General features: G+C 75.0%; 49 protein-coding genes and 1 pseudogene (2 of these 50 only partly in view). 22 read left to right on the plus strand and 28 right to left on the minus strand.

Annotated elements, in window-relative coordinates; all coding sequences use genetic code 11:
- The 4 genes from ACFZBX_RS22060 to ACFZBX_RS22075 all read left to right on the plus strand — a co-directional run.
- Window positions 1–505: the 3' portion of a TetR/AcrR family transcriptional regulator gene (locus ACFZBX_RS22060; RefSeq protein ID WP_391535468.1), read on the plus strand. It extends 119 nt beyond the left edge of the window; the window shows 505 of its 624 coding nt (coding positions 120–624); the start codon falls outside the window, past its left edge; it ends in the stop codon at window positions 503–505.
- A 104-nt stretch (window positions 506–609) separates the two neighbouring features.
- Window positions 610–1,923, plus strand: coding sequence for a peptidase (locus ACFZBX_RS22065; protein ID WP_391535469.1), 1,314 nt, complete (start codon window positions 610–612; stop codon window positions 1,921–1,923).
- 56 nt (window positions 1,924–1,979) lie between these two features.
- Complete coding sequence (locus ACFZBX_RS22070; RefSeq protein WP_391535470.1) at window positions 1,980–2,357, plus strand: iron chaperone; 378 nt, start codon at window positions 1,980–1,982, stop codon at window positions 2,355–2,357.
- A 92-nt stretch (window positions 2,358–2,449) separates the two neighbouring features.
- Window positions 2,450–3,430 (plus strand): DUF4331 family protein, encoded by a 981-nt coding sequence (locus ACFZBX_RS22075; protein ID WP_391535471.1) that lies wholly within the window; start codon window positions 2,450–2,452, stop codon window positions 3,428–3,430.
- A gap of 21 nt (window positions 3,431–3,451) precedes the next feature.
- On the opposite strand, the gene ACFZBX_RS22080 is transcribed toward ACFZBX_RS22075, so the two are convergent.
- Together ACFZBX_RS22080 and ACFZBX_RS22085 are read right to left on the minus strand one after the other, a co-directional pair.
- A complete protein-coding gene (locus tag ACFZBX_RS22080; protein WP_391535472.1) occupies window positions 3,452–3,811 on the minus strand; it encodes a hypothetical protein in 360 nt (119 codons plus the stop codon).
- 86 nt (window positions 3,812–3,897) lie between these two features.
- The gene (locus tag ACFZBX_RS22085) at window positions 3,898–4,839 is read right to left on the minus strand and encodes a metallophosphoesterase (protein ID WP_391535473.1); all 942 of its coding nucleotides are present in this window, start codon (window positions 4,837–4,839) and stop codon (window positions 3,898–3,900) included.
- 350 nt (window positions 4,840–5,189) lie between these two features.
- Between ACFZBX_RS22085 and ACFZBX_RS22090 the strand changes: the two genes are divergently transcribed.
- On the plus strand, window positions 5,190–5,489 hold the full coding sequence (locus ACFZBX_RS22090) for a DUF6342 family protein (RefSeq protein WP_391535474.1): 300 nt from the start codon (window positions 5,190–5,192) through the stop codon (window positions 5,487–5,489).
- 55 nt (window positions 5,490–5,544) lie between these two features.
- Here the strand turns inward: ACFZBX_RS22090 and ACFZBX_RS22095 are convergent, their stop codons facing one another.
- The gene (locus ACFZBX_RS22095) at window positions 5,545–6,210 is read right to left on the minus strand and encodes a hypothetical protein (protein WP_391535475.1); all 666 of its coding nucleotides are present in this window, start codon (window positions 6,208–6,210) and stop codon (window positions 5,545–5,547) included.
- Window positions 6,211–6,649: 439 nt separating this feature from the next.
- Window positions 6,650–8,059 carry an aldehyde dehydrogenase family protein gene (locus tag ACFZBX_RS22100; RefSeq protein ID WP_391535476.1) on the minus strand — a complete coding sequence of 470 codons (1,410 nt, stop codon included), beginning with the start codon at window positions 8,057–8,059 and terminating at the stop codon, window positions 6,650–6,652.
- 58 nt (window positions 8,060–8,117) lie between these two features.
- Here ACFZBX_RS22100 and ACFZBX_RS22105 point away from each other — a divergent pair, with 58 nt between their 5' ends.
- Window positions 8,118–8,726, plus strand: a complete 609-nt coding sequence (locus ACFZBX_RS22105; RefSeq protein WP_391535477.1) for a TetR/AcrR family transcriptional regulator — start codon at window positions 8,118–8,120, stop codon at window positions 8,724–8,726.
- Here ACFZBX_RS22105 and ACFZBX_RS22110 read toward each other — a convergent pair whose 3' ends face one another.
- Both ACFZBX_RS22110 and ACFZBX_RS22115 read right to left on the minus strand, forming a co-directional pair.
- Complete coding sequence (locus ACFZBX_RS22110; protein ID WP_391535478.1) at window positions 8,727–9,218, minus strand: GNAT family N-acetyltransferase; 492 nt, start codon at window positions 9,216–9,218, stop codon at window positions 8,727–8,729.
- Window positions 9,219–9,268: 50 nt separating this feature from the next.
- Window positions 9,269–10,306 (minus strand): aldo/keto reductase, encoded by a 1,038-nt coding sequence (locus tag ACFZBX_RS22115; RefSeq protein ID WP_391535479.1) that lies wholly within the window; start codon window positions 10,304–10,306, stop codon window positions 9,269–9,271.
- Window positions 10,307–10,398: 92 nt separating this feature from the next.
- Between ACFZBX_RS22115 and ACFZBX_RS22120 the strand changes: the two genes are divergently transcribed.
- Window positions 10,399–11,010, plus strand: coding sequence for a TetR/AcrR family transcriptional regulator (locus ACFZBX_RS22120; RefSeq protein ID WP_391535480.1), 612 nt, complete (start codon window positions 10,399–10,401; stop codon window positions 11,008–11,010).
- 16 nt (window positions 11,011–11,026) lie between these two features.
- Here ACFZBX_RS22120 and ACFZBX_RS22125 read toward each other — a convergent pair whose 3' ends face one another.
- Window positions 11,027–14,197, minus strand: coding sequence for a putative bifunctional diguanylate cyclase/phosphodiesterase (locus ACFZBX_RS22125; protein WP_391535481.1), 3,171 nt, complete (start codon window positions 14,195–14,197; stop codon window positions 11,027–11,029).
- Window positions 14,198–14,383: 186 nt separating this feature from the next.
- Here ACFZBX_RS22125 and ACFZBX_RS22130 point away from each other — a divergent pair, with 186 nt between their 5' ends.
- The gene (locus ACFZBX_RS22130; protein WP_391535482.1) at window positions 14,384–17,851 is read left to right on the plus strand and encodes an amino acid adenylation domain-containing protein; all 3,468 of its coding nucleotides are present in this window, start codon (window positions 14,384–14,386) and stop codon (window positions 17,849–17,851) included.
- Entirely contained in the window at window positions 17,848–18,711 is an 864-nt protein-coding gene (locus tag ACFZBX_RS22135) for a leucyl/phenylalanyl-tRNA--protein transferase (RefSeq protein ID WP_391535483.1), read from the plus strand. Before ACFZBX_RS22130 ends, ACFZBX_RS22135 begins: the two co-directional genes overlap by 4 nt.
- A 7-nt stretch (window positions 18,712–18,718) precedes the next feature.
- On the opposite strand, the gene ACFZBX_RS22140 is transcribed toward ACFZBX_RS22135, so the two are convergent.
- The gene (locus tag ACFZBX_RS22140) at window positions 18,719–20,230 is read right to left on the minus strand and encodes a right-handed parallel beta-helix repeat-containing protein (protein WP_391535484.1); all 1,512 of its coding nucleotides are present in this window, start codon (window positions 20,228–20,230) and stop codon (window positions 18,719–18,721) included.
- A gap of 220 nt (window positions 20,231–20,450) precedes the next feature.
- On the opposite strand from ACFZBX_RS22140, the gene ACFZBX_RS22145 reads away from it, so the two are divergent.
- Window positions 20,451–21,245 (plus strand): serine hydrolase, encoded by a 795-nt coding sequence (locus ACFZBX_RS22145; RefSeq protein ID WP_391535485.1) that lies wholly within the window; start codon window positions 20,451–20,453, stop codon window positions 21,243–21,245.
- Here the strand turns inward: ACFZBX_RS22145 and ACFZBX_RS22150 are convergent.
- The 6 genes from ACFZBX_RS22150 to ACFZBX_RS22175 all read right to left on the minus strand — a co-directional run bounded on the left by ACFZBX_RS22150 (window position 21,199) and on the right by ACFZBX_RS22175 (window position 28,161).
- Complete coding sequence (locus ACFZBX_RS22150) at window positions 21,199–22,275, minus strand: aminotransferase class I/II-fold pyridoxal phosphate-dependent enzyme (protein WP_391535486.1); 1,077 nt, start codon at window positions 22,273–22,275, stop codon at window positions 21,199–21,201. The two genes, ACFZBX_RS22145 and ACFZBX_RS22150, sit on opposite strands and share 47 nt — an antisense overlap.
- A 130-nt stretch (window positions 22,276–22,405) precedes the next feature.
- Window positions 22,406–23,539 (minus strand): FAD-dependent monooxygenase, encoded by a 1,134-nt coding sequence (locus tag ACFZBX_RS22155; RefSeq protein ID WP_391535487.1) that lies wholly within the window; start codon window positions 23,537–23,539, stop codon window positions 22,406–22,408.
- Window positions 23,540–23,616: 77 nt separating this feature from the next.
- Window positions 23,617–24,225 (minus strand): ATP/GTP-binding protein, encoded by a 609-nt coding sequence (locus ACFZBX_RS22160; protein ID WP_391535488.1) that lies wholly within the window; start codon window positions 24,223–24,225, stop codon window positions 23,617–23,619.
- 3 nt (window positions 24,226–24,228) lie between these two features.
- On the minus strand, window positions 24,229–24,660 hold the full coding sequence (locus ACFZBX_RS22165; RefSeq protein ID WP_380752723.1) for a DUF742 domain-containing protein: 432 nt from the start codon (window positions 24,658–24,660) through the stop codon (window positions 24,229–24,231).
- A gap of 7 nt (window positions 24,661–24,667) precedes the next feature.
- Complete coding sequence (locus ACFZBX_RS22170) at window positions 24,668–25,099, minus strand: roadblock/LC7 domain-containing protein (protein WP_376095584.1); 432 nt, start codon at window positions 25,097–25,099, stop codon at window positions 24,668–24,670.
- Window positions 25,096–28,161, minus strand: a complete 3,066-nt coding sequence (locus ACFZBX_RS22175; RefSeq protein WP_391535489.1) for a nitrate- and nitrite sensing domain-containing protein — start codon at window positions 28,159–28,161, stop codon at window positions 25,096–25,098. The genes ACFZBX_RS22170 and ACFZBX_RS22175 overlap by 4 nt, the downstream gene beginning before the upstream one ends.
- Before the next feature lie 697 nt (window positions 28,162–28,858).
- Here ACFZBX_RS22175 and ACFZBX_RS22180 point away from each other — a divergent pair.
- Both ACFZBX_RS22180 and ACFZBX_RS22185 read left to right on the plus strand, forming a co-directional pair.
- Window positions 28,859–30,526 (plus strand): annotated as a pseudogene (locus ACFZBX_RS22180) (2-isopropylmalate synthase); the annotation flags it as partial.
- 33 nt (window positions 30,527–30,559) lie between these two features.
- Entirely contained in the window at window positions 30,560–31,054 is a 495-nt protein-coding gene (locus tag ACFZBX_RS22185) for a YbaK/EbsC family protein (RefSeq protein WP_391535535.1), read from the plus strand.
- 73 nt (window positions 31,055–31,127) lie between these two features.
- Here ACFZBX_RS22185 and ACFZBX_RS22190 read toward each other — a convergent pair whose 3' ends face one another.
- Both ACFZBX_RS22190 and ACFZBX_RS22195 read right to left on the minus strand, forming a co-directional pair.
- Window positions 31,128–31,688, minus strand: a complete 561-nt coding sequence (locus tag ACFZBX_RS22190) for a GNAT family N-acetyltransferase (protein ID WP_391535490.1) — start codon at window positions 31,686–31,688, stop codon at window positions 31,128–31,130.
- A 233-nt stretch (window positions 31,689–31,921) separates the two neighbouring features.
- On the minus strand, window positions 31,922–33,334 hold the full coding sequence (locus ACFZBX_RS22195; RefSeq protein WP_391535491.1) for an MFS transporter: 1,413 nt from the start codon (window positions 33,332–33,334) through the stop codon (window positions 31,922–31,924).
- Window positions 33,335–33,457: 123 nt separating this feature from the next.
- Between ACFZBX_RS22195 and ACFZBX_RS22200 the strand changes: the two genes are divergently transcribed.
- Window positions 33,458–34,051, plus strand: coding sequence for a helix-turn-helix domain-containing protein (locus ACFZBX_RS22200; protein WP_391535492.1), 594 nt, complete (start codon window positions 33,458–33,460; stop codon window positions 34,049–34,051).
- A gap of 57 nt (window positions 34,052–34,108) precedes the next feature.
- Here ACFZBX_RS22200 and ACFZBX_RS22205 read toward each other — a convergent pair whose 3' ends face one another.
- Complete coding sequence (locus ACFZBX_RS22205) at window positions 34,109–35,281, minus strand: NAD(P)-binding protein (protein WP_391535493.1); 1,173 nt, start codon at window positions 35,279–35,281, stop codon at window positions 34,109–34,111.
- A gap of 201 nt (window positions 35,282–35,482) precedes the next feature.
- On the opposite strand from ACFZBX_RS22205, the gene ACFZBX_RS22210 reads away from it, so the two are divergent.
- The 3 genes from ACFZBX_RS22210 (at window position 35,483) to ACFZBX_RS22220 (ending at window position 38,157) form a co-directional block, all read left to right on the plus strand.
- Window positions 35,483–36,088, plus strand: a complete 606-nt coding sequence (locus ACFZBX_RS22210; protein ID WP_391535494.1) for a helix-turn-helix domain-containing protein — start codon at window positions 35,483–35,485, stop codon at window positions 36,086–36,088.
- Between the two features lie 487 nt (window positions 36,089–36,575).
- On the plus strand, window positions 36,576–37,304 hold the full coding sequence (locus ACFZBX_RS22215; RefSeq protein WP_380752747.1) for an MIP family channel protein: 729 nt from the start codon (window positions 36,576–36,578) through the stop codon (window positions 37,302–37,304).
- 67 nt (window positions 37,305–37,371) lie between these two features.
- Window positions 37,372–38,157, plus strand: a complete 786-nt coding sequence (locus tag ACFZBX_RS22220) for an SDR family NAD(P)-dependent oxidoreductase (protein ID WP_391535495.1) — start codon at window positions 37,372–37,374, stop codon at window positions 38,155–38,157.
- A 247-nt stretch (window positions 38,158–38,404) separates the two neighbouring features.
- On the opposite strand, the gene ACFZBX_RS22225 is transcribed toward ACFZBX_RS22220, so the two are convergent.
- The 4 genes from ACFZBX_RS22225 to ACFZBX_RS22240 form a co-directional block, all read right to left on the minus strand.
- Window positions 38,405–39,094, minus strand: coding sequence for an ABC transporter ATP-binding protein (locus ACFZBX_RS22225; RefSeq protein WP_391535496.1), 690 nt, complete (start codon window positions 39,092–39,094; stop codon window positions 38,405–38,407).
- A gap of 117 nt (window positions 39,095–39,211) precedes the next feature.
- Complete coding sequence (locus ACFZBX_RS22230; protein WP_391535497.1) at window positions 39,212–39,856, minus strand: ABC transporter ATP-binding protein; 645 nt, start codon at window positions 39,854–39,856, stop codon at window positions 39,212–39,214.
- 325 nt (window positions 39,857–40,181) lie between these two features.
- On the minus strand, window positions 40,182–42,206 hold the full coding sequence (locus ACFZBX_RS22235; protein WP_391535498.1) for an ABC transporter permease: 2,025 nt from the start codon (window positions 42,204–42,206) through the stop codon (window positions 40,182–40,184).
- Window positions 42,207–42,218: 12 nt separating this feature from the next.
- Window positions 42,219–42,848, minus strand: coding sequence for a hypothetical protein (locus ACFZBX_RS22240; RefSeq protein ID WP_391535499.1), 630 nt, complete (start codon window positions 42,846–42,848; stop codon window positions 42,219–42,221).
- A 117-nt stretch (window positions 42,849–42,965) separates the two neighbouring features.
- Between ACFZBX_RS22240 and ACFZBX_RS22245 the strand changes: the two genes are divergently transcribed.
- Together ACFZBX_RS22245 and ACFZBX_RS22250 are read left to right on the plus strand one after the other, a co-directional pair.
- Entirely contained in the window at window positions 42,966–43,619 is a 654-nt protein-coding gene (locus ACFZBX_RS22245; RefSeq protein ID WP_391535500.1) for a hypothetical protein, read from the plus strand.
- On the plus strand, window positions 43,610–44,995 hold the full coding sequence (locus ACFZBX_RS22250; protein ID WP_391535501.1) for an ABC transporter substrate-binding protein: 1,386 nt from the start codon (window positions 43,610–43,612) through the stop codon (window positions 44,993–44,995). Before ACFZBX_RS22245 ends, ACFZBX_RS22250 begins: the two co-directional genes overlap by 10 nt.
- Before the next feature lie 17 nt (window positions 44,996–45,012).
- On the opposite strand, the gene ACFZBX_RS22255 is transcribed toward ACFZBX_RS22250, so the two are convergent.
- The 4 genes from ACFZBX_RS22255 to ACFZBX_RS22270 form a co-directional block, all read right to left on the minus strand.
- Window positions 45,013–46,272, minus strand: coding sequence for a PP2C family protein-serine/threonine phosphatase (locus tag ACFZBX_RS22255; protein ID WP_391535536.1), 1,260 nt, complete (start codon window positions 46,270–46,272; stop codon window positions 45,013–45,015).
- Window positions 46,273–46,493: 221 nt separating this feature from the next.
- Window positions 46,494–46,916, minus strand: a complete 423-nt coding sequence (locus tag ACFZBX_RS22260) for a MarR family winged helix-turn-helix transcriptional regulator (RefSeq protein WP_391535502.1) — start codon at window positions 46,914–46,916, stop codon at window positions 46,494–46,496.
- Between the two features lie 37 nt (window positions 46,917–46,953).
- Window positions 46,954–48,165 (minus strand): M48 family metalloprotease, encoded by a 1,212-nt coding sequence (locus ACFZBX_RS22265; protein WP_391535503.1) that lies wholly within the window; start codon window positions 48,163–48,165, stop codon window positions 46,954–46,956.
- Between the two features lie 93 nt (window positions 48,166–48,258).
- The gene (locus tag ACFZBX_RS22270) at window positions 48,259–49,029 is read right to left on the minus strand and encodes a universal stress protein (RefSeq protein WP_391535504.1); all 771 of its coding nucleotides are present in this window, start codon (window positions 49,027–49,029) and stop codon (window positions 48,259–48,261) included.
- A gap of 285 nt (window positions 49,030–49,314) precedes the next feature.
- On the opposite strand from ACFZBX_RS22270, the gene ACFZBX_RS22275 reads away from it, so the two are divergent.
- Both ACFZBX_RS22275 and ACFZBX_RS22280 read left to right on the plus strand, forming a co-directional pair.
- Entirely contained in the window at window positions 49,315–50,622 is a 1,308-nt protein-coding gene (locus tag ACFZBX_RS22275) for a CapA family protein (protein WP_391535505.1), read from the plus strand.
- Between the two features lie 17 nt (window positions 50,623–50,639).
- Window positions 50,640–51,200 (plus strand): NUDIX hydrolase, encoded by a 561-nt coding sequence (locus ACFZBX_RS22280; RefSeq protein ID WP_391535506.1) that lies wholly within the window; start codon window positions 50,640–50,642, stop codon window positions 51,198–51,200.
- A 156-nt stretch (window positions 51,201–51,356) separates the two neighbouring features.
- Here ACFZBX_RS22280 and ACFZBX_RS22285 read toward each other — a convergent pair whose 3' ends face one another.
- From ACFZBX_RS22285 to ACFZBX_RS22295, 3 genes are all read right to left on the minus strand, one after another.
- Window positions 51,357–52,058, minus strand: a complete 702-nt coding sequence (locus ACFZBX_RS22285) for a siderophore-interacting protein (protein WP_391535507.1) — start codon at window positions 52,056–52,058, stop codon at window positions 51,357–51,359.
- 91 nt (window positions 52,059–52,149) lie between these two features.
- Window positions 52,150–52,929, minus strand: coding sequence for a TetR/AcrR family transcriptional regulator (locus ACFZBX_RS22290; RefSeq protein WP_391535508.1), 780 nt, complete (start codon window positions 52,927–52,929; stop codon window positions 52,150–52,152).
- A 4-nt stretch (window positions 52,930–52,933) separates the two neighbouring features.
- Entirely contained in the window at window positions 52,934–54,193 is a 1,260-nt protein-coding gene (locus ACFZBX_RS22295; RefSeq protein WP_391535509.1) for an MFS transporter, read from the minus strand.
- A gap of 290 nt (window positions 54,194–54,483) precedes the next feature.
- Between ACFZBX_RS22295 and ACFZBX_RS22300 the strand changes: the two genes are divergently transcribed.
- Window positions 54,484–55,320 (plus strand): 2,3-dihydro-2,3-dihydroxybenzoate dehydrogenase, encoded by an 837-nt coding sequence (locus tag ACFZBX_RS22300; protein WP_391535510.1) that lies wholly within the window; start codon window positions 54,484–54,486, stop codon window positions 55,318–55,320.
- A gap of 177 nt (window positions 55,321–55,497) precedes the next feature.
- Window positions 55,498–55,654, plus strand: partial view of an isochorismate synthase DhbC gene (gene dhbC / locus ACFZBX_RS22305; protein ID WP_391535537.1) — the 5' portion only. The gene runs 1,049 nt beyond the window's last position; only the first 157 of its 1,206 coding nucleotides appear in the window; the start codon lies at window positions 55,498–55,500; the stop codon falls past the right edge of the window.

Below are 55,654 nucleotides of genomic sequence, written 5' to 3' on the forward strand. Positions count from 1 at the left end.
CGGCCTGACGATGGACAAGGTCGCCGCGCGCGCCGGCACCAACAAGAACGCGATCTACCGCCGCTGGCCCAACCGCCTCGCCCTCGCCGTCGCCGCCTACCGGCGGCTCGCCACGACCGTCCAGCCGCCCGACACCGGCAGCCTGCGCGGCGACGTCCTGGAGTGGCTGCGCCAGGCGAACCGTTACTGGAGCTCCCCCCAGGGCGCCATCCTGCGCGAACTCCTCGCCGCCGCCGGGGGCACCGCCGAACTCCTGGCACAGCTCCAGGAACAGTCCGGCGAGGCGGCCGCCGCCCCGTGGCTGACCATCCTGGGGCGCGCGATCGCCCGGGGCGAAGCCTTCCCGGAGGCGCTCCACCCCAGGGTCGCCACCGTCGCCATGACCCTGCTGCGCAACGAGTTCGTCGTGCGCGGCGCCCCCACCGCCCCCGACGAGGTGCTCGTCGAGATCGTCGACGAGGTGTACCTCCCCCTGGTGCGGGGCCGGGGCGTACCACCGGCCTGAGGCCGCCGTCGGTGCGTCCATCCGCCGTTGACCGGATGTGAACAGGTGATTCCTAGCGTCGCTTCGCAGCAGTTCCCAGCGAAGCGAAACGAGGGATCACAGAGATGCGTCGATTCTCCGCCGTCTCCGTCGCGATGGTCGCCCTGGCGGGTGCCGTCGCCTTCACCGTCCCGGCCTCGGCCTCGGCTGCGCCCGCGCCTGAGGCCGGGTCCGCGTCCGCGTCCTTGTCCGCGTCCGGTGCGGCCTTCTGGGCCAAGCAGAACGCGGTCGGCGCGGTGGCCGACGCGATCACCGCCGAGGTGCGGAGGCTGCCGGACGAGGGCGGCTACAGCGGGCTGGTCACCGACCCCGACAGGTCCGCCGTCACCGTGTACTGGAAGGGCGGGGTGCCGGCGGAGGTCCGTCAGGCCGCGCGCGGCGACCGGCGGGTGAAGGTCACCTTCGCGGACGCGCCGTACACCCACCGCCAACTGCTCGACGCCCGCGACGCGGCCTTCGCCCAGCGGGAGCGGCTCCAGGGGAGGCTCACCTCCGTCGGCCCGAGCCCGGACGGCAAGGGCCTGATCCTCGGCGTCGCCGAGGCCGGCGGCAACGCCCTCGGTGCCCAGGCCACCGCGTCGGTCGCCGGCGACATCACGGAGCTCACCGGCGGGGTCGCCGTCGTCCAGGTGAAGAACGAGAACCCGCAGGCGGCGACGGGAACGGCCGTGGCCGCCGCCGGCACCTCCGGGCGGGACACCCAGCAGGCGTACGGCGGCGCGCGGTGGACCTTCTGGAGGGGGAACGACGGGTACGTCTGCTCCACCGGGTTCGCCGTCCGCTACCCGGGGAGCCAGTACCGGATGATGACCAGCGCCGCGCACTGCGGCGACCAGGGAACGCCGGCGTACAGCCTGCAGTACCCCGACAGCAGGTCGTTCGGCTCGGTCGGGCACCGCGACACGGAACGGGACGTCAACCTCATCTACGCCGGCGCCTCGGACTTCTTCCAGCCGCGCATGTGGTGGGGGCCCTGGGCGGAGGCGTCGAACGCCGGCGACCAGCGGACCTGGCCGGTCAAGGGGCTGCACCAGAACCACGTGGGGCAGCGGGTGTGCACGTCCGGCTCGCAGTCGGGGGACATCTGCGACATCACCATCGAGGCCACGGAACAGACCGTCACCTACGGCAACGGGATGGTGGTCCAGCGGACGGTCAGGGTGCACAAGCCCAACCAGCCCGTCTGGGGCCAGGGCGACAGCGGCGGCCCCGTCTCCCAGCCCAACGGCTCCGACGTCTACGCCAACGGGATCATCTCCGGCGGCACCAACGACGCCCAGTGCCAGGGGAAGACCAACCGCATCTGCGGCACGACCGGCTGGTACGCGCCCCTCGACATCTACCTGGAGAAGTACGGGCTCGAACTCGTCACCGAGTAGCCCACGCGGCGCGGCGCGGCGCGGCGCGGCGGGGCGGGGCGGCATAGCCTCGTGCCATGGTGCAGAGCAGGGCGAGTGACGTGGACGGCTACCTGGCCGAGGTCCCCGAGGAGCGCAGGGCCGCGCTGACGCGGGTGCGGGAGCTGTGCCGGGAGGAACTGCAGGGCGCCGGCTTCGCGGAGGTCATGGCGTACGGGATGCCCGCCTACGAGCGGGACGGCTCCTGCGACATCGCGTTCGCCAGCCAGAAGCAGTACGTCTCCTTCTACCTCATGCGCGCCGACGTCCGCGAGGCGTTCGCGCGGCGGCTGGCCGACCAGGACATGGGCAAGGGCTGCCTGCGGTTCCGCAGGCCGGAGAAGATCGACTTCGGCCTGCTGCGGGACCTGCTCAGGGCCACCGCCACCCGGCCAAGTACGCCGGGACAGCGGTAGGCGGCGGGTTGCGTGCGCCGATCGGCGGACGGGGGGTGGGTGTGCGGGTGTCGTTGGGGTTCGGTGTGGGGTGTGCTGGTAGCTGTACCGGCATGTCCCATCACCTCAGCGGACCGAACCTCCGCTCGCCGCGCGGTGACGCCCGGCTCGACCTCACCGATCTGTTCGCCTTCCCGGCGGCCGGAGCGCCCGGGCGCACCGTCCTCATCATGAACGTGAACCCGTACGCGCCCACGGGTGGGGCGGAGTTCCACCCGGAGGCCGTCTACCGGATCAACATCGACAACGACGGCGACGACCGCGCCGACGTCGCCTACTCGTTCACCTTCTCCGCCCCCGCCGGCGGGGCGCAGGGCGTCACCGTGCGCCGCGCGACCGGGGAGGCGGCGCAGCGGCACGAGGCGTTGGGGGACGTGGTGTTCGCCGATGTGCCGGTGGCGTTCGGCGGCGAGGCACACGTCGTCTCGTCGCCCTACGGCGGGTACCGGATCTCGGTCGGGCTGCGCAGCGACCCGTTCTTCGCGGACCTCGAAGGGATCGTCAACAACTTCACCTGGACCGGCAAGGACGCGATGGCGCAGGCCAATGTCTTCGGCATCGCGCTGGAGGTGCCGGACGCCGACCTCGGCCCGGAGCCGGGGATCGGCGTGTGGGCGCGGGTCAGCCTGCACCGGGACGGGCAGCTGGTCTCCGTCGACCGCGGCGCCCACCCCTCGCTCACCGCGTACTTCAACGCGGAGGAGGTCAAGGACGCGTACAACACGGGGGAGCCGGCCGACGACTGGGAGAAGTACCGCGAGCCGTGGACGGCCGTGCTCCAGCACACCGGCGACTACACCACCGACGCCGCCACCGAGACGCTGAAGCTCGTGCTGCCCGACATCCTCCGCTACGACCGCTCCCGCCCCGCCGCCTACCCCAACGGCCGCACCCTCACCGACGACGTGACCTCCGCGCGGCTCGCCATGGTCTCCGGCGGCAAGGTCACCAGCGACCACATCCCCCCGCACACCGACCTGCTCCCCGCCTTCCCCTACCTCGGGCACCCCCACCCGTACCCGCCGGCGGGGTAGCCGGCAGGGCACGGCGGGCCGTCAGGGCAGAAGGCACTGGGACTGCGGGTCGTAGCAGTTGAGGCCCATCGAGGACGCCACCTGCGACGCGTGGACGGCCGCCTCCTCGGCCATGCTCCAGCGCATCGAGAAGTGGATCAGCGGGCCGCTCGCCTCGCTGATCAGCGGGCCCGTCGACCACGGCGAGATGTCGTCCTCGTCCTCGGTCAGGTCGGGCCAGCGTTCCAGGAGCGCGGCGACGTAGGCCGCGATGCGCTCGGTCGGCGGCACGTCCTGGCCGTCCTCACCGATGTACCGCTCGTACAGTTCGTCGAAGCACTGGGCCGCGGCCTCATCGTCCGCCGGCCGCTCGCCTTCCCACACCGCAAGATCGAAGCTCATGCGCGCAGCGTGTCACACGGCACTGACAACCGGCCCCGGTCCTGGAGCGGGAAGCCGGCGGGGCCGACCTCCCGCTCCGGCGGGGGTCATACGCGGGGCATGGGGCGGCGTTCGCCGTAGCGGGCCTCGAACTCCGCGTCGCTGAGGGCGCGGAGTTCCTTGCCGGTGACGCGGCCGGCCATCAGGTCGGCGAGGTAGACGGGCATGGGGGTGGCGCGCATGGTGTCGGTCAGCGGGCCGGGGACGGTGTGGACCTCGGTGTCGACGCGGCCGTCCGGGTGGAGGCGGTAGGTGCGGTAGCCGGGGCCCTCCAGGACGCCCCCGCGCCGGTCGAGGCTCATGTAGGAGGACGGGCAGACGTGGACCGGGCGGCCCTCGAACTCGCCGGAGAGGTCGCCGTGCAGGTGGCCCGCGCCGATCGCCCGGATCCTGGGGAAGTCGCGGACCAGCAGGGCGAGTGCGCTGTCGCCCTGGGCGGCCGGGGCGGTCTCGGGCAGCGGCGGCTGGTGGAGCCAGAGGAAGACGTGCTCCGCCCGGGTGGCGGTGAGGATCGCGCGGGCGCGCTGCTCCTCGACCGGGGTGAGGCCCGGCTGGGCGGCGGCGTGGACGCGGTCGTCGCGGTCGCGGTAGGTGCCGTCGGGGGAGAGTTCGCGGCCGTGGGCGTTGGAGTCCAGGAGCAGCATCAGCCAGTTCCCGACCTGGACCGCGGGTTCGAGGTGCACGGTGGGGCGGGGCAGGCAGGCCTGCATCGGGTCCTGCCGGTCGTGGTTGCCGCCGAGGCAGTAGACGGGGGCGGGCAGCGCGCCGAGGACCTCGCCGAGCCGCTCGTAGGCGGCGGGTTCGCCGATGTCCGCCAGGTCGCCGGTGGCGACAACCAGGGCGGCGTCCCCGACCGCGCCCGCCGCGTGGGCGAGCACCGCCGCGAGTCCCTCGTCGGGTTCGTGGGCGACGAACGAGCGGGCGCCGGGGGCGTCACGGAAGTGGGTGTCGGAGATCTGGACGATGCCGATGGTGTCGTCGTGCTGCATGCGCGGCCCTCACTCTGCGGGTGCGGGACCGGCCCCGGGGCCGTGGCCGGGCACCTCAGAGGCTAGGAAAGTGGCAGGACTGCCACATGGCAGTTGTGTGAACTTTCACCGAAGTCCGGTCGAGGTCTTGTCGAGGTCCGATCGGGCCGGAGGGGGCGGTCGATTCTGGTCGTGTATCGATCAAGAGTGAACAGAAATAGGCGAGTTCAGACCAAGAAAGAGCGCTTTCGAAGGATCGTGCCGAGCAGGCGGCCGAGGTGTGTAGGTTTTCGATCGGTTCAGGTGATGCCGTGTGCGTCGCCTGGCCAAAGGTGCTCCTTCATGTGCCCGCACAACGGAGAGGAAGCCTCATGCCTGAACTCGACCTCGGCGTCGCGTCCGACTGGGACGAGGGCGACACCCACGGCCGCGTCAAGCTGGTGGAGAACCGGGTCTACCCGGGTACTCCGAAGAAGGACGTGCTCATCAGCTCGCCGGTGAGCATCGAGCTGTCGGTGAACGCCAACCACTCCTCCAGCCAGGAGGCCGACAAGATCTACTTCACGACCCACCACGGTTCGACGAAGAAGATCATCGCGGTGCTCGACTCCGACGGGAACCTCCACATCGCCGGTCGGCTGATCACCGACCAGAAGGACCTGCACTTCTGAGCAGCGGCACGACGATGACGGTGGGGGCGGTGGCGGAAGCCGCCCCCACCGGCGTTCACTCCGATTCCCAGGGCACCGCGCCGATGAAGCCCGCCCCGAGCAGTCGCGCGAGGTTCCAGTGGTCGTCGTCGCCCGCCTCCAGGCCGTCGACGAGCAGCCGGGCGGGCGGGAACGGCCGGCCGGGGCGCAGCCGGGACAGCTCGATCAGCCGGGATCGGGTGGCGGCGCCGCCCGTGTCGCCGTCCGTGTCGCCGTCCGAACCGCCGTCGAGGCCGGCCAGCGCGGCGCGGAGGGTGGGCTGGAAGGTCTCCTCGTCCTCCCATATCCCCTCGACCTCCTCCAGCTCGATCGTCACGAACGCGCCCGGCGCCCGCTCCACCGCCCGCCGCAGCAGGGCGGCATGGGCGTCCAGCGGCCCCTCGTCGGCGAACAGCCCGTTCAGCACCGGCAGCGCGGCATCGAGCTGCGCCAGCGCCCGCTCCTTGGCCACCAGCGGTGCGGTGGCCCTCACCTCCGGGTCCTCGCCGTCGTCCAGGTCCTCCTCGTCGACCGTGAACACCCCGGTCACCAGGTCCGCCGGACGGAACATCGCGAGCCAGAGCAGCGGAACGCAGGAGACGTCGTGCGCGACGACCCCGGTCCGCGGGTCGAACCCCGCCACCTGGCTGGAGGGGTAGAGGGACGCCGCGTCCGCGGAACAGAGATATGAGTAGTTCGCCATTCCCGGAGGCTAGCGGCCCGCACCGACGGGGCCATCCGGGCCGAGGCCGGCGACGGGCGGCCGGGGCTTGCCGGAGGCGTCAAGTCCGCAGCGGCGCCGGTCCGTTGATCGGGTGAACGGCGGTGGAATGTCCGGCATCCGGGTGAACGGGGCCGGGACGCTGGCGGTATGACGGAGACGACCCGGCCCTTCCTGCCGCCGCCGCGTGGTGCCGCGATGACCAGGATGGCCCTGACCGTCCTCAGCGCGGCGGCCGAGCAGGCGCCCGCCTGCGGAGACGGGCCCGCCTGCGGGGACGGGAGCGGGGACGGGAGTGGGGGCGGGAGTGGGGGCGGGGACGGGAGTGGGCGCGGGCGCTTCACCGAGTGCGGGGCGTGGGGGCGCGCGGGCGACGTCAGGTCGTTCGCCGTGCGCCTGGCGCCGCCCGCGCTCGCACCGTCTACAGGAAGCGGCGCAGCAGGCCCGACTTGCGGGCCGTGAACGGCGGGTAGGCCAGGCGCAGGGTGTCCGCGCGCAGCGGCTTGTCGAGGACGGCCTTGGTGTGGCTGAAGGTGTCCAGCGAGTGCCGGCCGTGGTAGCCGCCCGTGCCGCTCTCGCCGACGCCGCCGAACGGCAGGCCGGGGACGGCCAGGTGGGCGTTGGGGACGCCGAAGTTCAGGGCGCCGGAGGAGGTCTCGGCGACCAGCCGGGCCTTGGAGCGGGCCGAGGCGGTGAAGGCGTAGAGGGCGAGCGGCTTGTCCCGGGCGGTGATGAAGGCGATCGCGGCGTCCAGGTCGGGGACGCGGACGATCGGCAGGATCGGCCCGAAGATCTCCTCGCGCATCACCGGAGCGTCCGGCTCGACGTCGGCGAGGACGGTCGGGGCGAGGTAGCGGGTGGCCCGGTCGCGGTCGCCGCCGGTGACCAGGCGGCCGTCCCCGAGCAGGCCGGAGAGCCGGTCGAAGTGGCGCTCGTTGATGATGCGCCCGTAGTCGGGGCTGGCGGCCGGGTCGGTGCCGTACATCTCGCGGACGGCGTCGGTGAGGTGACGTTCGAGCGCCGGCGCGGTGTCGCCGACGGCGAGCACGTAGTCCGGGGCGACGCAGGTCTGCCCGGCGTTCATGAACTTGCCCCAGACGATGCGCCGGGCCGCCGTCGCCAGGTCTGTCCCGGGCTCGACGACGGCGGGGCTCTTGCCGCCCAGTTCCAGGGTGACCGGGGTGAGGTGGCGGGCCGCTGCGGTCATCACGATCCGGCCGACGGTGCCGTTGCCGGTGTAGAAGACGTGGTCGAAACGCTGCTCCAGGAGCGCCGTGGTCTCCGGCACCCCGCCCTCGACGACGGCCACGGCCCGCGGGTCCAGGATGCGCGGCAGCCACTCGGCGAGGGCGGCCGAGGTCGCGGGGGCGAGTTCGCTGGGCTTGACGACGGCGGCGTTGCCGGCCGCGAGGGCGCCGACCAGGGGGGAGAGGGCCAACTGCAGCGGGTAGTTCCACGGGCTGATGATCAGCACGGTGCCCAGCGGCTCGCGCACCGTGCGGGCGCGGGCCGGCTGGAGGGAGAGCGGCACCGGGACGCGGCGCGGGCGCAGCCAGCGGTCCAGGTGGCGCAGGGTGTGGTCGATCTCGTTGAGGGTGAAGCCGATCTCGGTGGTGTGGGCCTCGGTGGCGTTCTTGCCGAGGTCGGCCCAGAGCGCGGCGGCGAAGACGGCCTCCTGCTCGACGAGCAGGCGCCGCAGGGCGCGCAGCTGGGCCTTGCGCCAGGCGACGGGCCGGGTGCGGCCGGCGGCGAAGGCGCTGTTCAGGCGGGCGACGGTCGCGGCGGCGTCGGCGGCGGCGTCCGTGGTGAGGGTTTCCGTGGAGGCGCTCATGCCGTCGAGCATATACAAAACGAAACGTTTTCGTTTCTTGCGTGGGTATGCTGGCCCCATGACCGAGACCGTGGCCCGCCGGGGCCGGCCCCGCGACGCGGGCCGTGACCGGGCACTGCTGGACGCGACGCTGGCCGTGCTGGCCGAGAGCGGCTACGGCGGGCTGACCACCGCCGCCGTGGCGGCCCGGGCGGGCGTCTCCACCGCCACCCTCTACCGCCGCTGGTCCTCCAAGGAGGACCTGGTGATCGCCGCCGCGGCCACCTGTACCGAGGACCTCGCCGCGCGGCCCGACACCGGCGCCCTCGAAGGCGACCTGCGGGCGCTGCTCCGCGACAAGGCTGCCGCCATGACCGGTGAGAGCGGCCGGCTGATGCGGGCCCTGATCGGCGAGGCGGCGCAGAGCACTCCCCTGGCCGAGGCGCTCGTCTCGGCCTTCCTCGCGCCGCTGTACGGGCGGGTGGCCGAGGTCGTGCGGCGCGCCGCCGAGCGCGGCGAGATCCCGCCGCCGGCGGATCCCGACCTGCTCGGCGACGTCGTCATCGGGCCGGTGATGAGCCGGTTCCTCCTGACCCCGAAGGCGCCCGACCAGGTGGACGCGCGGGCGGCGGAGAAGACGGCCGACCGCCTCCTCCCGTTCGTCCTGCGGGCGCTGGGCCGAGCCTGATCAGGCGGTCCGCAGCGGCTTCGCCATGACGACCTCGCGGCTCACACCGTCCGGCAGCAGGTCGCCCGGCTCGCCGGTGTCGGTGTAGCCGGCGCGCTCGTAGAGGGCGATGGCGTGCGCGTTGTGCGGCATCACGGCGAGGCGCAGGGCGGGGAGGCCCTGCCCGGCGGCCCACCGTTCGATCTCCTCGATCAGCCGGGCGCCGACGCCCCGGCCGCGCGCCGCCGGTCCGACCCACATCGAGATCAGCTCGGCGTACCCGTCCGCCGGCACGCCCGTCGCCATCGCGGCGGGCACGCCGTCCACCAGGGCGACCAGGTCGAGGGCGCCGGGGATCTCCAGCCGGGAGCGCCACCGCTCCTCGCGGTCGCCCTCGCCCTGCCAGTCGGCGAGCGTGGAGCCGAAGGCGTACGGCGCCTCGGCCAGGGCGGCCAGCCGCAGTTCGCGGAAGAGCGGCCAGTCGCCGGACGTCAGTTCACGCAGTTCGATCATGGCGTTGACGATGCCCCGTCGACGGCCGCGCCGACAACCGGTTTACCGCGTCAGCCGGCGAGCGGCGGGTTGAGGCGGGCGAAGGCCTCCTGGCGGCGGTAGGGGAAATAGGGGTACGGCGCGGTGCGCAGGCTCGCGGCGTCCAGGCGGGCGACCTGCTCGGCGGTCAGCTCCCAGCCGACGGCGCCGAGGTTCTGGCGCAGCTGCTCCTCGTTGCGGGCGCCGATGATGACGGAGGAGACGGTGGGGCGGCGCAGCAGCCAGTTGATCGCCACCTGGGGGACGGTGCGGCCGGTCTCCTCGGCGATCGCGTCCAGCGCGTCCATCACGTCGTAGAGCAGCTCGTCGTCGACCGGCGGGCCGTAGTCGGCGGTGTCGTGCAGGCGGCTGCCGGGCGGGATCGGGGCGCCGCGCCGGATCCTCCCGGTGAGGCGGCCCCAGCCGAGCGGGCTCCAGACCAGGGCGCCGACGCCCTGGTCCCGGGCGAGCGGCATCAGCTCCCACTCGTAGTCGCGGCCGACCAGGGAGTAGTAGACCTGGTGGGCGGCGTAGCGGGGGCGGGCGTCGCGGTCGGCGGCGGCGAGGGACTTCATCAGCTGCCAGCCGGAGAAGTTGGAGACGCCGGTGTAGCGGATCTTGCCGGCCCGGACCAGGTCGTCGAGGGTGGCGAGCACCTCCTCGACGGGGGTGGCGGCGTCGAAGGCGTGCAGCTGGAAGAGGTCGAGGTAGTCCGTCCCCAGGCGGCGCAGGGCGCTGTCGACGGCGGTGATCAGGCGGGCGCGGGAGGTGCCGGCGTCGTTGGGGCCGTCGCCGGTGGGCAGGCCGGCCTTGGTGGAGATCAGCACCTGGTCGCGGCGGCCCTTGATCGCCTGGCCGAGGACCTCCTCGGAGGCGCCGTCGGAGTAGACGTCGGCGGTGTCGAACAGGGTGAGGCCGGCGTCGATGGCGATGTCGAGCAGGCGGCGGGCGTCGTCGGCGCCGGTGTCGCCCCAGGCGCCGAAGAGCGGGCCGCGGCCGCCGAAGGTGCCGGTGCCGAGGGAGAGGGCGGGGACGGTGAGGCCGGACGCGCCGAGGCGGCGGTACTCCATGGGGGGTTCCCTTCGCTAACGGGACTGTTGTGCCGTTAAGATGTCCCGACCCTAGCACTGTCGACGACGCTAATGGAACAGGAGTCCCGTTAATGACTGCATCGGGCGCGCAAGGCATGCAGAGGCCGGGCGGCCGCACGGCGCGGGTGCGGACCGCCGTGCTGAAGGCGGCCGAGGACGCCCTGGTCGAGGTCGGCTTCGCCGGGCTCGACCTCGGCGACGTCGCCCGGCGGGCGGAGGTCGGGCGCACCACCGTCTACCGGCGCTGGGGCTCGGTGGGCGCGCTGCTCGCGGACGTCCTCACCGACATGGCCGAGCAGTCCCTCCCGCGCAGCCGCACCGGCTCGCTGCACGAGGACCTGCGCGCCAACGCCCGCCTGGTCCAGCGCACCCTGGCCGACCCCCGCCAGGGCGCCCTGTTCCGCGCCGTCCTGGTCGCCGCCGCCTGCGACGCCTCCGCCGCCGAGGCCCTGCACCGCTTCTACCGCGTCCGCGTCGAGGCCTGGGCCCCCTGCGTGACGGAGGCCGTCGAACGCGGCGACCTCCCGCCCGGCACCGACCCCGCCGAGGTGATCCGAGCCGTCTCGGCCCCCCTCTACTACCGCATGCTCACCACCCCCGACCCCCTCGACGAAGCCACCGCCGACCGCGCCGCCACCGCCGCCGAATCCGCGGCCCGCACCGGTGCCTTCCGGCGGGCGTGATCCGCGGGGAGAGGGCCTACGGGCGCCGGCCGAGGGGGGTGGTGTGGTGGGTGATGAAGGACTGGGCCTGGTCGGGGGTGAGGGGGTGGGCGAAGAGGTAGCCCTGGCCGAGGGGGCAGCCCATGGCGGTGAGGAGGTCGCGCTGCTCGGGGTGTTCGATGCCCTCGGCGATGACTTGGACGTCCAGGGTGTCGGCGATCCGGGTGATGCCCTCGACCAGGGCGTACTGCTGCTGGGAGAGGCCGAGGCCGTCGATGAAGGACTTGTCGATCTTCAGCACGGAGATCGGGAACTCGCGCAGGTAGGAGAGCGAGGAGTAGCCGGTGCCGAAGTCGTCGATGGCGATGCCGACGCCGAGTTCGCCGAGGGTGCGCATGTCGGTGCGCACGCGCTCGTCGCGGCGCATCAGGACGGACTCGGTCAGCTCCAGGACCAGGGACTGCGGCGGGATGCCGGAGGTGCGCAGGGCGCCGCGGACCACGTCGACGAAGCCGGCGTCGCGGAACTGGCGGGCGGAGACGTTGACGTTGACGCGTAACGGGGGCAGACCGGCGGTGGCACGGGCGGGGGTGCTGAGGGCGTGCCAGGCGGCGGCCTCCTGGGCGGCGCGCTCCAGCACCCAGGCGCCGAGCGGCACGATCTGGCCGCTCTCCTCGGCGAGCGCGATGAACTCGTCGGGCAGCACCATGCCGCGCCGGTCGTGCGGCCACCGCACCAGGGCCTCGAAGGCCACCAGATCACCCGTCTGGAGGTCGACGATCGGCTGGTAGTACAGCCGGAAGGCGGACTCGGCGATCGCGGTGTCCAGGTTCTCGTTCAGCTCGTGCCGCGCCATCAGCCCCGCCTGCAACGCCGGCTGGTAGAGGCACCACTGCCGCTTGCCCGCCGCCTTCGCCGAGTACAGCGCCAGGTCGGCGTGGCTCAGCAGCTCGGTGGCGTCCACGCTGTCCTCCGTCGTCGCCACCCCGATCGACGCCGACACCCGCACCGCGCCCGCGCTCAGCTTGAACGGCTCGGTGAACGCCGCCAGCACGCCCTGCGCGATCGCCCCGACGTCGGCCGGCTCCAGCGCGTCCTCCACCAGCACCGCGAACTCGTCGCCGCCGAGCCGGGCCGCCGTGTCGGAGGCGCGCAGCGCGGTGGAGATCCGCAGCGAGACGGCGACCAGCAGCTCGTCCCCGACCGCGTGGCCCTGGGTGTCGTTGACCATCTTGAAGTCGTCCAGGTCGATGAAGAGCACCCCGGTGACGGCGCCGCTGCGCTCGCCGCGGGAGAGCGCGTGGCCGACCCGGTCCAGGAAGAGCACCCGGTTGGCCAGGCCGGTCAGCGAGTCGTGGAAGGCCCGGTGGGTCAGCTCGCGCTCCATCTGCCGCTGCTCGGTGACATCACGCAGGGTGAGTACCAGGCCGCCGACCGTCGGGTCCTCGCGCAGGTCGTTGCAGCGCACCTCGACCTCGATCGGGGAGCCGTCGGCCCGCAGCAGCCGCCAGTGCTCACGCTGGGTGTCCAGGCCCGAGCGGCCGCCGCCGGTGACGGCGGGGCTGCGCATCCGGGCCAGCGCCTTGCCGACCGAGCGGCTGTCCTCGGGCGGGACGAGGTCGGTGAGCAGGGTGCCGTCCAGGCGGGGGTAGCCGAGCACGCGCCCGGCGGAGGAGGCGGAGGCGTAGCGCACCGAGTCGTCGCTGTTGAGGATGAGGATGACGTCGTTGGCGCTCTGCACCAGGGTGCGGAAGTAGGCCTCGCTGTCGCGCCGGGTGATCTCCTGGCTGAGCATGACGCGCTCGACGGCCAGGGCAGCCTGCGCGGCGAGGATCTCCAGCGAGCCCCAGAGGCTGGTCAGCTCCTGCTCGGTGCCGGTGACGATGAGCGCGCCGATCAGCGGGTCGCCGGAGGGGCGCTCGGCGAGGGTGAGCGGGCACAGCAGGGCGCTCGGCATGCCGTCGAGGCGGGCGGCCAGCTCGCTGCCGATGTCCTCGACGGGCAGCAGCCTGGTCTCCCGGTAGGCGGCCAGGGCGAGCACCTCGTCGGAGTCGTGCTCGGCGCCCAGGTGGTGGCGGCCCGCGCCGCGCTCGGCGTGCCGTACGTGCAGCACGCCGCCCTCGGTGACGGCGAGCAGCGCGACGTGGCCGGGCTCGGTGGGCATCAGGGTGGAGGCGGCGGCCTGGACGGCGTCGGCGACCTCCTCGACGCTGACGGCCGCGGTGAGCGAGGAGCCGGCCTCGCGCAGCGCGCGCTCGCGGGCGACGGCCTGTCGGCGGGCCCGCACGACGACCGCCAGCCGGGCGAGCACCAGCAGGTAGAGGACGGCGGAGAAGGCGCCGATGACCCCGGCGTTGCTGGTGTTGCCGTTGCTCGCCTCGACCATCAGGATGGTCGGCGCGATCAGCGAGGCCCCGGCGAGCAGGGCGAGCCGGCCGGGGCCGATGTCCGGCTGCTGGCTGGGGATGGGCCTGGTCAGCTCGACCATCGAGGGGTGCAGCGCGGCGGCGCCCCAGGCGGTGTAGAAGGCGGCCCAGCCGAGGTCGACGGGGGTGCCGATGCGCCAGTCGCCGTGCAGCACGATCAGCCCGTACAGGATGTCGGAGACCAGCAGGCCGACCGTTCCGGCGGCGAGCAGCTGGAGCGAGCGGCTGACCCCGCCGCGCGGCACGACCAGGCGCAGCAGCAGGGCGAGCACCACGACGTCGCCCAGCGGGTAGGCGATCGAGACGGCCTTCTGGAACCAGTCGAGGTCCGGATTGCGGGCGTAGGGGAGGATCAGGTAGATCCAGACGAGCAGCGCCAGGCCCATGGTGAGGATGAGGGCGTCCAGCAGGCTGCCCCGGTCCTGATGCGCCGTCCGCCATCGGATGAAGCCCAACACGCCCGCCGCGTAGAGCAGGTACTCGGCGAGGTAGAAGCCGTCGGCGACGGAGGGGAAGGGGCTGCCCAGGTGCAGGAACTCCATCTGGACGACCTGCACCACTTCGCCGGCGGTGAAGCTGAGGTTGGCCAGCGCCAGCAGGTACCAGTAGACGGCGTGCGAGGGGCGGTTGAGGCGGACGCCGGCCACGATGGCGGCGACGCCGCCCAGGCCGATGCCCGTCCACCAGATGATCCGCTGGGAGGGGTTGGTGTAGTAGATGCCGGTGAACAGCACCATCCACGCCAGGTAACAGACCATCAGGCGTTGGCGCCGACGTGTCAACGAGCTACCTCCTCCTCGGCGTCACCGCGCCCGCCCGGGGGCGGGCGCGGGGTCCGGGCAGGGGCTCGCGAGCGTCCGAGCCGGGCCGGGGAGGTCCGGTCTGACGTTCGAAATGGGCCTTGAGTGCGTATAGTCGGAAATGTCGCACCTCCCAGCATTCTGCCGCCACAGCACGAGGTCAAGCCGGTGGATGACGTAGCAGACAGCGCACGGGGAGCACGTCCCGGAGCGCGTTCCGGACGTCACGCCGTGCTGGTCAACGAGGACGGTCAGTACGCGATCTGGCCGGGTGACCTCACCGTGCCGGGCGGCTGGCGCACCGTGTTCGGGCCCGCCCCGCACGAGGAGTGCCGCCGCCACGTGGACCGCGCGTGGCGCCCGGCCGGGCTCGGCGTCGGAGCGGGTGAAGGGGCCACCCGGACGGGTGAAGGGTCCACCGGGACGGGTGCGGCCGGGCGCGGGTTAACCGTCCACGGCCTGGTCCGGGCGCGCGCCGCGCAGGACCCGCGCGCCCTCGCCGTGCTCGCGGACGGCGAGAGCCTCGACTACGGCGAGCTGGACGCGCGCAGCGACCGGCTGGCAGCCGTGCTGCGCGCCCTGGGCGCCGGGCCGGAGCGGATCGTCCCGGTGTGCCTGGAGCGCGGAACGGACCTGGTGACCGCCTGGCTCGCCGTGCTCAAGGCCGGCGGGGCCTTCCTGCCGCTGGACCCGGCGCACCCGCACCGGCGGCTGGCCGCCCTGGTCGCCGACTGCGGCGCCCGCCTCGCCGTGGCGGGGGAGGGGACGCGGTTCCCGGGCGTACGGGTGGTCGCCCCGGGCGAGGGCGCCGGGCGGACGGGCCCGGCGGGCCCGGCGGATCCCGTGCCGGACACCGGCGGGCCGGACGACCTGGCGTACCTGATCTACACCTCCGGCACCACCGGCACCCCCAAGGGCGTGGCCGTCACCCACCGCGCGCTGGCCTTCACCCTGGGCCGGGTGACCGACGCCTACGGGCTCGCCCCCGGCGACCGGGTGCTGCAACTCGCCGCGCTCGGCTTCGACACCGCGCTGGAGCAGGTCCTCGCGCCCCTGGCCGCCGGGGCCACCGTCGTCCTCGGCGGCGCCCGCACCTGGGCGCCCACCGAGCTGGCGCACCGGATGGCGGGGCTGCGGCTGACCGTCGCCGACCTCACACCCGCCTACTGGCACCACCTGCTCGCCCTCTTCCCGCCCGGCGGGCCGGCGCCCGAGGGGCTGCGGCTGATCGTGGTCGGCGGGGACACCGTGCACGAGGACGACTGCCGCGCCTGCCTGGAACGGCTGCCGGGCGTGCGGCTGGTCAACGCCTACGGCGTCACCGAGGCGGCCGTCACCTCCACGCTCGGCGAACTCACCGCGCGGGTGCTGGCCGCGCCCGGCCCGCACGGCCCCGGCACCCACGGACCGGGCGCGCCGGTGCCGATCGGGCGGCCGCTGCCGGGGGTGCGGGTGCACGTGCTGGACGCCCGGCTCAGCCCGGTGCGGCCAGGCGAGAAGGGCGAGATCCACCTCGGCGGGCCCGGCCTGGCCCGCGGCTACTGGAAGGCGCCCGGCCTGACCGCCGAAACGTTCCTGCCCGACCCCTACGCCCCCGCCCCCGGTGAGCGGATGTACCGCACCGGCGACGCCGGACGCTGGCGGGCCGACGGCACCCTGGAGGTGCTCGGCCGCTTCGACGACCAGCTGAAGGTCCGCGGCCACCGCGTCGACCCCGCCGAGGTCGAGTCCGTGCTCGCCGCCCACCCCGACGTCCGGCAGGCCAGGGTCGCGGCCGACGGCGGCGACGACAGCCGCGTCCTCACCGCCTACTACACGCTCACCGACCGGGCCGCCTCCGGCCCCCGCGCCCGGCGCGGCCGGATCCGCGCCTACCTCGCCGAACGGCTGCCGGACTTCATGGTCCCGGCCGAGTTCGTGCCGCTCGCCGCCATGCCGCTCACCCCGGCCGGCAAGATCGACCGCCGCCGGCTGCCCGACGCCCCGCCGAGGGTGCGCCGGCCCCGCGACGGGCGGGCGGACGAGGGCGCGGCGGCACCGGCGGCACCCGTCCGCGAGGACGCCTCCCCGGACGCTTCCCGGGATGCCTTCCTGGATGCCTCCCCGAACGGCTCGGCGGCCGGCACCGGCGACGGGTCCACCGTCGAGGCGGGCGTCGCCCAGCTCTGGTCCGAACTGCTCGGCATCGGCGAACCCGCCCCCGCCGACGACTTCTTCGACCTCGGTGGCAACTCCCTGCTCGCCATGGAGATGCTCGCCCGCGCCCGGATCATGTTCGGCATCGACGTCACCCGGATCCGCTTCCTCACCCGCGCCCTGCTGCGCGACGCCACCCTGCGCGCCTTCGCCGCCGCCACCCTCGCCGCCCGCACCGGCACCACCACCCCCGGCCCCCGCGAGGCCGCCGTCGACTGGGCCGCCGAGGCCCGCCTCGACGCCCCCCTGAAGCAGTCCTGGAGCCCCGCCCCCTCCCGCGCCGAACCCGCCGAGATCCTGCTCACCGGCGCCACCGGCTTCTGCGGCGCCCACCTGCTGGACGCCCTGCTGCACACCACCGACGCCCGCGTCCACTGCCTGGTCCGCGCCCCCGACGAGGAACACGCCCTCGAACGCCTGCGCGCCGCCCAGCAGCGCTACCTGCGCCACGACCTCGCCGACCGCCGCGTCGTCCCCCTCGTCGGCGACCTCGCCGAACCCCGGCTCGGCCTGACCGGCCAACGCTTCGAACGGCTCGCCGGCAGCCTCGACGCCATCCACCACCTCGGCGGCCAGGTCAACTTCATCTACCCCTACCACCAGCTGCGCGCCGCCAACGTCGCCGGCACCCGCGAGGTGATCCGCCTCGCCGGCCACTCCCGCGGCATCCCCGTCCACTACCTCTCCACCCTCGCCGTGCTGGCCGGCTTCGGCCCCGCGGGCGTGCGCGAGGTCGCCGAACGCACCCCGCTCGCCCACCCCGACCGGCTCGCCGTCGGCTACGTCGAGAGCAAGTGGGTCGCCGAACAGCTGCTGCACCACGCCGCCGCGGGCGGGCTGCCGGTCACCGTGCTGCGCACCAACGACGTCACCGGCGACCTGCGCACCGGCGTGATGAACACCGGCACCGAGATCTGCGCGCTGATCAAGTACATCGCGGAGAGCGGCACCTGCCCGGACGTCCGGCTGCCGCTCGACTTCGTGCCCGCCGACCGGTTCAGCCGGGCGATCTGCCACGTCGTCGCCCACGCCCCCGCCATCGGCGAGGTCTACCACCTCACCTCGCCCCGCCCGGCGGACCTCGCCGACCTCGCCGCACGGCTGCGCGCCCGCGGCCACCCCGTCGACCGCGTCCCCTACCCGCAGTGGGTGCAGGGCCTGGTCCGGTTCGCCGCCGGACACCCCACCCACCCGATGACGCCGTTCGTGCCGCTCTTCGTCGACCGCGTCCCCGGCACCGAACTGTCCATCAGCGAGCTGTACTTCCGCCCCACCTTCCCGCGCTTCGACCGGGCCAACACCGACCGGGCCCTGGCCGGCAGCGGCGTGGAACTGCCCGCCGTCGACGACACCCTGCTCGACTTCTACCTCGACCGGCTGACCGCGGAGGGCTTCCTCGCCCCGCCGCAGGAGGCCTCGCCGCTGGAGGCCCTGCGATGACCGCCACCGCCCCCGAGGAGCTCTTCGCGACGCTCGACGTCGCCCGGGCGCCCGCCGACGGCCCGGCCGCGTTCGGCGCCGACCTCGCGCCCGCCACCCTGCTCGCCGCCTACCGGCGCGGGCTGTTCCCGCTGCCCGCCGCCGACGCCTACGCGAGCGCCTTCAACGAGGCCCGCTCCGAACAGGCGGTGGCGGCGGGCCGGGTGGCCCTGCTGCCCGGCCCCGGCCACCAGGCGGACCCCTACGCGCTCGCCTGGTGGTCACCCGACCCGCGGCCGCTGCTCGACGCCGACGGCGTCCAGCTGGGACGCAAGCTCTCCCGGCTGCTGCGCAACCGCCTCGACTGGTGGACCACCGCCGACCAGGCCTTCGAGGAGGTGCTCGCCGCCTGCGCCGAGGGGCGCGAACCGCCGTGGCTCACCCCGGAGTTGCAGGAGGCGCTGATCGGGCTGCACCGGCTCGGCGCGGCCCACAGCGCGGAGGTGTGGCAGGACGGGGAGCTGATCGGCGGGGTGTTCGGGATCGCCTCCGGGCCGGTGCTCAGCCTGGACTCGATGTTCCACCGCCGCCCCGACGCCGCCCGGGTCGCCGTCGCCGACCTCGCCGCCCGCTTCGCCGCCGCCGGCGGCCGGCTGCTGGACGCCCAGTGGGACTCCCCGCACGTGCGCTCGCTCGGCGCCGCCCCGCAGCCCAGGGAGCGCTACCTCGCGGTGCTCGCCGAGGACGCCGAGCCCGTCGGGCCGCTGGAGACCGGCCGCCTCCCGGCCGCCCGGCTCGCCCCGGAGCGCCCCCGCCGCCCGCGCCCGCACGGGCTCCCGCGCGACCACCGGCACCCCTACCGCAACGCGCGCCGGACCTGACGGTGCGTCATCCACGTTCCTTCGGGCCGACGGTGACCCGGATGGTGGACGTGCGGACCGGACCGGTCGGACCACCGGCCGTGAGCGTCGCGGTGTAGGTTCCGGCGGCCGGGTACTCGTGGTCGACGAACCCGTACCCGGGGTCGACCGCGCGCGGCGCGCTGCCGTCCCCGAAGTCCAGCGCCGCGGTGCCCGGTGTCCAGCCGGTCGAGTACCCGACCGCGAACCGGACGTCGAGCGGGTGGCCCGGCCGGGGGTGGGGGCGGGCGCTCAGGGCGACGCGCAGCGGGTCCTGGAGTTCGATGGCGCCGCGGTCCCGGTAGCCCCAGGCGGAGGTGCCGGCGAAGCGCGGGTGGTCGGCCGGCTCGGCGCCGAGGAGGTCCGTGGCCAGGGTGCCGAGGGCGGTCGGGTCGGCGGCGTCCGTCAGGCCCGTCGCGGCGGCCGGCGTGTAGTCCTCGCGGTCGGCCGGGAAGCCCGGGTCGACGGCGTTGTCGCTCGCGCCCTGCCCGATCGCCCGGAAGGCCTCGGGGGTGGCGAACGGTGTGCCGCCCCAGGAGTAGGAATACGGACCCCACGGCACGACGGTGTTGAAGTCGACCTTGGTGCTGCGGACCGATCCGGCCGACACCACCAGCGGGATCGCGGTGGGCGGCGTGCCGCCGCAGCGCGGGGCGGGACGCTTGGCCAGGATGTTGTTCTCGGCCACCGACCCGGTGGAGTTCCCGGCGAACTCCAGGTCGCTCCCGCAGTTGCGCCCGAAGGTGTTGCCCACCACGATCGTGCCGGGCGCGTCGGTGACCAGCACACCCCGGCCGGAGCCCCCGGTGATCAGGTTGGTGGTGACGACCACGCCGGACGTCCCGGCGTCGACCGCGACGCCGCTCACGGGCGCGGCGGAGATCCGGTTGCGGCTCACCGTGACGGACGAGCCCGCTCCGGTGATCCGGACGCTCGGGGCCGCCGCCGGGAAGGCCCGCACGCCGCCGCGGACCGGGTCGCCCGCCTCGATGTCGTTGTGGTCCACGGCGATCCGGGTGGAATCCTTGACCAGCACGCCCTCCTGCGGGGCGTCCAGGCGCAGGCCGGTCACCGTGACGTCGTGCACGCCCTCGAACACGAAGGCGTGCGGTGCGGGCGCCGACCCCCGGGGCCAGTGGCGCGTTCCCACGGAGGCGTTCGGCGCGTGGACGGTTGGCTCGGCGCCCTGGAAGACGATCGGCCGGCCGGGCTCGCCGGAGTGGCGGACGGTGACCTGGCCGGTGAACCGGCGGCCCGGGGCGAGCTGGACGGTCTGCCCGGGACCGGCCGCGTCGGCGGCGGCCTGGACGGTGCAGAACGGCCGGTCCCGGGTGCCGGTCCCGGAGTCCGAGCAGTTCGAGCGGGGGCCGTTGTCGACGTGGAGCACGGTGTCCTCGGCGGACGCGGCGCTCCCGGCGTACGCGGTGAACGGGAGCGCGGTTGCGGCGAGGGCGGAGCCCGCGATCGCGAGGGCGAGGGCGGCTCGACGGGGTGCTGGCATGGGCGGCATCCTCCTGGAGTGGCGCGGCGCCGGTCGGCGGCGTCGAGCTGACGTGCCGACAGGAGCCGTGCGGGAACGGGCGGGTGCGGGAGACTTCACGAGTATCCACGAGTCCCGAGGGCGGCCTCAACCGGAAGCGGGCCGCATCCCGCACGCTCCGCGGGGGCCGTTCCGGCGCGTACCGGTTTGGGCCGCTGCGGGCCGGGGGACTGAAGCGGACATGTTGTCAGTAGTGGTGGCCCCCTGGGGCGATGAGCCGGTGTTCGAGCGGAACGGGGACGTGCCGCACGATGCCGCGAGCACGATGAAGATCGCGGTGCTGGCCGCGCTGCGCCGGACCGGCGCGGATCCGCGCGAACCGGTGCCGGTGGTCAACGCCTTCACCTCGCGGGCCGGCGGGGAGTTCGCCAACGATCCGGAGTGGGACAGCGACCCGGTGCCGTGGACGCTGCTCGGCGCCACCGTGCCGCTGGGGCTGCTCACCGAGCGGATGATCACCCACTCCTCCAACCTCGCCACCAACCTCTGCCTGGCCCGGGCCGGCCACCCGGCCGTCGACGAGGTGTGGCGGCGGGCCGGGGCCACCCGCAGCGCCAGCCCGCGCGGCATCGAGGACCACCCGGCGCGGGACGCGGGCGTGCACAACCGGGTCACCGCCCGCGACCTGGTGCGCCTGGTGCAATCCCTGGACGACGAAACGGAGTTGCTCGAACTCCTGGAGCGCAACGCGTTCCGCGTCGACCTGGCGGCCGGGCTGCCGCCGGGGACCAGGGTCGCGTTCAAGAACGGCTGGTTCCCCGGCGTGCGGCACTGCGTGGGCCTGGTCCACCCGGACGACTGCCCGCCGTACCTGCTGGCCGTCTGCTACACCGGACCGCTCGCCTCGGGCGCCGACGAGGCCGCCGGCGACCCGGCCGCCCGGCTGCTGGCACGGGTCTCGGCGGCGGTGTGGGAGCGGCGGCACGCGATCAGCGGCGCCCCGGCTCTTGCAGGCCCGCCAGTGCCTGCTCGTTGAGCAGGTTGATCCGCACGAAGCCCGGGTGGCCCGGGAGTTCGAAGTAGCGGCCGTCCAGGGCGAGCAGCCGCTCCGGCGGGGCGGTGGGGCGGGCGAACAGGAAGTAGCCGGTCTCGATCCGCTCCTGGGCCTCCAGCGCGCCCGCCCCGGTCAGGCGCTGGTGGTTGGCGCGCACGTGCTCCAGGAGGCGGTGGTTGCCCTCGATCAGCATCAGGTCGGCGGCCCGGTGGGCGAACAGCCGGTCGGCGAGGGTGACATCGCCGTGCAGATTGAGGTGCAGGTCCGCGAGCGGCTCCCGCAGTCGCTCCGGGACGAGCAGGTGGGCACAGCGGTAGCCGTGGATGGACAGGTACTTGGTGGGGCAGACCATCCGCAGCGTGAGGTCGGCGGGCAGTGCGGCGGAGTCCTCGCGCCGCCCGCCGTCCCAGCGCATGTACTGGAAGGTGCCGTCGACGAACACCAGCGAGCCGGTGGCGAGTTGCCACTCGGCGAGTTGCTTCAGCACCAGCCGGGGCACCCGCCGCCCGGCGTACCAGACCGGGTCGGTGAGCAGCAGGACGGTCGGCTCGTCCGGCAGCCGCAGCTCGAACCCCGGCTGGTGGGCGTGCGCGTCGGCGACCGGGACCGGCTCGATGCCGAACAGCCGGAAGAAGTAGGCGAACTTGTAGTAGACCGGCGGCAGGTAGTGGATCCGGGTGCGGCCGGTGGTGCGCAGCCAGGTGCAGAAGGTGCCGAGCAGCGCGCTGGCGCCGCCGGCCGGCACGACCCGGTCCGGGGAGCACGGCTCGGCGTCGTAACCCTCGTGCAGGCGGGCGATCTTGGCGCGCAGCGCGGTGTCCTCGTCGAGCGCCGAGTAGCGGGTGACGTCGCCGAGCCGGTAGGGCGGGGTGTGCGCGAGGTCGCCGAGGTAGTCGGCCACGAAGGGGTGGCCGCCGTTGTAGTCGGAGACGAACAGCCGTCCGTCCGGTCGTTGGCGCTCCCGTTCCACGGCTTCGTGCAGATCGAGCATGCGGAACAGCGACGGCGTCATCCGTCCCCCCTCGGGCGCTGGCCACTTTGTCGGACGGGCGTCAAGTCTGTCCGGGGCCCGGCGCGGACACAAGTCCGCACCGGGCCCGGGTGGTTCGCGTGCGGGCGACCGGGCGGGAGGGGCGTGCGGGTCAGTAGGGCTTGACGAGGACGTGCGCGGCGCCGGGGATGCCGATCTTCAGCAGCTCGTCCTCCTCCGGGGTGGTCGGGGTGCCGGTCTCCTGCTTGAGGACCGCCCTCGACAGCGCCTGCACGAACATGGCGCGCGGCCGGCGGCGCTCCTCCCAGGCGGCCAGCGCGGCGGGCACCGCCTCGGCGGCGTCCAGGCACTGGGCGAGCACCAGGGCGTCCTCGACGGCCATCGCGGCGCCCTGCGCCAGGTGCGGGGTGGAGGCGTGCGCGGCGTCGCCGGCCAGCACCACCCGGCCGACGTGCCACGGCTCCTCGACGGTGACCTGCGAGATCCGCGAGTACACCACCGCCGCCGGGTCGGTGACCTGGGCCAGCGCCTCGGCGATCGGCCCGCCGAAGCCGGCCAGGCGCTCGCGCAGCTGCTCGTGGGCGCGCTCCGGGTCCGGGCGGAAGTCCTCGGCCTCGGCGAACACCGATCCCAGGTACATGAGTTCGTCGCTGATCGGGGTCAGCAGGGCCTTGGCCGCGAGGTTGCCGGCGGACATCACCACGCCCTGCACCTCGGGCGAACGCGGCAGGGTGACGCGCCAGTTGGCGAAGCCGGTGTACTCGGGCGCGTACTTCTCGCCGTAGAGCCGCTTGCGCAGCGGCGAGCCGATGCCGTCGAAGCCGACCACCAGGTCGTAGCGGGCACTGCTGCCGTCGGACAGGGTGACCGCCACCTCCTCGCCCTCGTCGGTGAGTTCGGTGATGGTGGTGCCGAAGCGCAGGGTCGCGCCGGCGGCGGTGGCGGCCTCGCCCAGCACCCGGGCGAGCGCGGGGCGGGGGATGCCGTTGTTGGACGGCGCGTCGTCCATCCGCGGCTGCGGGATCTTCGCGAGGACGCCGCCGGCCGGGTCGCAGATGGTCAGCACCTCCCACTCGAAGCCGACCGCCAGGCACTGCTCCAGCACGCCGATCCCGCGCATCACGTGCAGCGCGTTGGAGGGCTGGATGATGCCGACGCCGAGCGCCTCCAGGGCGTCGCGCAGCTCGACGACGTCGACCCGGTGGCCGCGGCCGGCGAGGGCGGTGGCGGCGGTCAGGCCGCCGATGCCGGCGCCGTGGACGAGGACGCGCAGGGGTGGGGTCATGGTGGTACTCCAGGGGAAGGTGAGGAAGGCGGGGAAGCTGGGGAAGCCGGGGAAGTCGGGGAAGTCGGGGAAACGTTTCAGCGGGCCTGGGCGCCGACCGACAGCTCCATGAGGTGGTCGACCAGCGCGAGCAGCAGGTCCCGCCCGAAGTTGCGCACCCGCACGTCGCCGACCAGCATCGGCACCTGCGGGTCGAGGTCCAGGGCGGCCCTGACCTCCGCCACGGTGCGGGTGTTCTCGCCGTGGAAGCAGTTGATCGCCACCACGAACGGGATGCCCCGGCTCTCGAAGAAGTCGATCGAGGCGAAGCTGGTCTCCAGCCGGCGGGTGTCGGCGATCACGATGCCGCCGAGCGCCCCGTTCACCAGGTCGTTCCACATGAACCAGAAGCGCTCCTGGCCGGGCGTGCCGAACAGGTAGACCACCAGCTCCGGGCTGACCGTGATCCGCCCGAAGTCCAGCGCGACCGTGGTGGTCTCCTTCTGGTCCACCCCGGAGAGGTCGTCCACGCCCTCGCTGGCGCGGGTCAGGTACTCCTCGGTGCGCAGCGGCGCGACCTCGCTGACCGAGCCGACCAGGGTGGTCTTGCCCACCCCGAAGCCGCCGGCGATGAGGATCTTCAGGGCCGCGGGGGCCGCGGCGGTGATCGGGGACGGGGAGGAGGGGAGAGGTGCGGATGGTGCCATGGTTCAGAGCCTCCGGAGTCCTTCGCGTACGGCCGTCAGCAGCCCGAGGTCCAGGCCGCCGTCCCCCGAGGCCCGGGCCACCGAGATCGGGGCCCGGGCGAGCAGCAACCCCTGGGCGATCAGGTCGCCCAGGAGGATCTTGGTCACCGAGACCGGCAGGTTGAGCCCGGCCGCCACCTCGGCGACGGCGGCCGGCCGGCGGCACCGCTCCAGGATCAGGCGGTGCTCCGGCTGCAGCCCGCGGACGCCGGACGACCGGGCGGCCAGCACCGGGTCCGCGAGTTCCTCCACCGTGGTCAGCAGCGTGATCAGGGTGAGGTGGTCGTGCTCGGGCGCCGTCCGGCCGCGGGTGATGGTGTACGGGCGCACCATCGTGCCCGCGCCGTAGTCGTCGTCCTCGTCCTCGTCGGGCAGTTCGCTCCAGTGCGGCCTCACCGCGGGCTCACCCCCGGTTCCTGGCGGCGAAGGCGTCGAACTCGCTGCGGACCGGGGTGCTGAGCTTCTGGCCGACCTGCTGGACCAGCTGGTGCATGGCCACCGACATCACCTCGGCGTCCACCTCCTGGTCGGCGACCACCGCCAGGTGGGTGCCCTGGGCGGCGGCGATGACGAACAGCCAGAGCTCGGCCAGCTCGATGATCACCTGGTGCACCGGGCCGCCGTCGAAGAGCTGGCCGATGCCCCGGGCGAGGCTCTGCTGGCCGGTGGCGACGGCGGCCAGGCGCTCGGCGTCGGCGCGGTCGATCGAGCGCGAGTGGCTGACCACCAGGCCGTCGTCGGAGAGCAGGACGGCGCTCCTGGTCCCGGGCACCGTGTCGACGAGTCCGTCCAGCAGCCAGTCGAGGTCCTGGTGGGTGGCGATGGTGCGGTTCATGACTGCTCTTCCGTCCTCGTGGTTCGGGGGTCCGCGGCCGGGAGGGCCCAGGGGGCGGCGCCCGGCGCGGTTGGCGGGGGACCGGTGACGGCCGTGGGGGCGGCCGGGCCGGGCGGCAGGCCGTGCCGGGCCGCGGTGTGGTCCGCGGTGGTGGCGTCGGGGCCGTTGGTCGCGTCGGGGCCGGCGTCGCCGCCGGTGCCGGGGCCGGGGCCGGTGTCGCCGAGGCCGCGGGCGGCCCGGGACTGGCGCTGGAAGGCGCCGACGGTGGCGCCCGAGCGCCGCGGCGGGCGCTGGAACGGGCCCGTGGCGGGGGCGTTGCCCGGGCCGCCGGGGGCAGTGCCGCCGGAGTCCGCGCCGCCGGAGTCCGCGCCGCCGGGGTGCGCGGCGTAAGGGCTGCGGGCCGGCGGGGGGATGCGCAGCTCGGCGGCCAGGCTGGCCTGCCGGACCCGCTGCGGCAGCGGCGGCTGCGAGCCCGCCGCCGGCGCGGCCGGGGCGGGGGCCGGCCGGTCCGGCGTGCCGGTGCCGTCGTCCTCGCGGCGCCGTTCGGCCAGCCGGTAGTGGTCGGCGGGCCGGTACTGCTCGTCGGCGTACGGGGCCTCGTCGGGCTTCACCGTCGCGTAGGCGATGTCCGGGTAGGCGGGGTCGTCGTACCCGGGCCGCGCGGCCCGGGGGGCCTGCGGGGGCTGCGCCGGCCGGCCGGGCGGCGAGGGCTGGGCGGGCACGCCGTACGCCGGGCCGCCGCCGTAGCCGTAGGGGCCGGCGGGCGAGCCGTGCTCGACCGGCCGGCCGTGCTCGGCGAGCGGGTACAGGTAGCCGTCGGTGTCGCCGTGCGCGAAGCCGCCGCCGAAGCCCGCGGCGAAGTCGTCCTCGAAGTTGTCCGCGAAGCCGTCCCCGACGCCGGTGCGGGCCGGGGCCCCGAACACCTCGTCGTCCGACGGCGGCACGTACTCGACGTGGGCGAAGGCCTGGGCCGGCGCCGGTTGGGTGCCGGGGGTGAACCAGTCGGCGCCCGCACGCTCCGGGTCCGGCTCCGTCCCGGGCTCCGCCAGGGCCGCGCGCTCCTCCGCCTCGTCCACCGCGACGACCGGCGCGGACGCCGGGCCGGTCGCGGCCGAGGGCATCTCGGTCACCGAGGCGAGCGGCGCGGTCTCCTGGCGCTGCTCGGGCCGCTGGCGCCGGGCGAGCGGGATCGGGGTGACCGCCGCGCCGTCCGGCAGTCCGCCGTCGCCGTCCAGCACGTACTCGCCGGGGACGAGCACGACCACCCTGGTCCCGCCGAAGGCCGAGGGGCGGAACTCGATCTGCAGGCCGATCGCGGCCGCCAGCCGGCCCACCACGTGGAAGCCGAGGCGGATGTCGTCGCCGCGCGCCAGCATGTCCGTGCGCGACGGGTCGTCGGCGAGCGCGGCGGCCATCAGCGCGTTGGCCGCGTCGTACTGCTCCAGGTCCATGCCGAGGCCGCGGTCCTCGATCTCGATCGCCAGCCCGCGCCCGACGACGGCTGCCCGCACGTCGACCGGCGTCGGGGGCTTCGAGAAGCTCGCCGCGTTCTCCATCAGCTCGGCGACCACGTGGGCGACCGGTCCGACCGCGCGCTCGGAGAGCCACGGGTGGCCCTCGACGTCCAGCACGATCCGGCGGTACTCCTGCACCTCGCCCTGCGCCGAGCGCAGCACGTCCAGCAGCGGCACCGGCTTGCGCCACTTCCGCTGCGGCTGGCCGCCGGCCATGATGACCAGGTTCTCCTCGTAGCGGCGCAGACGGGCCGTCAGGTGGTCGAGGTCGAACAGGCCCTCCAGCACCTCCGGGTCCTCGTGCCGCCGCTCCAGGGTGTCCAGCTTGCGCAGCTGCTGGCCGATCAGCAGCTGGGTGCGGCGGGCGATGCGCTGGAGCAGCCGCTCGAAGCCGCGGTGCTGCTCGGCCTGCCGGACGGCGGTCTCCAGCGCGGCGGTGCGGGCCAGGTTCATCGCCTGGCCGAGCTCGGCCAGCTCGTCGCCGCCGCGGGCGTGCGACCCGGCGGTGATCGCCCGGCTCTCCGCCTCGACGTCGACCTGCTCGCCGCGGGCGAGGCGCTCGACGACCTCGGGCAGGGTGCGCTCCAGCTCCTGCGCCTGGTGGTGCAGGTCCTTGATCCGCCGGCGCAGCGAGCGGGTCAGCCGCCAGCTGGCGAGGACCACCGCGATCACCGCGAGCAGGCCGATCACGGCGGTCAGCGCGACCCGGGTGAGCAGCGAGAGGATCGAGCCCTTGCCGACCTCGACCACGCCGTCGGTGCGGGTCTCCAGCAGCTTCACCAGCTGCGGGTTGACCTGGTCGATGGCCTGGCGCCACTGGTCCTGCGACTGCGGCAGCCGCACGGTGCCGGCGGCGTCGACGGCGGCCGGGCGGGTGAGCGCCTGCTCCACGGTGGCCTTGGCCTGCCAGGCGGGGCCGCTCATCAGCTCCGACCAGGCGCCCCGCTCGTCCTCCGGGAGGTAGGGGACGACCTGGACGGTGAAGAGGTGGTCCTGGGCGCCGATCGCCTGCTGGAGCAGCTGGTGGTCGGAGGCGCTGAGTCGGCCGGAGGGCCAGCCGCGGGCGAGGATCGCGTCCTCGCGGGCCAGCATCTCCTTCGCCCAGAAGGAGTTGACCAGGGTCTTGGAGATCCAGGTGACCTCGCCGGTGTCGACGTGGCTGAGCGCGGTGAACAGCCGCAGGTCGACGGCGATCAGGTCGGTGTAGTACGCGTAGACGATCTGCTGGTCGGCGCCGCCGCGGTCGACGGCGGCCCGCTGGTCGCCCAGCTTCTCCATCGCGCGCCGGGCCTCGGCGACGGCCGTGAGCACCTCGGCGGGCGCGCTGTCGGCGGTCTCCCGGGAGAGGGTCTGGAACTTCTGCACGGCCTCGTCGGTGAGCTGGCGCTGGCGCTTCAGCTGGTCGGTGACGGTGCCGGGCCGGGCGAGCGCCTCGGCACTGAGCCGGCGCTCCTCCTGGAGGTTGTAGTAGACGATGTTGGACGGCTGTCCCGCCTTCTGGGCCAGCAGACCCTGGGCCGCCAGGCGCTGGAAGTCGAAGAAGGTCACACCGCTGGTGACCGCCCACAGGACGGCCAGGGCGATGCTGGGGACGAGGGCGAGGACGAGCAGTGCCGTCCGCAGCGACAGGCGCGGACGACGCCTGCGGGGGGCCTTCGGCGTCGGGGGCCGCCGATTCGCACGCGCGCGCAGAGCTGACTCCTTGGGGCTGGCGGCCGGCCCGGGAGGGGCCGCACCGACCGGGGCACGGGCTTTATGACGAGGCGATACTAGTCATACGGTGTGTTAGGAGTGAAAGCCCGTTCGATCTTCGGACGGTGCACACACAAGTCCTCGACATCGCCGAAGCGGGGAGTTCGCAGCTTCTCCGGGGCGCCGTCCGGGCCTGGCGCGGGGCGCTCCGCACCGGTCGCGCGCCCCCGGTCGCGCCCGTGGACGCCATGACAAGTCCCGGTGGGTGGAACGGGTTTGTCCCAACCGGCGGTTCACGGCTACGGTACCCGGCATCATGCAGACGTGGAGCCTTCTTCTCGGTGGCCGCAGCGGGGTCTGACAGACCGGCACCCCGCTGCGGGTCGCCGTGCTGCCGGTCGTCGTCCCCTCGACACCGAACCAGGGAAGGACGCCGCACCCCGTGCGCTCCACCGAATCCGCACAGAACGTCAAGCCGTTCGCCACCCTCCGGACGCCCGCCGGACCGGTCCCGGCCGACGCCCCCGCCTGGAACCCCCAACGCGGCAGCGCCATGCCGTTCCACCGCTACCGCCCCGCCCACGCCCGCGTCCCGCTGCCGGCCCTCGACGCCCTGCCCGGCGGCCGCCGGTGGCCCGCCCGGCGCCTCGAACGGGCCCCGCTGTGGGTCCCGGTCGACCTGCGGGACGGCAACCAGGCACTCGCCGAACCGATGGACCCGGCCCGCAAGCGCCGGATGTTCGACCTCTTCCTCGCCATGGGCTTCAAGGAGATCGAGGTCGGCTACCCCTCCGCCAGCCGCACCGACTTCGACTTCGTGCGCCACCTCGCCACCACCCCCGGCGCGGTGCCCGAGGACGTCACCGTCGTCGTCTTCACCGCCGCCCGCGCCGACCTGATCGACCGCACCTTCGAGTCCGTCGAGGGCCTGCCCCGGGTCGTCGTCCACCTCTACACCGCCACCGCCCCCGTCTGGCGCCGACTCGTCCTCGGCCGCGACCGGGCCCAGGTGCGGGAGCTGGTCACCGCCGCCGCCGAGCGGATGGCCCGCCTGGCCGGCGACCGCCCCGGACTGCGCTTCCAGTTCTCGCCGGAGGTCTTCAACCTGACCGAGCCGGACTACGTGCTGGAACTGTGCGACGGCCTCACCGAGCTGTGGGACGCGAGCCCGGACCGCCCGGTCGTCCACAACCTGCCCGCCACCGTCGAGATCGCCACCCCCAACGTCTACGCCGACCAGATTGAGTACCTGGACCGCCACCTCGCCCGGCGCGACGCGGTGATCCTCTCCGTCCACCCGCACAACGACCGGGGCACCGGCGTCGCCTGCGCCGAACTCGCCCTGCTGGCCGGGGCCCAGCGCGTCGAGGGCTGCCTGTTCGGCAACGGCGAGCGCACCGGCAACGTCGACCTGGCGACCCTCGCGCTGAACCTCCACACCCAGGGCGTCGACCCGATGGTGGACTTCTCCGACATCGACGAGATCCGCCGCACCGTCGAGCACTGCAACCGGCTGCCCGTCCCCGAACGCCACCCCTACGTCGGCGACCTCGTCCACACCGCCTTCTCCGGCACCCACCAGGACGCCATCAAGAAGGGGTTCGCCCACCACGCCGCCACCGCCGCCCGCCTCGGCGTCCCCGAGCGGCAGGCGCCCTGGGACGTGCCCTACCTGCCGATCGACCCGGCGGACCTCGGGCGCGACTACGAGGCGGTGATCCGGGTCAACAGCCAGTCCGGCAAGGGTGGGATCGCCTATCTGCTGCAGACCGGGCACGGGCTGGAGCTGCCGCGCCGGCTGCAGATCGAGTTCTCCCGGATCGTCCAGGAGTCCACGGACGACAGCGGGCGCGAGGTCACCGGAGAGGAGCTGTACGCGCTGTTCGCCGCCGCCTACCTGGACGCCGCGCCGGCGGGGGTGGAGTGGCGCACCGGGGAGGCGGCCGACGGGCGGCACCTGGCGTCGGTGGTGCTCGGCGGCGCCGAGCACCGGGGGGAGGGCAACGGCCCGCTGGCCGCCGTGACGGCGGCGCTCGGCGCGGCGGGGCGGGCCGTGGACATCCTGCAGTTCACCGAGCACGCCGTGCGCACCGGGCCGGACAGCGACGCCGTCGCCTATGTCGAGGCGCGGATCGACGGTCAGGTGGTCTGGGGCGCCGGGCGGGACTCCTCCGTGCTGGCGGCCGGCGTCCGGGCGGTGCTCAGCGCGCTCGGGCGGGCGGGCACGGCGCGGGAGGTGCGGCAGGATGGGGCGATGACCAACGAAACGCCCCTGCCCGACCGCAGCCGGGCGGTCGCCGACGCCCTCGCGGAGGCCGGGCTGCCCGGGGAGATCCGCGTCCTGCCCGACTCCGCCCGCACCGCGGCCGAGGCCGCCGCCGCCCTCGGCTGCGAGGCCGGCGCCATCGCCAACAGCCTGGTCTTCGTCTGCGACGGCGCGCCACTGCTCGTCATGACCAGCGGCGCCCACCGCGTCGACACCGAGCACCTCGCCCGCGTCCTGGGCACCGGCCCGATCACCCGGGCGAGCGCCGTCCAGGTCCGGGAGGCCACCGGCCAGGCGATCGGCGGCGTCGCCCCCGTCGGCCACCCGGCGTCGCTGCGCACCGTCGTCGACACCGACCTGGCCGGCTACGACCTGCTGTGGGCCGCCGCCGGGCACCCGCACACGGTGGTGCCGATGACGTACGACGAACTGCTGAAGCTGACCGGCGGCACGCCGTCGGCGGTGGTTCCGCCGCGGGAGTAGAACGCCTCACCCGCGGCGGAAGCGCTGCGGAAGGTGCCGGGACCGCCCGAGGACGGGCGGTCCCGGCACCAGGTCACCCGATGCCGAACGCGGCGGCCCAGCGGGCGGTCCCGGACGGCAGCGGGTGGCGCTCCGGGTCCAGGCTCAGCGCCATCCACGCGTCGTCCGGCGCGTCGATCGTGAGCGTGATGCCGTGCTCCGAGGCCCGGCCGAAGCCGAACCGCGGGTAGTACGACGGGTGCCCGAGCAGGATGACGTACCGCTCGCCGCGCGCGCGGGCGGCGTCCAGCACCGCCCGGACGGCGGCCGAGCCGGCGCCGCCGCGCTGGTGGTCGGGGTGCACCGACACCGGCCCCAGGGCGAGCGCCGGCACGTCGCCGATGAACGCGCGGGTGAGCACGACATGGCCGACGGGGGCGCCGGCCGGGTCGTCGGCGTCGGAGACGACGACCGACAGGCCGTCGAGCCACCCCTCGTCGGTGCGGAGCGCGTCGAGGATGTCCGCCTCGGCCGGCCGTCCGAAGGCGGCCAGCGTCAGCTCACGGACGGCCGGGACGTCCGCGGGGACCTCGGCGCGGGCGCGCCAGGAGGAGGAAGGGGAGGTGCAAGGGGAGGAGGCAGCGGAAGAAGACATGGGAAAACCCTTGAGAAGGGGCCCCGGAGCGAGAGATGTCAGACCGGGACCCGGGAGGTGAGGACAGTCCGGGTGCCGCGCAGCGCCTGCGCAGCGGCTATCACCGCGACCACGATTCACCTTCCCTTTCTTCCGCTTGCCCTGTCGATCAGGACGAGCTCGACAACCTGTTCGGCCGGGCTCGTCGGGGGACCGTAACACGCGGTCGGCGGCGGGTGCGAGGGGTTTTCCGCTCAGCGCTGCCGGGAGGCGCGGGCGACCAGCAGCAGGAGCAGGCCGCAGGCCGTGACCAGCAGCCAGCCCGGGCGGGAGGCGGCGGCCAGATCGCTCAGCCCGGCATTCGCGACCAGGCCGCCGGCGACGGCGATGCCGAGCGCCGAGCCGAGCTGACGGGCCGTCGAGGTGATCGCCCCCGCCACCCCCGCGCGGTCCGCCGGCAGGCCGCCGACGGCGGTGTTGGTGATCGGCGCGTTGGCGAAGCCGAAGCCGGTGCCGAGCAGGAGGTTGGCGGCCAGCAGCACCGGCACGTCGGCCCCGCTCCCGTGCGGCAGGAAGGTGCGCACCAGCAGCAGCGCGCCGCCGGCCGCCGTGAACCAGGCCGCGAGCAGCAGCGGCCGGCGCGGCCCGCCCCGGCTCACCAGCACCCCCGACAGCGGCGCGCACGCCGTCGCCCCCACCGCCATCGGCAGCGAGGCCAGCCCGGCGGCGAGCGGCGTCCACCCCAGGGCGTGCTGCAACTGGAAGGTGGTGAGCAGCAGACTCACCGTCAGCGCCACGAACACCGCCACCGCGCCCAGGACGGCGGTGGTGAACACCGGCCGCCGGAACAGCCCGAGGTCCATCAGCGGCTCGGCCCGGCGGCGTTCGGCGCGGACGAACCCGGCGGTGGCCGCCACCGCCACCGCGCACCCGGCGAGCGCCCACGGCGAGGCCCAGCCGAGCCGCGGCCCCTCGATCAGCACGGCCACCGTCGCGGACACGGCCGCGGTGAGCAGGAGCTGGCCCGGCAGGTCGAGCCGGCGGGCGCGCGGCGCGCGGGACTCGGGCACGAACAGCACGCTCAGCACCACGGCCGCCACCACCACCGGCACGTTCACCCAGAACACCGACCGCCAGCCGAACGCCGCGACCAGCGCCCCGCCGGTCACCGGCCCGGCCGCCATGCTCAGCCCGAACACCGACGCCCACACCCCGATCGCGCGGGCCCGCTCCCGGGGGTCGGGCATGGCGTTCACCACGATCGCCAGCGCCACCGGGCTGAGCATCGACGCCCCCACGCCCTGGAGGGCGCGCGCCGCGACCAGCGCGCCCGTGGAGGGCGCGAGCGCGCAGGCGAGCGAGGCGAGGCCGAAGACCAGCAGACCGCCCTGGAAGACCCGCCGGCGCCCGAAGCGGTCGGCGAACGCGCCGGCCGTGATCAGAAGGCTGGCGAGGACGACCGTGTAGGCGTCCACGATCCACTCCAGGTCGCGGGTGCCCACCTCCAGGCCGCGCCCGATCGCGGGCAGGCCGACGTTGACGATGGTGGTGTCCAGGCCGACCAGGAACAGGCTCAGCGCGCAGACGGCGAGCACGGTCCAGCGCCGGCGGGCACTGAGGAGGGGCGGTGGCGGCGCTGCTGTCGCCGTGGTGGTGGTGCTGCTCATGGGCGGGGCCCGCCTTCCGGTCGGATCGTCTTACCGGTCGCCCATGCTGAGGTCCGGGCGCGGCCCCGGCCCACCGTTCTTGCGGAAACCGCAAAGCGGCGGCCCCCGGGCAGAATCGTCCCCATGGACGCCGACCCCACCGCCAACGACGACGTCACGCAGCTCATCGCCGCCATCGGACCCCGGCTGCGCGCGCTGCGCCTCGGCCGCGGCCTCACCCTGGACGCCCTCGCCGCCGGCACCGGCATCTCCGTGAGCACCCTGTCCCGCCTGGAGTCCGGCCACCGCCGCCCCACCCTCGACCTGCTCATCCCGCTCGCCCGCGCCCACCGCGTCGCCCTGGACCACCTGATCGCCGCCCCCGCCACCGGCGACCCCCGCCTCCACCTCCAGCCCCGCCACCGCGACCCCGGCAGCGTCCTCCTCCCGCTCACCCGGTACCCGGGCCGGGTGCAGGTCTTCAAACAGGTCCTCGCCCCGCGCGAACCCCGGCTCGTCAGCCACGCCGGGTACGAGTGGCTCTACGTCCTCGCCGGCGACCTGCGCCTGCTCGTCGGCGACCGCGACCTCACCCTCCACCCGGGCGAGGCCGCCGGGTTCGACACCGCCGAGCCGCACTGGTTCGGCCCCGCCGGCGCCGACGCCGTGGAGATCCTCCACCTCTACGGCCCCCACGGCGACCAGGCCGTGCTCCGCACCGGCCCCGCCCCGGCTTAGGTCCGGCGTAGGCCCGGCTTAGGTCCGGCGTAGGCCTGCGGGCCTCACCCGCGCCGCTCAGTCGGCCGCCCGGTGGGAGGCGTGGTGGGCGGGGTGCCGGGCGAGGGCCAGGGAGACGGCCTCCAGGGCGCTGGTGAAGGAGACCTCGCTCAGCACACCCGGCGCGGCGACCTGGTCGCCGACGAGGTAGACGCCGTCGCCGCGGTCGATCGCGGGCCGGTCGCGCCAGGAGGTGCCTGGCCGGTCCACGGCGCCGGTACGGCCGGCGGCGACGGCGGCGCGGCGCCACACCAGGCGCTCGGACCAGCCCGGGAAGCCCAGGTCCAGCAGGTGCTCGGCCCTGGCCAGCCCGTCCTCCTTCGACTCGGCGGCGGACAGCGGGAGCTGGGCCTGGACGAGTTGCTCGCCGGCCGGGGCCAGCCCGTCGTCCTGGGTGGTGAAGCGCTCCACCCAGCCGGTGCGGTCGAGGTCGGAGACGAAGAACGCGTCCCCGCGCCGCGAGCGCAGCGCCACGTCGAGCAGCAGCGTCCGGCCGCTCTCCCCGGTCAGACCCGGGTCGCCCAGCAGCCGTCGCGCCGACTCCAGGGACGTCGCGACGACGATCGGGTTGTTGGTCGGCGGCAGCACCTCCAGCCGCGACCCGGTCTCGATCCGCACGCCCAATTCCTGGGCCCGCGCCGTCATCCGGTCGATCACCGACTGCCAGCCGCCCACCGGGTACACCGCCTCCGGCGGCAGGCTCGCGGCCCGGCGCAACCGCTCCTGGGTGAACGCCGCCGACAGCAGCCCCGGGTCGTGGTGGAAGGTCGCGACGGCCGCGAAGTTGGCCGCCGCCCGGGCCGTCCGCTCGCCCGCCACCTCGCTCGCCCAGCCGAGGAAGGTCCGGCCGACCGGCGCGTCCCGGCGCGCCGCCAGCCGCGCGAGCGCCAGCGGCGGCAGCGCGCGCAGTCGGCCGTCGAGCAGGTAGCGGGTGCGCAGCAGCGCGCCGAGCGGGACCCGGGCGAGCGGCCCGACCAGCCCGCGCCGGCGCAGCCACGCCCAGTGCGGGCCGCGCCGGTAGAAGGCGTGCGGCCCCTCGTTGGCCCGGTACGGCGCCCGCGTGGTGCGCGCCCGGCCACCGAGCCGCCGGTGCGCCTCGTGGAGCGTTACGTCGGCGCCGGCCTCGGCCGCCGAGATGGCCGCCGTCAGACCGCCGAAGCCCCCGCCGATGATGGTGATCCGCCGCGCCATGGGCCCGTCCTCCCTGGTTCTCCTCGTCCGGCCGGCCGGGTCGCTCCCGGCGGTCGGCCGCTGTCGGGAAGGAGACGACGCGGGGCGCCCGGATGTGACAGCCCGCCGCACAGGAGTTCGCGAACGGCCGCCCGGCGCCGCCCGCTCGGGTGGCGGGTGCGGCCTTTGCCGGAACCGGGACGGGCTGCTTCGATCGGTCGCATGGACCAGGACGCCAACCCCGAGATCGCCGCGACCCTGCGCCAGATCGGCCCCCGGCTGCGCCGCCTGCGCGAGCGCAAGGGCATGTCCCTGGCCGACCTCGGCCAGGCCACCGGCATCTCCAAGAGCACGCTGTCGCGGCTGGAGTCCGAGCAGCGCAAGCCCAGCCTGGAACTCCTGCTGCCCATCGCCGCCGCTCTCGCCGTCCCCCTGGACGAGATCGTCGCCGCCCCCCGCGTCCAGGACCCGCGCGTCCACCAGCACCCGGGCCGCGCCGACGGCCGCACCTTCGTCCCGCTCTCCCGCCACCGCACCGAACCCCGCGCGTTCAAGATCACCATCCCGGCCGCCCAGCACACCCCCTCGCCCGCCACCCACGCCGGCCACGAGTGGCTCTACGTCCTCTCCGGCCGCCTGCGCCTGCTGCTCGGCGAACACGACGTCGTCCTCGCCCCCGGCGAGGCGGCCGAGTTCGACTGCCAGAACCCGCACTGGTTCGGCTCCACGGGCACGGGCGACGTCGAAGTCCTCAGCCTCTTCGGCAAGCAGGGCGAACGCCTCCACCTCCGCGCCCGCACCCGCCCGAAGGAGCCGAAGGAGTGGTGAGGCGCCATCGCCGCCCGCTGCCCCCACCCTCCCGGAGTTGAGTGCCCGGGAGCGGGAAGTCGGCGGGTCCGACTTCCTGCTCCACCGAGCGCGGTCGCCCCCTCCGGCCCGGCCGCTGTGCCCGTTCCCGGCGTGACCTGTGTCGTGCCGTGGCCCGGCCCGTTGTGGGGTGCGGAGTGGGAAGTCGGCGGGTCCGACCTCCTGTGCCGAGCGGCGGCGCGGTCCGGTTCGCCGGTGGCGAGCCGGCCACCGTCCTGGCGGGCCGAGGGGCGCCCGGTCGGCCGCCCGGGAAGATCATCCTGATAGTGAGCTAAGTCCGGATTGGTCTGATTTTCACTCGTTTGGAATAATCCGACGCTCGGAATCCCCGTGATCACGGGGATCAGCCGGTCGGCCGACATGCGCTCGCCCATTCGAGTGCAGAGGGTTGACCGGGAGTGACGGGCGGCGCCAGGCCGTCCGCGCGCACGAGGTCTGGAGGACCCGGATGGACAGGCGAGCAGTGGTCGGCGAATTCCTCGGAACGCTGTTGTTGGTGCTGCTGGCGGTGGGTGCCGCGGTGCTGGCCGGGGATGCCATCGGCTCGGTGGGCATCGCGCTCGCGTTCGGCTTCGTGCTGCTCGCGCTGGCGTACGCGATCGGCCCGATCTCCGGCTGCCACGTGAACCCGGCGGTGACGCTCGGTTTCCTGCTGGCCCGCCGGATCGACGGCCGCACGGCGGTGTCGTACTGGGTCGCGCAGGTGCTCGGCGGCATCGCGGGCGCGGCGCTGGTGCTGCTGCTCGCCAAGCAGGTCCCCGGCCTGGAGACCCACGGCAAGCTCGGCACCAACGGCTGGGGTGACCGCTCGCAGGTCCACATCAACGCCGGTGGCGCCTTCCTGACCGAGGTCGTGCTGACCTTCCTGCTGGTCTACGTGGTCCTCGCGGTCACCCACCGCCTCGCCGCCACCGGCTTCGACGGGCTGCCGATCGGCATGGCCCTGGTGGTCGTGCACCTGGTCGGCATCCCGCTCACCGGCACCTCGGTGAACCCGGCCCGCAGCTTCGGCCCGGCCCTGTTCGCGGGCGGCCCCGCGCTGTCGCAGCTGTGGCTGTTCCTGCTCGCCCCGCTGGTCGGCGGCGCGCTGGCGGCCGGTGTGCACCTGCTCACCCACCCGCAGCCCAACCTCCCCGCCGCCGAGGCCCTCGCCACGGACGCCCGGGCCGCGGCGTAGCCGGCTCCGGGGGGTGTTTTCCCGGGGAGGGCCACCGATCGGCGTCGAGCCGTTACAGTTCGGCGTCATGGAGGATGTGAAGACCGCGGCCGCCCAGGGTTCCACCGGGCGGCTGGCCGGGAAGTCCTGTGTGGTCACCGGCGCCGCGAACGGGATCGGCCGCGCCGTCGCCGAACTCTTCGCCCGGGAGGGCGCGTCGGTGGTGGCCACCGACCTCGACGGTGACGGTCTGCGGCGGCTGGCCGAACAGCTGCCGCAGGCCGTCACCACGGTCGTCGGGGACGTGTCGCGGGAGGAGGACTCCCGCCGGATGATCGCCGCCGCCGTCGAACGGCACGGTCGGCTGGACGTCCTGGTGGCCAACGCGGGGGTGATCCCGCTGATGGAGATCACCGAGGCGTCCGCCGAGGACTGGGACCAGGTGATGGCCGTCGACGGCCGCGGCATGTTCCTCACCTGCAAGTACGCGATCGAGGCGATGGCGCCGGCGGGGGGAGCGATCGTCTGCGTCTCGTCCATCTCCGGCCTCGCCGGGCAGCGCGGCCAGGCGGTCTACGGCCCCGCCAAGTTCGTCGCCTCCGGCCTCACCAAGCACCTCGCGGTGGAGTGGGCCGACCGGGGCGTCCGGGTCAACGCCGTCGCCCCCGGCACGATCACCACCGAGCGGGTCGCCCGCCTGCGGGACGAACCCGGCGGGCCCGAGTACCTCGCCGCCATCGAGCAGCTCCACCCGATGCGCCGGCTCGGTTCACCGGCGGAGGTGGCCGCCGCCGTCCTCTTCCTCGCGTCCGACGAGGCCTCGTTCATCACCGGTGCCGTCCTCCCGGTGGACGGCGGCTACCTCGCCCAGTGACGGTCGGCGGCCCGGTGATGTCGGGGGAGCCGTCGCCGCGGTCCCGGTGAGGGCCGGGACGCCGTGCGTGCGCCGCGTTCGACGAGGTCGGCGCCTCGGCCGGGCGTGCGGTTCCACAGTGTCACCGGGTGGCCGGCGGCGAGCAGCGCGCCGGCCGGCGCCCGGATCACCGGGGCGATCCGTGAACTCACCCAGGGGAGCGGCCTGTTGGATGAGATCATGGCCGCCGCCGCGCCCGGCGAGGTGATCACCGCGCCGCGTCCCGAGCCGTTCTCGGCTCGCCGGGCTCCCCGGAGAAGCTGACCTCGCCCCGGTGCAGGACGTGCACGGCCGCCGCCGCGGTCAGCGTCGACGGGAGGGTCTGCGCGGTCACCACCACCGTCCGGCCGGTGGCGGCGGCGGCCGAGGACAGCAGGTGCGAGTGCAGCCGGGCGGCGACGGCCGGGGCCAGCCCCCGGTCCGGCTCGTCGAGCAGGAGCAGCGTCGGCGAGGCGCTCAACGCGCGGGCGACGGCGACGAGTTGTTGCTGGCCGCCGGAGAGCGTGCCGGCCCGTCGGGGGAGTAGGGCGGTGAGCTCGGGGAACAGCTCCAGCGCCTCGCCGGTGGGCCCGCCCCGGCGGCGGTCGGCGCCGAGCGCGAGGTGCTCGGCGACGGTGAGCGACGGGAACACGGCCCGCTCCGCCGGCACCAGCGCGAGTCCGAGCCGCACCCGCTGGTGCACGCCGAGCGCGGTGACGTCCCGCCCCCGCCACACCACCCGCCCGGCGGTCGGCCGCACCAGCCCGGCCAGCGCGTGCAGCGCACTCGTGCGGCCCGACCCGTTGCGGCCGAGCAGCACGGTCACCCGCCCGGAGGGCACGGCCAGGTCCACCCCGTGCAGAGCCTCCAACGGGCCGTACCGCACCCGCACACCCCGCAGCGCCACTTCGACGGGCATGGGGCGGCCTCCCGGGGGTCGAGTAGGGGTTGAGGGTTGGAAATTGGAAATCTGTCATCTGTTATCTGTTATCTGAAATCTGTCAGTTGTCAGTTGTCACCCGCTTCGTCCGCCCCGTCACCGCCCCCAGGCGCGGATCACCCGGGGGTCGGCCAGCACCGCCGCCGTCGGGCCGGCGGCGACCACTCGGCCGTCGGCCATCGCGTAGACGGTGTCGGCGAGCTCGGACACCAGGTCCGGGTCGTGCTCGACCAGCAGCAGGGCCATGCCGTCGTCGGCCAGCCCGCGCAGGACGGTGAGCAGCCGGGCGGTCTGCGCGGTGTCCAGGCCTGCCGCCGGCTCGTCCAACAGCAGCACGCGCGGCTCGCCGGCCAGTGCCCGCGCCAGTTCGACCAGCCGCAGCACGCCCGTCGGCTGCCCGCCGGCCGGCTCCGCCGCCAGCGCGCCCAGCCCGAACACGGCGAGCGCCCGCGCCGTCCGGCCGTCCACCGCGCCGGCCCGCCGCTCGGCCCCGACCCGCACGTTGTCCGCCACCGACAGCGTCGGGAAGACGGCGATCTGCTGGAACGTCCGGGCCAGCCCGAGCCGCACCCGTTCGTGCACCGGCATCCGGGTGACGTCCCGCCCCCCGAGCAGCACCCTGCCCGCATCGGGGCGGACGGTCCCGGCCAGGCAGTCGAACAACGTGCTCTTCCCCGCCCCGTTCGGCCCGATCAACGCCGTCACCCGCCCCGCCGCCGCGACCAGATCCACCCCCGCCACCGCTTCGATCCCCCCATACCGCCGCACCACCCCACGCGCCGTCAGCCGCGCGGCAAGCGGCTGTGGTGGAGGGGTGGAGCGGCGCCGTCGGGTCATGGTGCGGCTCCCCGGCACGTCGCTCGTGGCCGATCGGGGCGCGTGCCCGCTGGGGGCGGCGGGGCGGTGGGGGTGTCGTGTTCCCGGCCTGTTCGGAGGGTGGTGACCGGCGTGGGCATCCGTCGGCCTGCCGGGAGTGGACGGCCGGCGGGGTGGCGGGGGCGGTGGGCGGCGTCAGCGCGCGGACTCGTCGGTGCGCGGTGCGCGGACGGCCGGCGGCGGCGTCCTGTCATGGTTCGGTCCTCCCGGGAGCCGTGTCGTTCGCCGGGCGGCGGGTGGTGATCAGGGCGCGGAGGTGGTGGCCGGTCGGGGTGAGGTGGCCGGTGGGGGTGGGCGGGGGTGGGGCGGACGGCCGGGGGACGGCGAGGTTGGCGAGGCCGCCGGGGAGGTGGCCGATGGCGGCTGCCAGGGCGCCGACGGCGACGGCCGACACGCCCGCCGCCGTGCCCGCGTCCAGGCCGATGATCAGGGCGGCGGCCAGGATCGCGGCCAGGGCGCTGTCGGCGCCCGCGACGACGACGGCTGCGAACCAGAGCAGGCCGAGGACCGGGTCGAAGGCCGCCGGGTCGAACGCGCGGCCGGCCATGCCCATCAGGCCGCCGCCGAGGGCCGCCAGCGCCGCGCCCGCCACGAAGGCGAACAGCTTGAGCCCCGGCACGTTGACGCCCGCCGCGGCGGCTCCGGGCTCGTGGTCGCGCATCGCGCTCAGCGCTCGGCCGGTGCGACCGCCGTGCAGGGCCCGCACCACGGCCGCGCCCAGGCCGAGCAGCAGCAGTTCGGCGACGTAGAAGGCGCGGTCGCCGGCCAGGAACGCGGGCCGGTCCAGGACCAGCCCGGTCGTGGCGTACGGCTGCTGGAAGACGAGGCGGCTCAGCGTCGTGCCGACCGCGAAGGTCACCAGCGCCAGCGCCAGGCCGCGCCGCCGGATGGCCGGCCAGCCGGTGAGCAGGCCGAGCGGCGCGGTGGCGAGCACGGCGAACAGCAGCGCGGGCGCGGCCGGCAGCGCGGGCAGGCCGGGGATCCGCCCGGACATCAGCAGCGCCGTCCCCAGCGCGCCCAGCCCCGCGTATCCGGCCTGGCCCAGCGAGATCTGCCCGCCGTACCCGGTCACCACCACGATCGACAGCAGCACCAACGCCAGCGCCGGTACCAGCAGCGCGCTGCGCAGGTCGTTGCCGCGGAAGCCGAGCGGAAGCAGGAGCAGCACCAGGCAGACCGCCCGCGCCGCCCAGGCGCCCCCGGCGCCCCGGGCCCGCACCACCGGTGGCGGGGAGGGACGGGCGGACGCCGGGCGGTCCCCGCCGGCGAGCCGGGGCCCGGCCAGCAGCGCGGCGACCAGCAGCGCCACCACGAACAGGTTCGCCTGCACCGCCTGCACCAGCGGCAGCAACTGCCCGTCCGGCCGGAACCGGGTCAGCTCCGCCTGGAGGACGCCCAGCCCGAGCCCGGTCACCACCGCGACCGGGATGCTCCGCAGCCGCGCCGCCACCGCGACGGCCATCGTCTCCATGACCAGCAGCGGCAGCCCGTACGGGTCGAGCAGCAGGTACGGCGCCAGCGTGATCCCCACCAGCCCGGCGGTGAACGAGCCGAACGCCCACCCGGCCGCCGACACCCGGTCGGCGTCCACCCCGGCCAGCTCGGCGAGCCGCCGGTCGTCCACCACCGCCCGCAGCCGCAGGCCGAACGGCGTGAACCGGGTCGTCGCCCCGACCGCCAGGGCGAGCACCAGGATCGCGGCCAGTTGCGCCACCGTGTCCGGGCGCAGCGTGTGCCCGCCGGGCAGCGTGATCGGCGCCCCGCCGAACGGGGACGGCGCGCCGCCCACAGGCGCTGCGCCCCACACCAGCACCACCACCCCGATGAGCAGCACGAACACGCCGAGCCCGGCCACCATCGTCTCGGCCGGCCCGGCGCCGCGCCGTTGCAGCGGCCGGTACACCAGGAGGTCCAGCAGCACCCCGAGGGCGGGCGCCACCAGCAGCAGGCAGCACGCCACGGCCGGCCAGAGCGGCCAGTCGCGCTCCACGACCAGGTCGCGCAGCAGGTAGGCGACGAGCATCGCCTGCGCGCCCTGGGCGAGGTTGAGCACGCCGGTGGCGCGGTGGCAGACGACCAGAGCGATGCCGCTGAGCGCGGCGGCGCTGCCGACGGTCAGGCCGGCGAGCGCGAGGTCGACGGTGAGGCCGGTCGAGCCGGGGCCGGTCGAGTCGAGGGCCGTCGAGGCGAGGACGGCCGACACCGGGGCGTTCATCGCTCCGCCGCCTCAGCCGGTCGGCGGGCGCGGATCGCCCGGACGGGTGGTCGGGCTGGCGGGGATCCCGTCGGCCGGCCATGGCCCGGGCCCCGGGTCGCAGAGGCGGCAGGGTGTGAGCCCCCGTTCCCGGACGGCGGAGTGGTCGACGGGGGCGGCGGCCGGTTTGCCCGCCACCAGCGGGCAGTCCGGGCGGTGGTAGAGCGTGCCGCCGGGGACGGCCAGCAGGGGGCCGGTCGCGGCGGTCTCCGCGGGACCGGCGGGCTCGCCGGGTTCCACCAGCAGGGCGTACAGGTGCTCGATCCGGCGGTCCGTGGCGGTGGCGTCGGCGGTGACCGCAGATGACGTTGACGGCGCCGGCCCGGCGCGGGCGCGCCCGGACGGGCGCAGGGCGGCCAGGACGACGCCCGCCACGATCAGCGCCGCGCCCGGGACCGTCGCCGAGGCCAGGTAGGGGATCTGCTGCTCGACGAAGCGCTCGCCGGACACCCCGTACCAGCCCAGCACGCACAGCACCGCGCCGACGGCGACGAGCGCCCATCCGGCCCAGCCGCCGCTCTCCCGCGCCGACCGCACGGCGCTCGCCGCCACGGCCTTCGAGCGGTTCGCGGTGCTCTGCCGCCCGGATTGCGATTCGTCCATGGATCCGCCTTGATGGTGTCACTTGCGACGTTTCCAGGATCGGCCTGGAACAGCATCCGGAGCGGGGCGAACCGGCCCGCGCGGCGCCCGCCCGCTCCGGCCGTCGAGAGGAAGACCATGCACGTGAGGCAGAGCGGCCCCCGCCGGCTCGGCGGTCCGGTCCTGCGGTCGGCGGGCGTCCTGCTCGCGCTGTTGCTGGCGGGCACGCTGACGGCGTGCGGCGACGGCGATTCGGGCTCCTCGACGGCGAGCCCGTCGCCGCCCGCGACGGCCACGGGGACGGTCACCGGGACGGCCACCGAAACAGCCACGGGGACGGCCACGGCGACCGGCACCGGGACGGCCACAGCCACCGCCACGACGACGGTCACCGGGACGGCGAGCCCGGGGGCGACCGGGCCCGCCGATCCCGCGGCGGCCACCACCGCGATCACCGACAACTGGCAGAAGTTCTTCGACCCCACCACCCCGATCCCCGAGAAGGCCTCGCTGCTCCAGAACGGTGACGTGCTGCTGCCCGTCCTGGAGGGCTTCGCCCAGGACCCGAGGGTCGGCCAGGTCAAGGCCAGGGTGACGGACGTGGCGTTCACCTCCCCGACCGAGGCCACCGTCACCTACGAGCTGTCCCTCGAAGGCAACGTGGTGGAGCCGGCCGCGACCGGGCAGGCGGTGCTGGACAACGGCGTCTGGAAGGTCTCCCGCTCGACCCTCTGCGCCCTGCTGGTCCAGGCGGCCGGTGCCACCGGCACCCCGATCCCCGGATGCAGCTGACCCCTCGCCCACGCGCCGCCGCCCCGGTCCTCGCGCTGCTCCTCGCACTGGCGCCGGGCGGGGTGGCGGGCTGCGGGACGCGCCTGCCGCCGAGCGCCTTCGGTACCAGCACCGCCACCGCCACCGCCACTGGCACCGGCACCGCCGACGGCAGCGGGAACCCGGCCTCCGACACCGGCGTCACCCCGACCGAGATCCGGATCGGCATCGTCACCTCGCTCACCAGCCCGGTCGGCAGCGAGGTGTTCAGCGGTCCGCGCTACGGCGCCCAGGCCTTCTTCCAGTCCCTCAACGACCACGGCGGCCTGCACGGCCGCACCGTCAAACTCGTCACCTGCGACGACGGCGGCAGCGGCATCGGCAACCAGGACTGCGTGCACCGCCTGATCGACCAGTCCCACGTCTTCGCCTTCGTCTCCGGCAGCGTCCTCGACTACGCGGGTGCCCCCTACGTGAGCGGCAAGGCGGTGCCGGACGTCGGCGGCCAGCCGATCGGCACCGCCTACGACCGCTGGCCGCACCTGTACGGCGTCTACGGCAGCAGCGCGCCGCGCGACGGGCACGCCGTCGGCTGGAACGGCACGCTCTACCAGTCCACCGAGGTGTTCCGTTTCTTCAAGGAACGGCTGGGCGCGACCAGCGCCGCCGTGGTCGCCTACAACCAGGCCGACTCCGCCCGCTACGCCGCCCAGCTGCGCGCCGGACTGGAGGCCGAGGGCTACCGGGTGCTCATGCAGACGGTGGACTTCGCGCTGCCGAACTTCCAGGCGGTGGCCGCCGCCGTCCGGGCGGACGGCTCGCAGCTGCTGTTCGACGCCATGGACACCCGGGGCAACGCGGCGCTCTGCCGCTCGCTGGACGAGGCCGGTGTGCGGGTCACCGCCAAGGTGACCAATGTGCAGAACTGGTCGGAGGCCGTGCGCACCGACTACCGGGCCTCGCCCGACTGCCGCAACGCGCTCTGGGCGACCTCCTCCTCGCTCAACTACGAGGACGTCCGCCACCCCGCGGTGGGCGCCTTCCGGGCGGCGATGGCGCACTACTACCCGGACCGCGAGCCGCTGCTGTCGGCGTGGGAGCTGGAGGGCTGGGCGGGCGCGCAGTGGCTCACCGACGCGATGGACTCCTGCGGCGCGGAACTCACCCGGGCCTGCGTCGAACGGTTCATGAACCGCCCCGAGCCCTACGACGCGCACGGGCTGCTGCTGCCCGCCTCCTTCGTCCCGCAGCCCCCGCCGAGCGGGCCCACCCGGGCCTGCCTGAACGCGGCCCGCTGGCAGGACTCCGCCGAGGACGGTCGCGGGGGCTGGGTCACCCAGGTGGAGTCCATGACCACCACCTGCTTCGACGTGCCGCAGCTGCCGTACAAGCCGTGAGCCCGCCCGGAGCCGGGTCAGAGGCGCTCGACGACGACCATGGCGGCGTCGTCGTCCAGCCGCCCGCCGACATACGCGAGCAGGTCGCGGCGCAGGTGGTGCAGCAGGGCGGCCGGGGGCTCGGCGGCGTGGGCGGCGGTCAGCCCGGCGACCCGCTCGGGCAGCGGGTAGAACCGCCGTCCGGCGTCGCGGGCCTCGATCACGCCGTCGGTGTAGACGAGCAGCCGGTCGCCGGGCAGGAACGGGAACTCCACCACCTCGTACGGCCCCGGGGCCAGTTCGCCGAGGCCGAGCGGGGGCGCGGTGCGGCCCGGCTCCAGGGTGCTCACCTGGTCCCGGTCCCGGTCTCGATCCCGGTTCAGGTCGCGGTTTCGGTCCTGGTCCCGGCTTCGGTCGCGGTTTCGGTCGCGGTTTCGGTCGCGGTGCAGGAGCAGCGGCGGCGGATGGCCGCAGTCGACCAGCCGGACCACCGCCTCGTCGTCCGGGATGTCCAGGACCAGGGCGGTGATGAACGACTCGCCGCTGTCGTCCTCGGCGGCGGTGGGAGCGGTCGGCGCCTCGCCGAGCGGCGGCGGACGCGGCACCTGCCGCAGCAGCGGCGGGAGCTGGAGCCGGGGCTGCTCCTGGAGGCGCGTCTGCTGGGCGCGCTGCTGCTCGGCGAGCTGGGCGAGGTCCCAGGCGATGCTGCCGTCGAGGTAGCCGACCAGGCCGGGCAGGTCGGCGTGCAGGTGCGCGGCGGCCCGGAAGGCGCCGAGCAGTAGCGCCGCGTCGCCGAGCGAGGACAGGCCCTTGCCCCGGACGTCGCCGATCAGCAGCCGGGTGCCCGTAGTGGTGCGGGCCGCCGCGTAGAGGTCGCCGCCGACCTGTGCCTCCGCCTCGGCGGCCAGGTAGACGGAGGCGAGGCGCAGCGGGCCGATCCGGTCGGGCAGCGGGCGCAGCAGGACGCGCTGCGCCGCCTCGGAGACGGAGCGGACCTGCGCGAGTTCGCGCTCGTGGCGGTCGCGCAGCACCCGCAGGCCGACGATGAGGGCCGAGACGGCGAGCAGGGCGCCGAGCTGGGTCTGGTGGTTGGCCGTGGTGGGGCCGTCGCGCAGGATGCCGATGACGGTCAGCGCGGCGATGGCCAGCACGGCGACGGCGGCGGTGGTGCGGGGGCCGGCGACGGAGGCGGTCAGGGCCGGGGCGACGATCAGCAGCGGGCCCAGGTGGATGTCCGGCGGGGCGAGCACGTCGACCACCGTGATCAGGACGATCAGCGCGAGCGGGACCGCGGTCAGCGCCCGGCGGTCGGGCCGCCAGGAGCGACGGCGGTCACGGGAACGCCGGTCGTCGGTGGGTCCCGCGCGGGGGTGCCGCTCGCGGGGAGGCTGCTGCCGAGGTGGCACCTCTCCTCTGTACACCGTCCGGGTGGTCCGCCGCACCCCGGGGCCGCCGGATGCCCGACGCGCGTGCCGGGCCCGCCGGTCGGCCCTCGGCCGGTCAGGGGGTCGGTTGCCGGTCAGCCCTCGGCGCCGTAACGGGCCAGGTAGTCGGCGAACCGGGCGACGTCCTCGTCCGTCCAGTCGGTGAAGCGGGCGGTGAAGGAGAGCCGCCGCTGCTCGTTGGCCTCGCGCAGCAGGGTCAGCCCGGCGTCGGTGGCCAGCAGGATCTGCCCGCGCTGGTCCTCCGAGTCGGTCTCGCGCAGCAGCAGCCCGAGCTTCTCCAGGGCGGTGACCTGGCGGCTCACTGTCGACTTGTCGAGCATGAAGTGCGCGGCGATGTCGGCGGCCCGGCAGCCGCCGCGCTCGGTGATGAGGTCCAGGATGCTGTAGGTGACCAGCGAGAGGTCCGGGTGCAGCTGGGACGCCTTGTGGCGGGCGCGGCGGGCGAAGGCGGTCAGCTCGCGCTGGATGGTGGCGATCGACGTCTCGCGGTCGGGCACGGTGACCTACCTCCTCGGGGCCTCGGTATTTGTTGCACTATACAACAATCTCGGACGTGGACGGGCGGCGGGCCTGCCAGGCGCGCGCGGCCGCGATCCGTCGGGTGGCGCTCGGGTGAGTGGCGAACAGTAGCTCAAGCACTCGGGGCGGGTCGACGTCGGAGACGTTGGTCAGTGCCAGCCTGCGCTGCATCGCGATGAACTGCTCGGGGTCCCCGGTCAGTTCGAGGGCGTGCCGGTCCGCGCGGGTCTCCACCGTGCGGCTCACCGCGCACTGCACCGGGCCGGACAGCGCGCCCAGCAGCGCGGCGAGCGCCGCCAGCAGCGGCATCGACCGGGGGTCGGCGGCGTCCGCCGCGCCGGCCGCCGACAGCAGCGCGTCCCAGCCCGACGCCAGGCCCAGCAGCGCCACCACGGCGGCCGCGCCCACCGCGCCCAGCACCGTGCCGGTCAGTACGTCGCGGTGCTTGACGTGCCCCAGCTCGTGCGCCACCACCAGCTCCACCTCGCGCGGCTCGGCCGTCGACAGCAGCGTGTCGTACGCGACGATCCGCCGGGTCGCGCCCAGGCCCGACACGTACGCGTTCAGCGCCGTGGTGCGGCGCGAGGCGTCGGCCACCAGGACGTCCCGCACCCGCACGCCGTCCCGCTCGGCCAGGCCCAGCAGCGCCTCGCGCAGCGGGCCGGGCTCCATCGGGGTGAAGCGGTTGAACACCGGCTCGACGAGCAGCGGGTAGAGGAAGGAGAGGGCGGCGGTCAGCAGCGCGGCCGCGCCCGCCGCCGGGAGCCACCAGTACTCCGGCGAGCGGTCGGTGAGCGCGTACAGGCCGAACGCCACCGGCAGGGCGAGGACCAGCGCCAGCGCCAGCCCGCGCAGGACGTCCACCGCCCAGCCGGCCCAGCCCTGGGTGACCAGGCCGAACCGGGCCCGCACCGACCGGGCGCCCGCCCCGAACGGCAGCTGCGCCAGCTGTCCGAGCACCACCAGGGCGGCGGCCCCGGCGAGCACCTCCGCCGTCCGCGAGCCGCCGAACCAGCCGCCGACCGCCGACACCAGCCCCGCCCCGGCGGGCGTGAGGCCGAGCAGCAGGGTCAGCGCCAGGCCGGCGAGCCGTCCGCCGAGCGCCCACGGGAGCTGGGCGCGGCGCAGCGCGCGGCCGCGGGCGCGCTGCGCGGGGGTGAAGTCGGGGGTGAAGTCGGGCGTGGGGGCGGGGTGGGCGCCCGGAGTTGGGCTGACAGAATCTGTCATCTGTTATCCGTCATCTGAAATCTGTCAGCTGTCAACTGTCAGCTGTCAGGCGTCGGCCATCGATCGTCATCTTGTCCTTCGGTAGTCAGGATGTCACTCCTCAGCGGGCCCGGTGGCGCTGTGGGTGCCCGCGCGGAGCAACTGGTGGCCGAGGTCGACCAGGGCGCGGCCGACCGCGAAGTCGTCGCCCACCGTCGGCGCCGGGTCGTCGTGGGGATTGCGCCGGGCGAGGGCGTCGCTGTGCAGCACGTCGCCGTCGGCGTCCAGCACGGCGTGCACCCGGGTGGTGTCCCGGTCCTCGACCACGTGCAGGGTCAGCTGCCAGTCCTTGGTCCGCACGGCCGGCTCCCCGCTGCCGCCCTCCGCCTCCTTCGCACCCGCCTCCGCCCCCTCCGTGAGCGGGGCGGGCGCCGTGGCCGTGCCGTCCGCGCGGACGATCACCACCGGGCAGGAGCCGTGCACGGCGCAGCGCGCGCTCACCGACCCCAGCAGCGTCCGGGCGAAGGTCCCGCGACCCCGGCTGCCGAGCACCAGCAGGTCGGCGCCCTCGGCCACCTCCAGCAGCACCTCGGCCGCGTGCCCCAGCACCAGGCTCTCCTCGACCGGCACCGGCCGCCGCTCGCCGATCACCTCGTCCACCTCGACGGTCAGCGTCCGGCGCGCCGACTGCTCGAAGCCGTCGTCCACCATCGGCGCGAACCAGCCGTACAGCGACGGGTACTCCCACGCCGCCACCGCGTGCACCGTCGCCCCGGTCAGCACCGCCTGCCCGACCGCCCAGCGCAGCGCCGCCTTCGAGGGCGCCGAGCCGTCGATCCCGACCACGATCCGCCGCCCGGTGCCCGTGCTCCCGTAGCCGGCCATGGCCCACACCACCCGCCGTCGTCGCGGCCGCCGCGCTCCCGCGAGGCCTCCACCTTTCCACGCTGCGCGCCACCCGGGCGCCGCGCCAGGGACGGGACGGCCAAGACCGCTCGCCGGCTTGGGACGGGCGGGCCCGGAGCGCGCCGACGGGCCCGCCCCAGGAGAGCCCGGCCGAGGGGGCGAACGCCGGGCGACGAGCCGGTGTTGGTTGTGGAGGCGGGGCGAAGGGGGAGCGGGGGAGTGGCGTAGGCTGACCGCTCCTGGACCGACCTTGGGGGAACACACATGCGCCGTGGCGCGGCCGCCGTCGCACTGCTGCTCGGCCTGATGTCCGCGACGGCCTGCGGGCCGGACGACCCCGATCCGGCCACCGTCAAGGCCTCCAGGTCCGCCAAGGCGGCGGCCGACGCGGCCGCCGCGAAGGCCTCGCCGAACGCCTCGGACGGCTCCGGCACCCCCGGTGACCAGGCGTCCGGCGGCGCGCCCCGCCCCGACGGCAGCATCACGGTGGCGTTCGCCGGGGACGTGCACTTCGAGGGCCGCACCGAGGCCCGGCTCGCCGTGCGGCCGCCCGAGACCGCGCTCGGCCCGATCGCCAAGACCCTCTCCGCCGCCGACCTGGCCGTGCTCAACCTGGAGACCGCGATCACCGAACGCGGCGCCGCCGAACCGAAGACGTACACCTTCCGCACTTCGCCCAAGGCGCTCACCGCGCTGAAGGACTCCGGCGTCGACGTCGTCTCGCTCGCCAACAACCACGCCGTCGACTTCGGCGCCGACGGCCTCGCCGACACCCTGGCCGCGAAGGCCTCCTCACCGGTCCCGGTGGTCGGCTTCGGCCGCAACTCCGAGGAGGCGTACGCCCCGTACGTCACCACCGTGCGCGGGGTGAAGGTCGCGGTGGTCGCGGCCAGCCAGGTCGAGGACCTCACCAACCAGAAGTGGCGGGCCGGCGCGAACAAGCCCGGCATCGCCTCGGCGCTGGACGCCGCCGCGCTGGTCAAGGCGGTCGGGGAGGCGAAGCGGCAGGCGCCGGTGGTGCTCGTCTACCTGCACTGGGGCGACGAGGGCAAGGCCTGCCCCACCGGCGCGCAGACCGCCATCGCCAAGAAGCTCGCCGCCGCGGGCGCGACCGCCGTGGTCGGCACGCACGCGCACACCATGGTCGGCTCCGGGATGCTCGGGGGCACCTACATCGGGTACGGCTTCGGCAACTTCCTCTGGTACGGCACCTCCAACTACGCCAACTCCAACGAGACCGGGGTCACCACGCTGACCATCGGCCCGGACGGCAAGGTGCTCGGTGAGGAGTTCGTGCCGGCGACCATCGACGACAAGGGCGTGCCGGTGCCGCAGACCGGCGCCACCGCGACCGCCGCCCTCAAGCGCCGCGACGGCCTGCGCGGCTGTACGGGACTCGCCCCCGCCCCGGGCGCCGCGCCCGCCTCCGGCGCTGCTTCCCCGACCCCGAACGGCGCCGCCGCCCCGGGGGCCGCGTCCCCGACCAGTACCCCGCGGACCTCGCAGACGTCGCAGCCCTCGCAGAAGCTGCGGACCCCGGCCCCCGCCTCCGCCCCCGCCGCTTCGCGCTGAGCAGGCGGGTGCGGGCAGTGGCGCAGTGGGAGGTGCACGGGCGGCGACAGGTGTACGGGTCGCCATGGGTGGAGCTCTGGCTGGACGACGTGGACATCCCCGGCGTCGGCCGGGTCGACCACCATGTGCTGCGGATGCCGAAGGAGTGCGCCAACGCCGTGGTGACGGACGTGGACGGGCGCTTCCTGCTGCTCCACCGGCACCGGTTCATCACCGGCCGGTGGGGTTGGGAGCTGCCCGCAGGCTGGGTGGAGCCGGGGGAGGACCCCGCGGCGGCGGCCGCCCGCGAGACCGAGGAGGAGACCGGCTGGCGGCCGGGCGCGGTCGTGCCGCTGACGGAGTTCGACGCGATGTCGGGCATCTCCACGATGCACTTCCACTCCTTCCACGCCACCGGCGCCACGCGGATCGGCGAGCCGGTGGACCGGGCGGAGGCGAGCCGGGTGGAGTGGCTGACCGAGGACGAGGTGGTGAAGCTGCTCACGGCGGGGGAGGTGGCCGACGGCGCCTCGCTCGCGGCGCTGTCCTACTACCTGGGGCCGTACCGGGCGGCGGGGCGCGGCGGCGGCGAGCGGTGATCGGGGCGGGCGCGGTGCTGCGCCGACCGCGGGCCGCGCACGCGATCGTGCGCGGCCCGGGGCGCCGGCCGGTCCTCGCCTGCGAAGGGCGCTGCCGCAGCCACCCCGCGGCCGTCGCCGTAAACCAGTGGAGCCCAAACCGTCACTGACGGTGCGTCACTCCTTGTGGTCGGCCTCGCCGTGCTTCCAGTAGCCCTTGCTGTGGACGCGCTCGCGCGGCAGCGCCCAGTCGGCGAGCAGATGGCGGCGGACGGTCGCCACGGCGTGCGCCTCGCCCGCCAGCCAGGCCGTGGTGCCGTCCGGGACGTCGGTGGCGAGCAGGGCTTCGGCGAGGGTGCCGCCCTTCGGCAGGTCCGGGTGGCGGGTCAGCCAGTGGACGGTCAGACCGGCGCGGTCGGGCAGGGGCAGGGTGGCCCCGGTGGCGTCGCCGACCTCGACGAACAGGGAGGCCGGGACGGCCGGCGGGAGGTCGTCGAGGATGCTGAGCGCGGCGGGCAGCGCGCTCTCGTCGGCGGCGAGCAGCGCGTGCCCGGCGCCCTCGAAGGAGGGGCGGCGGCCGCGCGGTCCGGCCAGCCGGGCGGCGTCGCCGGGGCGGGCGACCTCGGACCAGCGGGAGACCGGCCCGTTGCCGTGCAGCACGATGTCGATGTCGACCTCGCGCTCGGCGGGGCGGTGATGGCGGATGGTGTAGGCCCGGGAGTGGCCCTCGGGAATCTCCAACTTGACCCACTGGGTGGGGTGTTCGATGGCGAGGGCGTCCAGGGTGGGGCCGGTGAAGGTGAGCCGGACGAGGGCGGGGGTGAGCGGGGTGACGGCGACGACCCGCACGTCGAAGGTCGGCCGGGGGCGACGGAACACGGTGACTCCTGGCAGGGATCGGATGGCGCCGGCGGCGGGGCCCGGAGGTGAACACGGGCCGGGGGCGGCGCGGTTGGGAGAAGGGGGTGTGTCAGCGGGGAAGGTGCTGGTCGAGCAGCGCGTCGACGAACGCGGCGTCCAGCGGGCGGCGCAGCACCAGGGCGCGGTGGTAGAGCGGGGCGAGCAGGGCGTCCAGCAGCACGGCGGCCTCATCGGTGCCGCCCCCGCCCCCTTCGCCGTCGCCACTGTCGTCGCCGTCCGGGGCCAGGCCCAGGCAGGCGCGGGTGTGCGCGATGTCCCGGGCGCGCAGCTCGTCCAGGAACCCGCCGTGCAGCAACTCGGCGGTCCGGGCGTCCAGTTGGGCGTGGCCGAGGAGCGCCTGGAGGACCTGTCCGGCCGGGTCGGTGCCGAGGAAGACGGCGAACCGGTGGACGTAGGCGCGCAGGTCGGCCGGAGTGGAGGGCGTTTCCGAGGGCCAGGCCAGGGCGGTGCCGGCGTCCAGGACGAGGTTGTCGAAGAGGATGTCGACCTTGGACTTCCACCAGCGGTAGATGGTCTGCTTGGCGACCCCGGCGGCGGCCGCGATGCCCTCGATGGTGAGGCCCTCGAAGCCCTGCTCCACCAGGAGGTCGTCGGCGGCGTTCAGCACCGCCAGGCGCGCGGCCTCGCTGCGCCGTCCGCTGCCGCCGGACGCGGCGGCACCCTTGCCCGTGCCGCTCGCCGGGGTCACGGACGCGGACGCGGCCATGGCGGCGGTCGCACGGCGGCCGGCGGCGCGGCTTCCGGTGGCGGGGCGGGGCTGGGCGGCGGTGATGGCGTGCTGGTCCTTGTCCGGGGGCCGCTGGGGGCCGGTGGCGATCGTCGCGGACATCCTCTCACGCCTCCTCGGCGCGCGCGGCGGGCACCCGTTCCGCGCCGGCCGCCGCCCGTTCCGCGCCGCCCGGGCGCCGGACCAGTCCGGCCGCGATCACCAGCGCCAGCAGGGCGACCACGGCGCTGAAGACGACCCCGCCGGTGCGCAGGTCGGTCGCCCGGACGAGCACGCCGACGCCGATCACCGGCAGCGAGAGCATGGTGAACAGCACCGCGAAGAAGGCGGAGACCGTCTCGCCGCGCTGCTGCGGCGCCACCCCGCCGTTGATGGTGCCCAGTCCGGTGCCGATGGCCGTGCCGGTGGCGAGTCCGTTGACGCAGGCGCCGAGCAGCAACGGCGGCAGCGTCGCGCCGATCAGCGCGCCGGCGATCAGCGCGGCGGCCAGCACCAGCCCGGCGCAGGCCAGCGGCAGCGCACGGGCCGGCGGCAGCACCCGGACCAGCAGCTGTCCGACGGCGGTGAACAGGAACGCCAGGGCGACGACGAAGCCGGTCAGCGCGTGGTGGCGCAGGTCGAGCACGGTGGCCAGGAAGAGTCCGCTGACCGCCGTCAGCACGCCGGTGACGGCGAAGCCCGCGCCCCCGGCGAGCGCGGCGCGCAGGAAGGCGGGGCGGATCGCGGGCGGGATGCGCAGCGGCTGGACGCGCAGCCGGAACCGGGAGGCGGCGCGCACTTCGGCGGGCACCGTCTCGGGGACGGCGAGCAGGCCGAGCAGGGCGATGCCGATGAGGACGAGCGTCACCGTCCAGGGCAGCCGCAGCGGCGAGCCGGCCCACTCGGCGAGGATGCCGGCGAACAGGGTGCCGCCGGCCAGGCCGCCCATGTTGGCGGCGAGCGCCAGGGTCTGGGCGCGCAGGCGGCGCTCCGGCGGGGCGAGGTCGAGCAGGGCGGCGGTGGCGGCGCCGGTGGCCAGGGCGGCGCCGAAGCCGGACAGCACCCGGGCGGCGAGCAGCCAGGGCAGTGAGTCGGCGGCCTCGAAGAGGCCGGCGGCGGCCGCGGCGAGCAGCAGGGCGGTCAGTATGACGGGCCGGCGGCCGATCTGGTCGGAGAGCCGGCCGAGGGCGAGCAGTCCGGCGACGACGCCGAGGGCGTAGACGGCGAAGATCACCGTGACGGTGAAGGTCGAGAAGCCGAAGGCGTGCTGGTAGAGGGGGTAGAGCGGGGTCGGGACGGTGGTGCCGGCCATGGTGACCCAGAAGGCGAGGGCGACGGCGGCCGGGGCGAGGGCGCCGCCGGAGCGCCGGGGCGGGGCGAGGGGCATGGGTGTTCCTCGGTGCGGAGCGATGGGATCCGGAATGTGGACGCAACGTTGCGTCTCGATTCAGCGATGCGGCGACCGTAACACTGGACGCAACGTTGCGTCTACATTCAAGCCCGGGCGGAGGCTCTGCGGCGGCCTGGCCGCAGTCCGACGGCCGTTCGACGGCCGTTCGGCGGAGGCCGCGCGCTCCGCCCCGGCGGCCGCGCGCAGTTGACGACCCCGCAGGGGTCGCCGGGCCTCGCGCGACCTCTCGGCGGACCCGAACAGTTGTGTTAGGTTAGCCTTGCCTAATGTCGCTGGTCGGAGGGGATTTTCCTGTGCAGCAGTCCGAACTCGCCGGCGCCGTCGCGATCGTCACCGGCGCCGGGCAGGGCATCGGCGCGGCGGTGACGCGCGCGCTCGTCGACGCCGGCGCCGTCGTCGCGGCGGCCGACCGCAACCCCGGCCCGCTCGCCGCACTCGCGGACGAGTTGGCGGCGGGCCCGGACCAGCCGGCCGCGAGTGGCCCCGTCCACCCCTACCTGCTGGACGTCACCGACGCCGCCGCCGTCGAGTCCACCGTCGCCCTGATCGAGGATCAACTCGGCCCCGTCGGCATCCTGGTGAACGTCGCCGGAATACTGCGTGCCGCACCGGCCGTCGAGCTGAGCGACCAGGACTGGGCCGACACCTTCGCCGTCAACACCACCGGGGTCTTCCACCTGTCCCGCGCGGTCGGACGGCGGATGGCCGAGCGCGGCGGCGGCGCCATCGTCACCGTCGGCTCCAACGCCGCCGGCGTGCCGCGCACCGGCATGTCCGCCTACGCGGCCTCCAAGGCGGCGGCCACCATGTTCACCCGCTGTCTCGGCCTGGAACTCGGCCGCTCCGGAGTGCGCTGCAACATCGTCTCGCCCGGCTCCACCGACACCGAGATGCAGCGCGCCCTGTGGAGCGACGACGCGGCCGCCGCCGAACAGCGCGTCATCGACGGCGACCTGGCCGGCTACCGGGTCGGCATCCCGCTCGGCCGGATCGCCCAACCCGCCGACATCGCCGAGGCGGTGGCCTTCCTGGTCTCCGACCGGGCCCGCCACATCACCATGCACGACCTCTACGTGGACGGCGGCGCCACCCTGCGCGCCTGACACCCCGGCAGTCCGGGCACCCGGACGACCGCGCGGGCCGCGACCGGGGACGAGCAGCGCCCCCACCCGCCGCCCCACCGGAGCCGCGCGCCCCCACCGGGGAGCGCGGGCCCGAACCACACCACCCGCCGGCCGCCGCGACGAGCGAGGCCCGGCGACCACTCGCAGACTGGGAGAATCCAGGTGACCACGGTGCACCACGCCCCCGCCGGGACGGACCACACCGTCATCGGCGCGGCCAGCGGGCTGCTGGGCCAGTATCGGGCCGCGCCCGACGAGGCGTTCTTCGCCTCCCCGACCCGCACGCTGCTCGCCGAGGGCGTGCACGCCCGGG

This window comes from Kitasatospora sp. NPDC008115 (genome assembly GCF_042957205.1).
Classification (GTDB): domain Bacteria; phylum Actinomycetota; class Actinomycetes; order Streptomycetales; family Streptomycetaceae; genus Kitasatospora.

Excerpts from the sequence above, each read along its gene's own strand:
- ACFZBX_RS22065 (WP_391535469.1), top strand. The coding sequence starts at position 610 with ATGCGTCGATTCTCCGCCGTCTCCGTCGCGATGGTCGCCCTGGCGGGT.
- ACFZBX_RS22070 (WP_391535470.1), top strand. The coding sequence starts at position 1,980 with ATGGTGCAGAGCAGGGCGAGTGACGTGGACGGCTACCTGGCCGAGGTC.
- ACFZBX_RS22075 (WP_391535471.1), top strand. The coding sequence starts at position 2,450 with ATGTCCCATCACCTCAGCGGACCGAACCTCCGCTCGCCGCGCGGTGAC.
- ACFZBX_RS22080 (WP_391535472.1), bottom strand. The coding sequence starts at position 3,811 with ATGAGCTTCGATCTTGCGGTGTGGGAAGGCGAGCGGCCGGCGGACGAT.
- ACFZBX_RS22085 (WP_391535473.1), bottom strand. The coding sequence starts at position 4,839 with ATGCAGCACGACGACACCATCGGCATCGTCCAGATCTCCGACACCCAC.
- ACFZBX_RS22090 (WP_391535474.1), top strand. The coding sequence starts at position 5,190 with ATGCCTGAACTCGACCTCGGCGTCGCGTCCGACTGGGACGAGGGCGAC.
- ACFZBX_RS22095 (WP_391535475.1), bottom strand. The coding sequence starts at position 6,210 with ATGGCGAACTACTCATATCTCTGTTCCGCGGACGCGGCGTCCCTCTAC.
- ACFZBX_RS22100 (WP_391535476.1), bottom strand. The coding sequence starts at position 8,059 with ATGAGCGCCTCCACGGAAACCCTCACCACGGACGCCGCCGCCGACGCC.
- ACFZBX_RS22105 (WP_391535477.1), top strand. The coding sequence starts at position 8,118 with ATGACCGAGACCGTGGCCCGCCGGGGCCGGCCCCGCGACGCGGGCCGT.
- ACFZBX_RS22110 (WP_391535478.1), bottom strand. The coding sequence starts at position 9,218 with ATGATCGAACTGCGTGAACTGACGTCCGGCGACTGGCCGCTCTTCCGC.
- ACFZBX_RS22115 (WP_391535479.1), bottom strand. The coding sequence starts at position 10,306 with ATGGAGTACCGCCGCCTCGGCGCGTCCGGCCTCACCGTCCCCGCCCTC.
- ACFZBX_RS22120 (WP_391535480.1), top strand. The coding sequence starts at position 10,399 with ATGACTGCATCGGGCGCGCAAGGCATGCAGAGGCCGGGCGGCCGCACG.
- ACFZBX_RS22135 (WP_391535483.1), top strand. The coding sequence starts at position 17,848 with ATGACCGCCACCGCCCCCGAGGAGCTCTTCGCGACGCTCGACGTCGCC.
- ACFZBX_RS22140 (WP_391535484.1), bottom strand. The coding sequence starts at position 20,230 with ATGCCAGCACCCCGTCGAGCCGCCCTCGCCCTCGCGATCGCGGGCTCC.
- ACFZBX_RS22145 (WP_391535485.1), top strand. The coding sequence starts at position 20,451 with ATGTTGTCAGTAGTGGTGGCCCCCTGGGGCGATGAGCCGGTGTTCGAG.
- ACFZBX_RS22150 (WP_391535486.1), bottom strand. The coding sequence starts at position 22,275 with ATGACGCCGTCGCTGTTCCGCATGCTCGATCTGCACGAAGCCGTGGAA.
- ACFZBX_RS22155 (WP_391535487.1), bottom strand. The coding sequence starts at position 23,539 with ATGACCCCACCCCTGCGCGTCCTCGTCCACGGCGCCGGCATCGGCGGC.
- ACFZBX_RS22160 (WP_391535488.1), bottom strand. The coding sequence starts at position 24,225 with ATGGCACCATCCGCACCTCTCCCCTCCTCCCCGTCCCCGATCACCGCC.
- ACFZBX_RS22170 (WP_376095584.1), bottom strand. The coding sequence starts at position 25,099 with ATGAACCGCACCATCGCCACCCACCAGGACCTCGACTGGCTGCTGGAC.
- ACFZBX_RS22185 (WP_391535535.1), top strand. The coding sequence starts at position 30,560 with ATGACCAACGAAACGCCCCTGCCCGACCGCAGCCGGGCGGTCGCCGAC.
- ACFZBX_RS22190 (WP_391535490.1), bottom strand. The coding sequence starts at position 31,688 with ATGTCTTCTTCCGCTGCCTCCTCCCCTTGCACCTCCCCTTCCTCCTCC.
- ACFZBX_RS22195 (WP_391535491.1), bottom strand. The coding sequence starts at position 33,334 with ATGAGCAGCACCACCACCACGGCGACAGCAGCGCCGCCACCGCCCCTC.
- ACFZBX_RS22200 (WP_391535492.1), top strand. The coding sequence starts at position 33,458 with ATGGACGCCGACCCCACCGCCAACGACGACGTCACGCAGCTCATCGCC.
- ACFZBX_RS22205 (WP_391535493.1), bottom strand. The coding sequence starts at position 35,281 with ATGGCGCGGCGGATCACCATCATCGGCGGGGGCTTCGGCGGTCTGACG.
- ACFZBX_RS22210 (WP_391535494.1), top strand. The coding sequence starts at position 35,483 with ATGGACCAGGACGCCAACCCCGAGATCGCCGCGACCCTGCGCCAGATC.
- ACFZBX_RS22215 (WP_380752747.1), top strand. The coding sequence starts at position 36,576 with ATGGACAGGCGAGCAGTGGTCGGCGAATTCCTCGGAACGCTGTTGTTG.
- ACFZBX_RS22220 (WP_391535495.1), top strand. The coding sequence starts at position 37,372 with ATGGAGGATGTGAAGACCGCGGCCGCCCAGGGTTCCACCGGGCGGCTG.
- ACFZBX_RS22225 (WP_391535496.1), bottom strand. The coding sequence starts at position 39,094 with ATGCCCGTCGAAGTGGCGCTGCGGGGTGTGCGGGTGCGGTACGGCCCG.
- ACFZBX_RS22235 (WP_391535498.1), bottom strand. The coding sequence starts at position 42,206 with ATGAACGCCCCGGTGTCGGCCGTCCTCGCCTCGACGGCCCTCGACTCG.
- ACFZBX_RS22240 (WP_391535499.1), bottom strand. The coding sequence starts at position 42,848 with ATGGACGAATCGCAATCCGGGCGGCAGAGCACCGCGAACCGCTCGAAG.
- ACFZBX_RS22245 (WP_391535500.1), top strand. The coding sequence starts at position 42,966 with ATGCACGTGAGGCAGAGCGGCCCCCGCCGGCTCGGCGGTCCGGTCCTG.
- ACFZBX_RS22250 (WP_391535501.1), top strand. The coding sequence starts at position 43,610 with ATGCAGCTGACCCCTCGCCCACGCGCCGCCGCCCCGGTCCTCGCGCTG.
- ACFZBX_RS22265 (WP_391535503.1), bottom strand. The coding sequence starts at position 48,165 with ATGACAGATTCTGTCAGCCCAACTCCGGGCGCCCACCCCGCCCCCACG.
- ACFZBX_RS22270 (WP_391535504.1), bottom strand. The coding sequence starts at position 49,029 with ATGGCCGGCTACGGGAGCACGGGCACCGGGCGGCGGATCGTGGTCGGG.
- ACFZBX_RS22275 (WP_391535505.1), top strand. The coding sequence starts at position 49,315 with ATGCGCCGTGGCGCGGCCGCCGTCGCACTGCTGCTCGGCCTGATGTCC.
- ACFZBX_RS22290 (WP_391535508.1), bottom strand. The coding sequence starts at position 52,929 with ATGTCCGCGACGATCGCCACCGGCCCCCAGCGGCCCCCGGACAAGGAC.
- ACFZBX_RS22295 (WP_391535509.1), bottom strand. The coding sequence starts at position 54,193 with ATGCCCCTCGCCCCGCCCCGGCGCTCCGGCGGCGCCCTCGCCCCGGCC.
- ACFZBX_RS22300 (WP_391535510.1), top strand. The coding sequence starts at position 54,484 with ATGTCGCTGGTCGGAGGGGATTTTCCTGTGCAGCAGTCCGAACTCGCC.